Here is a 54,847-nt window from a genome sequence, read left to right as displayed (position 1 = left end):
TTCTTCTCTGAGGTGCCGCACATTACCACCGTCGTGGGCGCCGCGATTATTTGCGGGGCCGGCCTCCTCACTGTCCGCAGAACATAGTCCGATCCCTGTAATATATTGGAGATCCATGACAATGTCCCACAGGTTGAGTACGCCCCGCGGCGCCGGCCTTTTCGACCGTCAGCCCTTTCGCCGGCGCATCAGCGCCTCGAGCTCGGCGTCGCCGCCTTCCGGCAGCATCAGCCGCACGTGTGCGTAGAGATCGCCGTGACCGCTGGCCTTTTCCGGCAGGCCCCTGCCCTTCAGCCGCAGAACCTTGTCCGAGCTCGACCAAGGGGGAACATTGACCGCAATCCTGCCGGTCGGGGTTTCGACCGCCACCTTGGCGCCATGCACCGCATCGGCCAGTTCCACCGGCAGGTCGACATGCAGGTCGCGGCCCTCGACGCGGTAGCGCGGGTGCCGGCGGAAACGGATTTTAACCAGCGCATCGCCCGGCTGCCCCGGTCCTTGCTCACCCTGGCCTTTCAACCGGATGGTCTGGCCGTCCTCGACATAGGCCGGCAACTTGACCGCCATCTTGCGGCCGTCGGGGAACATCGCCGTCACCTTCTCGGCGGTGGCGGCTTCCTCGATGGTGACGTCCAGCGTCACGTTGAGATCTGCGGCGGTCGGGGCCTGACGGCGGCCGCCGGTGCCGGCGCCGCGCTGCTGGGTGAAAGCATCGCCGAAGATCTGGCTGAAGATGTCGCTGTTGCCGTCGAACGGATCGCCGCCGGGACGCCCCGTGCGGAATTCGAAATGCGCGCCGCCCGGCCCTTGCTGCCGGCGGAAACCGGCGAAAGGATCGGCGCCGCCAGCCGCGCCTTCGAAACCCTGGAAACGCTGTTTGCCATCGGCGTCGATCTCGCCGCGATCGAATGCCGCCCGGTTCTTCTCGTCGCCGACGATCTCGTAAGCCTGGTTGGCGGCGGCAAAACGGTCCTTCGCCTTGGGATCATCCGGATTCTGGTCCGGATGATACTTCTTGGCGAGCTTCCGGTATGCGGATTTTATGTCCTTGGCCGATGCGTTCTTGGCAACGCCCAGCACCTCATAGGGGTCGCGCATGCTTACTGCCCTGGAGAAGGAGTGAGTCCATAATCGCCTCCTATATGCGCTCGCATAGGAAGGAATTCCAGTGGCTTACCGCCATGTCGCCGGCGGAAAATCAGAGCGCCTTGAAGTCCTGTATGCGCCAGATGCTGCCGCCGGCCAGGCATATTTCGCCTTTGAACAGCGCAACGCCGTCGAAGCTTTCGCGCGATGCGGTGAAGCGACGACATGTCTCGCCGTTAGCCCTGAATTCCGCAAGCTCGGTGATGGAGCCGCGCGAGCCGGTGTCGGCATTCGCCCAGGGAACGGCCTGCCCGGCCAGTTGCTCGACGTCGGCGGAGGACACGGCATTGCGGATCGTGGCCTGATCGGAGGCGCGGTCCTGATCGAGCGGCGTGACTGAGGCCGGCGTGCTCGAGGTCAGTATCGAGCGGTCGACCTCCGCCTGCTCCAGGCTGAAGCCGCCGCCACAGGCGACAAGCGGCAGGATGATTGTCACGATCATGGCTTTGGCGCTGGCCGAAGCAATAACGCTCCATTGCCCACTGTCAAAAGCTTGCGCGATACGCGACAATCGGCAATCTCCCCAGCCGGCGACAAATTTGGGAAAACTATGAGCGAAACCGGGTTAACAAGCGGTGACTTTACCGAGGCGGCGGAGCCGTTCCGGCTCTTTGCGGCGTGGCTCGACGACGCGACGAAGAGCGAGATCAACGACCCCAACAGCGTGGCGCTGGCGACCGTTGATGCCGAAGGCATGCCGAATGTCCGTATGGTGCTGCTTAAGGGCTTCGACGAGGGCGGCTTTGTCTTCTACACGAACTTCGAGAGCGCCAAGGGCCGTGAGATTCTTGGCAGCATGAAAGCGGCGATGTGCTTCCACTGGAAATCGCTGCGCCGGCAGGTGCGAGCGCGCGGCCCGGTGGAGATCGTCACCGACGCCGAAGCCGACGCCTATTACGCGACGCGTCCGCGCGGCAGCCGCATCGGCGCCTGGGCCTCCAAACAGTCGCGGCCGCTGGAGAGCCGCTTCGCGCTGGAAAAGGCGGTCGCCGAATACACGGCGCGCCATGCGATCGGCGACATCCCGCGGCCAAAACACTGGTCAGGCTTCCGCATCGTGCCGCAGACCATCGAGTTCTGGCACGACCGTCCGTTCCGGCTGCACGACCGTGTCGTGTTTTCGCGCAATGTCGAGGGCGGCTGGGACAAGGTGAGGCTTTATCCGTAGGGCACGACGGTGGAGCGCCGATCTCTCCCCTTGTGGGGACATGCCCGGCAGGGCAGAGGGGGGGCGCTTCGCGCCAGCCTGTCAATTGATCGAAATCGCGCCCTTGCGCCCGTTCTCAGTGGCTCGCAGGCTGAACCAAAGGGTAGTGCTCTACGGCGCCCCCATCTGTCCTGCCGGACATCTCCCCCACAAGGGTGTTTGGACCGGAGACATCGCGAACAGGTGTGCGAGGACATCGCGAACAGTTTTGCGCGTTTTGCGCGAGGGGGTTCGGGATGCCATTCGGGGACAACAGCGCGATGAAACAGAAACTGGAATTCGTCATGTTGGCGAGCGCGGCGGGGGCGAATGTGAGCGCGTTGTGTCGTCGCTTCGGGATCGGCCGAACGTTGGCTCACAAGTTGCTCGCGCGCTATCGAGCGGAAGGCGAAGCCGGGCTTGTGGAGCGCTCGCGCCAGCCGCGCTCGAGCCCACGGCGCAGCGCCCCGGAGGTCGAAGCGGCGGCGCTTTCGGTGCGCACGGCGCATCCGGCGTGGGGCGGGCGCAAGATCGCGCGGGTGCTTTCGCGCCAGGGGCTTGGCCATCCGGCCGCTTCGACGGTGACGGGCATCCTGCGCCGCAACGGCGTCGAGCTGGGTGCGCTCGGTGGCGGCGCCAAAGCGTTCATCCGCTTCGAGCATGCCGCACCCAACGACCTGTGGCAGATGGACTTCAAGGGCCATGTGCCGTTGCGCGCCGGCCGGCTGCATCCGCTGACCGTGCTCGACAATCATTCGCGGTTCTCGCTGGTGCTGGAAGCTTGCCCCGACCAGACTACCCAAACCGTGCAAACGCGCCTGATCGCGGCCTTCCGGCGCTACGGTCTGCCGTGGCGCATCGCCACCGACAATGGCCCGCCATGGGGCGATGGTGGCCGCAACAACTTCACGCTGCTCACCGTCTGGCTGATCGAAACCAGCGTCGCCGTCAGCCACTCCAGGCCTTGCCATCCGCAGACGCTGGGCAAGGACGAGCGCTTCCATCGCTCGCTCAAGGCCGAGGCGCTGCAGGGGCCACCCTTCGCCGATCTCGCCAAGGCTCAGGATGCCTTCGATCGCTGGCGCCATGTCTACAACGTCCAGCGTCCCCACGACGCGCTGGACGGCGGCGTGCCGCTCGACCGCTACCGGGCTTCGCAGCGTCAGTATCGCGAAACGGTCGAGCCGTTCGAATACGCCAAGGACGATCTTATCCGACGCGTTCAGCAGCATGGCTTCGTCTCTATTCTCGGCCGCAAAATGCGCCTGTGCAGAGCCTTCGCCGGAAAATCCGTTGCCTTCCGTCCGACCGCCAAGGACGGCCTCTTCGACGCCTGGTTCAGGCACCAGAAAATAGAAACCATCGACCTCAACGCAAGCAAAAGATAAGGTGGGAAACTGTTCGCGATGTCCTCGCACACCTGTTCGCGATGTCCCCGGTCCAAACAGGGTGGAGATCGGCAGCTTCCGCACCGGCGCCCATTTTTCAGCCCTTCTTCCTGGTCATGAAGGCGGCCAAGGCCGGGCCGCTTCTGCCGGATTTCCAATTCCCATTATCACGATCTCGTGTGCGTGAAACGTTCCAGCTTGCAGGAACGAACCAGGAAAGGGCTCAACGCGCCGCTGGCGCAAATTCAGGAGGAAGCAATGCATTCACTCAGGTTGGTCACGATGGCCGGTCTTGCCTGCCTTTTCGCTTGGCAAGCCTTTGCGGAGGACGCGATGGGGACAATGACGGTGATGAAGGGTGGGGAGGTCATGGCGATCATGCCCGATGGGCATATGGGCACCATGATGCCCGACGCGAAGATGAGCGCCGAAATGATGAAAATGGCGAAACCGATCAAGCATTGCATGATGTTGATGACCGACGCCAAAGGCAAGACATTCATGATCGACACGTCTTCGGCAAAGGCCCAGGCCGAATGTAAAAAAATGGCGATGTGACAAAGAGATCATGGCAAGAAAACCCGCCGGTTGCTGCCGGCGGGTCCACGATGCGAGACAAGGCCAGAAGGTCTAGGCCTTCTTCCTGGTCATGAAGGCCGTCAAGGCTGCGCGGGCCTCGTCGGATTTGAGCCGCTCGCGGAAATGCTGGCTTTCCTGGCCGATGCGCTCGACAAGGGCGTCGCGCGAGCCGCGCATCAGGTCGCGCGCGATCTTCAGCGCTTGCGGCGGCTTGACGGCGATCTGGCCCGCCGCCGCCAATACCGATGCTTCGAGTTCCCTCTCCTCGACCACCTCGTAGATCAGCCCGGCGGCCTTCGCCCTCTCGGCCGAAAAGCCCTCGCCGAGGCCAAGCAGCGCGAAGGCGCCTTGGCGGCCGAGGATCTGCGGCGCGAGCAGGCTCGAACCGGCCTCCGGCACAAGGCCGAGATCGACGAAGGGCGTCCGGAATATTGTGCGCGGCGTGGCGAAGGTCAGGTCGCAATGCAGGTTGAGCGTGGTGCCGATACCGACCGCAACGCCGTCGACGCCGGAAACCATCGGCTTTTCCACCTTGGCCAGCGCCATCAGGAAATCCCAGACCTCGGTACCGCCTTCGCCGCCCGCGGCGAAGACCATGAAATCGGCAAGGTCGTTACCGGACGAGAAGGCACCGGGCACGCCGAGAAAGACATGGACGCGGATCGCCGGATCCGCGTCGCCGCCGGCAAGAGCCGCCGACATCGTCGCGTACATGGCGCGGGTCAAGGCGTTCTTCTTGTCCGGACGGTTGATGCGGATGATCTGGATGGCGCCCTGGCGTTCGACGAGGATGTGGTCTGTCACGGATTGGTCCTTTGTGAATTTCGGGCCTTTGTGAATATCGGCGCGTGCGAACGTCAGGCTTAAATCAGCGCCTTGCCGGCAACGGCAAGGCTGTCGGCGCCGCCGACGACGCGCTCCTTCAGCGCGCCCACTTCGCCAAGCAGGTTCTCGGCGAAGAACCGGCAAAGCGCGATGCGGTTTTGGTCGGCAAGCGCGCCGCGCGCCAGATAGGCGCCGCCTGCGGCAAGCGAGATCAGCCTGAGATAGGGTGTGGCGCCGGCCAGCGCCTCGTCCGATCGGCCTTCGGCTTGCAGGTCTTGCAGGAATCGGCTCGCCTGTGACAGGTCGTCGAGCGCCTGGTCAAGGCGATCGGCGGTGCGGCCGAAGCCTTCAAGGTTCGACGCTCGCACCGCATCGGCGACGGCCTTGAGTTCGGCGATGTAGCCATGCACATGCCGGCCGCCGCCGAGCGGCAGCTTGCGTGTCACCAGATCGATCGCCTGGATGCCATTGGTGCCTTCGTAAATGGGCGCGATGCGCGCGTCGCGATAAAGTGCTGCGGCGCCTGTCTCCTCGATGAACCCCATGCCGCCATGCACCTGCAGCCCAAGCGAGGCGACCTCGACGCCGACATCGGTCGAAAAGGCCTTGGCCAGCGGCGTCAACAGATTGGCGCGCTCCTGCCAGTGCTTTGCATCTTCGCTCTGTGACGCGAGATCGATGGCGTGGGCGCAGGAATAGCAGATGGCACGGGCAATCTGGGTCAGCGCTTTCATGGTCAGAAGACTACGCTGGATGTCGGGGTGATGCACGATCGGCGCCATGCCGGCACCGCGATAGCTCGCCGCTTTGCCTTGCCGGCGGTCGTTTGCATAGGCGAGCGCCTTCTGCGTCGCCGCCTCGGCGACCGCGACGCCCTGCATGCCGACGGCAAGGCGCGCATTGTTCATCATGGTGAACATGCAGGCGAGGCCCTTGTTCTCCTCGCCGACCAGCCAGCCGATCGCGCCGGGCGTAGCACCTTCGAAGCCATCGCCATAGATCATGGTGCAGGTCGGCGAAGCGTGGATGCCCAGTTTGTGCTCCAGCCCGGAGCAGAAGACGTCGTTGCGTGCGCCCAGCGCGCCATCGTCGCTGACGAGGAATTTCGGCACCAGGAACAAAGACAAGCCGCGCGTACCGGCCGGCGCGTCCGGCAGCCGCGCCAGCACCAGATGGATGATGTTGTCCGTGAAATCGTGCTCGCCATAGGTGATGAATATCTTTTGCCCGAAGATGCGGTAGGTGCCGTCGCCGGCCGGTTCGGCGCGGGTTCGCAAGGCATTCAGGTCCGATCCTGCCTGCGGCTCGGTCAGGTTCATGGTGCCCATCCATTCGCCGGAGACCAGTTTTTCCAGATATTTGGCCTTGAGCGCCTGCGAGCCATGCTTGTCGAGTGCTTCGACCGCGGCCATGGTCAGCGTCGGGGCGATGCCGAACGCCATCGAGGCGGAGTTCCACATTTCGAGCGCGGCGACGCCGAGCATGGCCGGCAGCGCCTGGCCGCCATACGCTTCCGGCGCGGAAAGCGCATTCCAGCCGCCGCCGATCCAGCGGGGATAAAGTTCCTTCCAGCCGGGCGGGGTAGTGACGGCAGCGCCGTTGAGCACCGCGCCGTGCTGGTCGCCGACCGTGTAGAGCGGCGCCACCTCCTCGCTGGCGAAGCGGCCGGCCTCGGCCAGAATGGCGTCGACAAGGTCCTCGCCGAGTTCGCCAAAGGTGCCGGCATCGAGCGCCGGCTTCAAGCCGGCGACATGTTTCAGGGTGAAGGCGATTTCCTCGACCGGTGCCCGATACATGGCGCTCGCTCCTCCTTAGTCCGGCCCTCTCCAGTCTGGCCCTCCCCAGTCTGGCAGGTCTACTTAAGACCTGTGCCGATGCAAAATCATCTGCTTTCGGAGTTCCCTGTCCATCTTCTTTTTACGTAAACGTCAAACTTTGTCACGCGGATTTTGCAATTGCTGGCTCGTATGCAAAATTACTTAGAGCCGCGCATCAGGGATGACGATAATGCCAAACCAACAGACCCGCACCGCCCGTCTCGAAGCCCGTATTTCGCCGGATATGCTGGACGTGGTGAAACGTGCCGCCGAAATCCAGGGCCGCAGCGTCAGCGACTTCGTGGTCGCCGCCGCTCAAGAGGCGGCGCAGCGTACTATCGAGAACACCACTATCATGCGTATTTCCGTCGAGGATCAGCGCGCCATGATGGAGGCGATTCTCAATCCGCCCGAGCCCAATGAAGCACTGCGCAAAACCGCCGACGCCCACAAACGGCTTGTCGTCGAATCCCGGTGAATTTCACCATCATCATCGAACCGCTCGGCGGATCGCATGATCGCAAGGCGTTCAGCTGCGGGGTGTCGGCGCTCGACCGCTATATACGGGAGCAAGCCAGCCAGGATGTCAAACGCCGAGTCGGCAACTGCTTCGTTGCCGTGGATCGCGATGTCGGCGCGATCGCCGGATATTACACTTTGGCGGCGTCGAGCATACCGATCGCGTCCTTGCCTGACGAACAGACAAAACATCTGCCACGCTACCCGGTTCTGCCCGCGATATTGGTCGGCAGGCTGGCCGTCGATGCCCGATACCAGCGGCGGCGGGTCGGGTCGGCGCTGATCGTGGATGCGCTACGACGTAGCGTTAGCGCTGCCCCAGCAGCCTTCCCGTTGATTGTCGATGCCAAGGGTGACCAGGCGGTCGCGTATTATCGCAGGCATGGCTTCACCTCGTTTCAGAGCCGCCCGCTATCACTGTTCCTGCCCATAGCAACAGCGTTGAAGCTATTTGGCTGACAATCGCAACCATCGCCTTGCTCTTGAGGAGCACCAAGGATCGCTTCGCCAGCGCTCCAACTCGCCCACTCGGCACCCGAAGCATTTCCTTAACCATGGCGGTTCAGGATTTGGCTTTGGCCAGCAAGGATGTGCTGTTTGAAAACGCCGGCGCGCCCCCTTGTCCGCTCAGCGCTTCTCCTCGTCGCGGCCGCGATGACCCTGGCGCTGACGCCGGCAAAGGCCTCGGATTTCTCCGAACCTTGGAAGGATGCCGACCGGGCGCTGGTCGTCGACGCCTACGAATACAATTCCATCGACTGGACCCGGCTAGCCGCCGACAAGCGTCTTGTCGGCTTCATCAACAAGGCATCCGACGGAATGCCGCCACCATATTTCTGTTTCGGCGACGAGACCGAGACGCGGCTGTGCAAGACGCTTTGGAAGCGCCATGCCATGGCACAGGAACTGTTCCAGACGCGCAAGGTGGTGGCCAAGGCGCTGGGCCTGAAATGGGGTGCCTATCATCTCGCCCGCCCCGGCAACCCCGTGGGACAGGCCAATAATTTCATCAATTTCGTGAAACCCGGGCCGGATGACCTGCTTGCCCTCGACATCGAGGACGATGACCCCACCCAATGGATGTCGCTCGAGGATGCCGAGGAATTCGTGCGCCATGTGCATCGTCGGGTTGGCCGCTTTCCAGTGCTCTACACCAACGGCACGACAGCCAGGCATATCGCCGACAACAAGTATAAATACCCGCTCCTGTCCCGGCTGCCGCTGTGGTATGCGCGCTACAAGCCAGACATCGGCGTGCATTTTCCGATGGGCAACTGGCAGGGTTATGCGCTCTGGCAGTTTTCGGCGCGAGCAAACTGCGGCCGGTTCCGCTGCCCTTACAGGGTCGCGGGCACACCCAACGATATCGACGTCAGCGTCGCGCCGATGAACGCCACGGAATTGCGCGCGCAGTGGCCGTTCGGCGGCCTGATCGACGTGCAGCCGGATTATCTCACCTCGATACCGGTGCCGCTCTCACGCGAGGCGGGGCTCGCCGGCGGCACCATCACTTACGCCAGCGTGACGCCAGCAAGCTTCGAGGAGATGGTCGCGGTATTCAGGGCGCGCCTGGCCAGGTTCAGCAGCGGCTTTCAAATGCCTGCGGCGAAGGCGGCGCCGGGCCTTCCGCGCGGGATTGCCGAATATGTCGCCTGGACGCGAAACGAAAAGCGTGCGGCATCGGTGCCAGGATTTGTCTCCACCGCCGACGCGGTCAGCAGCGTCTCGACTGAATTCGACCACGGCTTGCGCTGAGGCCGAAGGCCGCCCGAAGCATCAGTTCGCCTGCTCGCGCGCCACCGCCAGCCAGCCAATGTCGCGGCGGCAAAAGCCTTGCGGCCAGTCGATCCGGTCGAGCGCGGCGTAGGCCTTCTTCTGCGCCTCGCCGACGGTGCTGCCGGTCGCCGTGATGTTGAGCACGCGGCCGCCATTGGCGACGAGTGCGCCGCCGTTGATGGCGGTGCCGGCGTGAAAGATCTCGACGCCGTCGCCTGCCGCCGCCTCGACGCCGCGGATGACCGAGCCCTTTTCAGGCGTGCCGGGATAGCCCCTGGCTGCCATCACCACGGTGAGCGCCGCCTCATCGCGCCAGCGCACCGAAGTATGCGCCAGCTGGCCGTCGGCGGCGGCGTTGAGCAGGACGAGCAGATCGTCCTTCAGCCGCATCATCAGCACCTGGCATTCCGGGTCGCCGAAACGGGTATTGTATTCGATCAGCTTCGGCCCGCTGTCAGTGATCATCAGCCCGGCGAACAGCACGCCGGAAAACGGCGCGCCTGTTTCAGCCATGCCGCGCATGGTCGGCTCGACGATCTCGCGCATCGTTCGGTCGATCATTTCCGGCGTCATCACCGGCGCCGGCGAATAGGCGCCCATGCCGCCGGTGTTGGGGCCGGTGTCGCCGTCACTGAGGCGCTTGTGGTCCTGCGCGGTACCGAAGGGCAGCGCCGTGGTGCCGTCGCACAGGCAGAAGAAGCTTGCTTCTTCACCGACGAGAAACTCCTCGACCACCACTTCCGCCCCGGCCTGGCCGAAGGAGCCGTCGAAACAGGCCTCGAGCGCGGCCAGCGCCTCGTCAAGCGTCATGGCGACGGTGACGCCCTTGCCGGCAGCGAGGCCGTCGGCCTTGATGACGATCGGCGCACCCGTCTTCTCGACATAGGTCCTGGCCGAAGCCAGATCGTCGAAGCGGCCATAGGCGGCGGTCGGGATGCCATATCTGGCGCAGAGGTCCTTGGTGAAACCTTTCGAGCCTTCCAGCCGTGCCGCTGCCTTTGACGGTCCGAAGACGCGGATGCCCTCGGCGCGCAGGTCGTCGGCAATGCCGGCGACCAGCGGCCCTTCCGGCCCGACCACGACGAGGCCTATTTCATTCTCGCGGCAGAACCGGGCCACCGCCGTGTGATCGGCAGTATCGAGCCTCACCAGTTCGGCTTCGTGGCCGATGCCCGGATTGCCGGGCGCCGCGTAGAGTTTGGTCAGCAGCGGCGACGCCGCGATCTTCCAGGCCAGCGCATGCTCTCGTCCGCCAGAGCCGATCAGCAAAACACGCATGCCCAGATTCCTCGTCATTCCAAGACCAGGACTGCGCTATTGCGCCGCGCGCGACGGGTCAAGACATTTGGCTGCCGAAGCGCCGATTGCGCGTGGCGAGCGTGCGGGGCTGCTTGACGCTTGACGGCATTCGCCTCTGCTGCCACTCCAGCAAAATGGAAACCCTCCAGTCGAAAGCGGCCCAGGGCCGCGTCGCCGATGCGCCGAGCGGCCACTGGGTCTATCGCGTGCTGCCGCGGCGGTTGTGGCCCTATGCGCAGCTTGCCCGGTGGGACCGGCCGATCGGCTGGCAATTGCTGCTGTGGCCATGCTGGTGGTCGGCTGCGCTTGCCGCGAGCGCCTATCCGCGTCCGACGGACCCGCTTCTCTCTCTGCTGCCGTCGCCTTGGTATCTGCTGCTGTTTTTTCTTGGCGCGTTCGCCATGCGCGGCGCCGGCTGCACCTACAATGATTTGGTCGACGAGGACATCGACAACCAGGTGGAACGCACGCGCTCGCGGCCGCTGCCGGCCGGCAAGGTCACGCGCCGGCAGGCTTGGATGTTTGTTGTCGTGCAGGCACTGGTCGGCCTTGCCGTGCTTTTGCAGTTCAACAGCTTCGCCGTCTTGCTCGGCATCGGTTCGCTGGTCATCGTCGCCGTCTACCCGTTCATGAAGCGGTACACCAATTGGCCGCAACTCGTTCTAGGCCTTGCCTTTTCCTGGGGAGCGCTGATGGGATGGGCGGTCGAGTTCGGCGATCTCGATGGGCCGGCAATCATGCTTTATATCGGCTCGATCCTGTGGGTGATCGGCTACGACACGATCTATGCGCATCAGGACAAGGAAGACGACGCCATCGTCGGCGTGCGCTCGACGGCGCGCCTGTTCGGCGACAACACCAAGGCCTGGCTGGCCGGGCTTTATGGCGGAGCGCTGGTTTGCTTCGCCATTGCCTTCGCCTCGGCGCAGGCACCGGTGCCTGCACTGGCCGGGCTGATCGCCGCCGGCGCGCATATGGCGCGGCAGATCGCCGTGCTCGACATCGACGACCCGGACCAGTGCCTGAGGCTGTTCAGATCGAACAACCAGGTCGGCTGGCTGATCTTCCTCGGCCTGATCGGCGGCGCGGGCTGGGTGGCGCTGAAGCCGCTGGTTTAAGAGCCAGCGGTATCGATTCGGCAGCTGCGGAATCGACCTTTCTCCAACTGCTTATGCCGCCCCTCATCGCCCTGCCGGGCACTTCTCCCCGTATAGTGACGGGGAGAAGCACGCCTTCGCAACGGATTTCGCCAATCTCAAGCGTTTGCAGAAAGAGTGCCGAAATTGCGGCCAGTGTCCCTTCTCACCGTCACTATACGGGGAGAAGGTGGCGGCAGCCGGATGAGGGGCAGCGCCAACTTGCAAGCTGATTTCAATCTACTCCCGCGAAATAAGCTCCTCGCCGCCGATGACCAGCCTGAGGCCGAGGTCGCCGGCGCGGCGGCGGGCGAGAAAGCGCGGGCGGCGCATGGTCGAGACGCGACCCTTGCGGCGGTCCTGCGCCGGCAGCGCCTTGATGGCGGCGCCGAGCGATTCCTCCAGCGTGCGGGCAATGCCGTCGGCCTCGATCAGCAGCATCGGCAGGCGGTAGGCGTCGGCCCAGGCGCGCCAGTCGGCGGCGACGTCGTCGAGATCGTCGGCGACCAGCAGCGGCACCGACAGCGTCGGGTCATTGTGCAGAAGCTCAAGCGTCACTGTGACATTGCCATCCGGATCCTCCATGGCGCGGGCGGCGACGCCGCGAAACGCGTTGGCGGGCAGAGCGATGATCGCCGGCACGCCGCTCATCTCCAGCGTGCGGCGGATAACCGCGCCGCGCTGGTCGATGGTGAAGGTGACGTCGCCATAGTCGTCGCGCGTGGCGTAGCTCACCACTTGCGGCAGGCGGAATGGGTCGAGGCGCATATTGCGCCCGGCCCAGACTGGCTTCAGTCCAGTGTTCATATCGTGCCTTTCCTGTTTCTCCTGAGAGCCGGTGTTTCCGGTTCTCCGGGCCGGTTTTCCCAGCCTCGTTTGTGGAGAAACATTAGCGCGGGCTTCTTATCCTCGCGCTTAAGAAAGTCGGTTAAATTTTGCTGATCCGGGGCGGATGGTTATCGGAATGCCAACCGGCGCAGGCCGGCGAAAGGATCAGATAACCTTACCCGGATTCATGATGCCGGCCGGATCGAAGGCGGCCTTCACCCTGCGCATCAGCTCGATCGCCATCGGCGGCGCCGTCGCGATCAATTCGTCCCGCTTCAACTGGCCGATGCCGTGCTCGGCCGAGATCGAGCCATGAAACGCGCGCACGACGTCGTGCACGGCCTTGTTCATGACGTGGTAAAGGCCGAGAAACGCCTCGTCATCGCCGTCGGCCGGCCGGGAGATGTTATAGTGCAGGTTCCCGTCGCCCATGTGGCCGAAGCAGACGACGCGCGCGCCGGGACTGACCGATTGCACGGCGACGGCGGCCTTTTCAATGAAGGGCGGGATTGACGCCACCGGCACCGAGACGTCGTGCTTGATCGAAGCACCTTCCGGTTTCTGCGCCTCGGGCAGCACCTCGCGGAAATTCCAGAACGCATCGCCCTGGGCCATGCTTGCCGCGATCACCGCATCGCCGACGATGCCTTGCTCGAGGCCTGCCTCCAGCACCTCCTCGATCAGCGCCCTTGCGTCGTCGGCCGAACGGCCCGACGAGATCTGCATCAGCACATACCACGGCCAATCGCCGGCAAGCGGCCGCACCACGCCTTGTGCGTGGGCAAGCGTGAAGTCGTAGGGCCTCTGGCCGATCAGCTCGAAGGCGGTGAGCGCTGCCCCTGCACGGTCCATCGCCAGGCTGAACAGCGACAATGCCGCCTCCGGCGATGACAGGCCGGCAAACGCCACCTCGCGCCCCTTGGGCTTGGGGAACAGCTTGAGCACGGCGGCGGTAATGATGCCGAGCGTACCCTCGGCGCCGACGAACAGGTTCTTCAGATCGTAACCGGTATTGTCCTTTTTCAGCTTGCGCAGATCGTCGAACACTTCGCCGGTCGGCAGCACCACTTCGACGCCGAGGCAGAGCTCGCGCGCATTGCCGTAGGCAAGCACGCCGGTGCCGCCGGCGTTGGACGAGAGATTGCCGCCGACCTGGCAGGAGCCTTGCGCGGCAAGCGACAGCGGAAACAGCCGGTCGGCGGCATCGGCCGCTTCCTGCAGCGTCTGCAGGATGACGCCGGTTTCGACCGTCACCGTGTTGGACAGCGTATCGATCTCGCGGATGCGGTTCAGCCGCGACAGCGACAGCACGATCTCGCGGCCGGATGCGTCCGGCACCTGCGCGCCGACCAGCCCGGTGTTGCCGCTTTGCGGCACAATGGGCGTGCCAGTTTCGGTCGCCAGCCGCATGATGCTGCTGACCTCCTCGACGCTCCCCGGCCTCAGCACCAAAGCCGTCCTGCCGTGCCAAAGTCCGCGCCGCTCGGTGAGGTAAGGCGCGATGTCCTGCTGGTCGCGCAGCGCATATTTGTCGCCGACGATTGCCGCAAAGCGCGCGACGACGGCGGGGTCGAGATCGGGGGAAATGTCGTTCATGGGTGGAAACTATGGTGCTGAATCCATCTTGTCACGCGGGGCGATCTTGTCACGCGGGGCGGCGGCGCGCGAAAGCCGGTCATTGATCGCCTCGCCCAGCCCGTCGAACGGGATCGGCTCGACGGCGATGGTTTTGGCGCCACTGCCATCGAGATCCTGCAGATGGGCGAAGAGATTGCTTGCCGCCTCGCGCAGGTCGCCGGTCTCCGACAAGTTGCGCAGGGCGGCTGCATCGCGCCAGCCTTCGGCACGGCGGCGGCCGAAGGCCAGCAAGGCTTCGCCCGGTGCGACCTCCGCAGCATTGAGCCGCACTGCCGCACCTGGGGCATAGTGCGAGGCGAGCATGCCGGGCGCCTCGATGCCCGAAGCGCCGCGCAGCAACTTTGTCCCGGCCACCGCTTCGATCTCTTCGGCGGCAATGCCGCCCGGCCGCAGCAGCCGCAGCTTTCCAGCTTCGACCTTGACAATGGTCGATTCCAGCCCGACCGGCGTCGCGCCGCCATCGACCACAAGCTTGATCCGGGGACCGAGATCGGCGGCCACGGCCTCGGCCGTCGTGGCGCTGATCCTGCCCGAGGAATTGGCGCTTGGCGCCGCCAGCGCGCGGCCGAACCTGGCGATCAGCTCGCCGCCAAAGCCTTTCGGCATGCGCAGCGCGATCGTTTCCAGACCGGCGGTGACCAGCGGATGAATGCCGTTGCCGGGCCGTTGCGGCAGCACCAGCGTCAGCGGCCCCGGCCAGAATGCCTGCGCCAATCTTTCCGACAGCGGATCGAACATCGCGATGCGCTCGGCCATCGCCGGGTCGGCTATATGGGCGATCAGCGGGTTGAAGCGAGGGCGGCCCTTGGCTTCGAAGATACGAGCCACGGCAACGCCATTGGTCGCGTCGCCGGCCAGCCCATAGACGGTCTCGGTCGGGATGGCGACGACATCGCCGCTCTCGAGCAGCGCCAACGCCCTTTCCATCGCCTCGCCGACGGCACGAATTTCAGCCACTGTCGTCACCTCACGGATGCGGGTGCCTAATACGCTGACGCCGACGGAGCAAGTCCGGGCGTAGGCGAATCGCAAATCACTAAAATGCTCTGTTTCCCCGCAAGCCGGCATCAACTGCCCTCGGCTACGGTGCCGTCTTGTTGGGCAAGGGGAATTATCATGCTTTCGATGCGTATCCTTGGAGCGCTTGGTCTGGCGTTTATGGCCGGCACGGCACAGGCCTCGTCGCTCGTTTTTCTCGGGCAAACGACGGCGACGCCTTCGGTTGTAAGTGCCGGCGCGCTCGAACGGGCGAAAACACCGTCGATCGACGCGCTCGGCGAGAAGCTGCCTGACGTCAATGAAAACGTCACCGATGAAAAGGTCGCGGCAATCCCGAGCCAGCCGAGTCATGGCTTCGACGGAAGTCCGATGATCATTCGCGGCGGTATCGTCGGCGATGCCTTTGCAACGCCCGCGCCCAAAGCCGCGCCGGCCAATTCTGCCGCGCCCGCCGCGGACAGCAAAGCCGACCCAAAGGTCGCCAGCAAAACCCCTGAGGCAGCTGCGCAGCAGCCTGCGCCGCTAGCAGCTCCCGACCAGCCGAAATAGCGCCACAAGCGATGATTTTTTCCCAGACGTCAGCCGGCTATCTTGGAGAAATCGGCGACCCGGTCGGTCGCCGCGCGGATGCGGGCGAGCAATGCCAGGCGATTGGCGCGCACCGCCTGGTCCTCATCGTTTACGAGGACTTTCTCAAAGAATGAATCAACCGGCTCGCGCAACACGCTAAGCGCCAGCATGGCGGCGGAAAAGTCTTCGTTTTGAATTGCTTCGCCGGCTTGCCTCTCGGCCTGATTCACCGCCGCGAACAAGGTTTTTTCGGCGTCCTCCCGGAACAGAGCCGGCTCAACGCTGCTTGCAATCGCCGTCGCCTTCTTCTCCTCGGCAGCCACGATGTTGGCCGCGCGCTTGGTGCCGGCAAGCAGGTTCCTGCCGTCCTCGCTGTCGAGGAAGGAGCCAAGCGCTTCGACGCGGCGGACGATTTGAAGGAGATCGTCGTTGGACGATTGGCCGATCTCCCCCCTTGAGGGGGAGATGCCCGGCAGGGCAGAGGGGGGCGCGACAGAATGAGACGCCGGCGGGACAGCGCCCCCCGCTGTCGCCTTCGGCGACATCTCCCCCTCTAGGGGGGAGATTGGGCGCGAGCCCGCCGCCAGTACGGCGTCGATGAGATCATGCCGCGCGCCCTGATCGCGGAGATAGACTTTTAGGCGATCGTGGAAGAAGGCGAGGAGGTCGCGGGCGCGATCAATCTCCCAATCCTGAGGCGGTACATCGGCGTCGCTAAACATCAGTTGAGAGGCGCGTTCGGATAGGCTGGTCAGTTGGCTCAACAAGCCTTTTCCGGACAGTTCTTCCATTGCTCGCATGGGTGCAAGCCGAGCCTCGGCTTTGCCGGCCTCCTTTTGAAGCAGTTGCGCCATTAGATGACGCCCTGAACGGATAAACTGCATAGCAATCTCCAATCGGACCTCATTCTCGACCAAGATTCTGATCACTCCCAGTGCTGCACGACGCAGCGCAAACGGGTCCTTCGATCCGGTGGGCTTTTCATCAATGGCCCAAAACCCGACCAGCGTATCAAGCTTGTCAGCAAGCGCCACGGCCACCGACACCGGATCGGTCGGCACGCGATCGGACGGGCCCTGCGGCTTGTAGTGCTCCTCGATGGCGGCGGCGACTGATGGATGCTCGCCCTGCAGCAGCGCGTATTTGCGGCCCATGGCGCCTTGCAGTTCCGGGAACTCGCCGACCACCTCGGTGGTGAGGTCGGCCTTGGCGAGCACGGCGGCGCGGCGCGCGAGCGCGATAATCTCCCCCCTCCTCGAGGGGGAGATGTCGCCGAAGGCGACAGAGGGGGTCGGCACGTCCTGATGCGGCTTCCTATTTTGGACAGAGGACGCCGGCGCTTCACGCGAAGCGACCCCCTCTGGCCTGCCGGCCATCTCCCCCTCAAGGGGGGAGATTGCGCGCGCCACGATTGGTGCTAGTTCTTCGGCCAACCTGGCAATCCGCTCCACCCGCTCGCCTTGCGTGCCGAGCTTGGCATGAAACGTTACATTGAGGTGGTCGAGGCGGGCCATGCGCTGGTCGAGTGGCTTGTTGAGGTCGAGTCCGAACTTTTGCGCCGATGCCTGCAGCTGGTCGAGATCCGGCAGGTCGCCCTGGTCGGTCTTCCAGAAATAGAGCGCGTCGGACAGGCGCGCGCGCACCACCTTGCCGTTGCCATGGGCGATCTCCTTGCCGCCATCCTTGGCCTCGATATTGGCGGTCAGGATGAAGCGGTTGGAGAGCGGCGATTGGCTGATCTCCCCCCTTGAGGGGGAGATGGCCGGTAGGCCAGAGGGGGTCGGCACGACCTGACGCGACTCCCTATCGCGGACAGGGGATGCCGCCGATCCACGCGAGGCGACCCCCTCTGTCGCCTTCGGCGACCTATCCCCCTCGAGGGGGGAGATTTGGCGCGTCGTCACGAAACACTTCTGGTTGGCGCGGATGGTGAGCCGGATCACCTCGGCCGGAATGGCCAGAAAATCCTGCTCGAATTCGCCCATCAGCACGACGGGCCATTCGACCAGGCCCGACACTTCCTCCAGCAGCCCCTCGTCCTCGACGAGGTCGAGCCCGCTGGCGAAGGCGAGGTTCCTGGCATCGGCAAGAATGATCTCCTTGCGTCTGTCGGCATCGAGCACGACCTTGGCCGCCTCAAGCTTGGCGACATAATCGTCAAAGCGGCGCACCGTGATGGTGCCCGGCGCATGAAAACGGTGACCGTAAGTGACGTTGCCGGAGCGGATGCCGTCGATCTCGAAATCGACGACCACCGGCTCCTCGGTTTCGGGGCCGAAGGTGCACAGGATCGATTGCAGCGGCCGCACCCAGCGCAGCGAGCCGGGCTTGGCCGAAGCCGGCCCCCAGCGCATCGATTTCGGCCAGGGGAAATTGCGGATGATGCCCGGCACCAGCTCGGCGATGATCTGCTCCGCCGGCCTGCCCGGCCTGGAAATATGGGCGACGTAGAAGTCGCCCTTCTTCGGATCGGAATGAACATGCGCCTCGGCAATCGAGGCAAGGCCGGCCTTGCGCAGAAAACCTTGCACCGCCTGCTCGGGGGCCTTGGTCGAGGGCCCCTTGATCTCCTCGCTGATGTCCTTCGAGCGGGCGGTCAGGCCGCGGATGTCGAGCGCCAACCGGCGCGGCGTCCAATATTCGCGCGCCGCCTCATAGGTCAGCCCGGCTTCGACCAGACCGTCGGTCAACAGCTTTCGGAGGTCGCCGGCCGCCTTGCGCTGCATGCGAGCGGGGATTTCCTCGGAACGAAGTTCTAGAAGCAGGTCAGGCATTGAAAGAGCTCACGCGACAAGAAACAGCCGCCGCTTCGCGGCGTCCTCCCCCATCGAGGCGAAGGTAAGCGGGGCATAGCAACTCGGTCGGCTGCTGTCACCCTTCCCAGCAAGATCGGGCCTGCGCGATCGGAACATCTAACGGCGAATTCCGAAAAAATTCAGCCGCCTGTCGGACACACGCCGGTCCGCCCGTCCTTGGATCAAAGATTTCCATGAACCGAACGCAGCGCTGAAGCGACCAACGCTCAGGCAGAGAGCTATTGGCTGAACGAGCATGAAAACGGCATCGACATTCCTGAAGATCCTCGCGCTCAGCGCCTGTTTTACAGCGCAGGTGCACGGCACGTTCTCGATGCCCGGCGTCAGGCAAGCGCTGCGGACAATAGCCGGTGCAAGCGGCCAAGGCACGTTGCCAATCAGTGCCCCTGCCGAAACCGCCTGGAGCTAAGCGGCCATTCCGCCCGCCTGCGTCAGCAGAAACGCCTCGCCGCAGGCCTTGGCCAGATTGCGCACCCGCAAAATATAACTCTGGCGCTCGGTGACCGAAATGACGCCGCGTGCGTCGAGCAGATTGAAGACGTGGCTGGCCTTGATGCACTGGTCGTAGGCTGGGAAGACCATGCGGTGATATCCCTCCCCCTTGAGCGGAAGGTGGCCAGACAAGGTCTGGCCGGGAGGGGTCGCTCGTGCAGTGCTCGACGCCTGGCCTGCGGTGCCTTCCGAGGCGACCCCCTCTGCCCGCTTCGCGGGCATCTCCCCCTCGAGGGGGGAGATAGGCGCGCCGGCTTGTAGCAGCGCCTTGCACTCGGCTTCGGCGTCTTCGAAATGGCGCAGCAACATCGCGGTGTTGGCGAATTCGAAATTATGGCGCGAATATTCCTGCTCGGCCTGCAGAAAGACGTCACCATAGGTCACCTTGTCGGCGCCTTCGCGGCCGTTGAAGTTGAGGTCGTAGACATTGTCGACGCCCTGCACATACATGGCCAGCCGTTCCAGCCCATAAGTGAGCTCACCCGCCACCGGTGCGCATTCGATGCCGCAGACCTGCTGGAAATAGGTGAACTGCGAGACCTCCATGCCGTCGCACCAGCACTCCCAGCCCAGCCCCCAGGCGCCCAGCGTCGGGCTTTCCCAGTCGTCCTCGACGAAGCGGATGTCATGCAGCAGCGGATCGATTCCGATCGCGGCCAGCGAGCCGAGATAAAGCTCCTGCAGATTGGGCGGATTGGGCTTCAGGATCACCTGGTATTGGTAATAGTGCTGCAGCCGGTTCGGGTTCTCGCCATAGCGGCCGTCCTTGGGGCGGCGCGAGGGCTGGACATAGGCCGCGTTCCAGCGTTTTGGGCCGAGCGCGCGCAATGTCGTTGCCGGATGGAAGGTGCCGGCGCCGACTTCCATGTCGTAAGGCTGGAGGACGACGCAGCCATAGTCCGCCCAATGATTATGCAAGGTCAGGATCAGCCCTTGGAACGAGCGGCTGGGGTGCATGTGGGCAGGAATGGTCACGGCGGCCTCGGCGGGAAAGGCGGGATGCCGGCACGTCCTAGATGCCTGGCCAGCAAGCGTCAAGGCAGAGGGGTCAGGCCTTTGAAGGTGTTCCCTTCTCCCCTTGTGGGAGAAGGTGGCCGAGCGAAGCTCGGTCGGATGAGGGGTGTTCCAGCTTGGCACCGACGGCAATCCGTCCAACACCCCTCAACCGTCTCGGCGCTGCGCGCCGATCCACCTTCTCCCACAAGGGGAGAAGGAAAGAAGGGGTCACCCCTTCGGCGCGGGCGCCGGCACGGGCTTTACGTTCGGGGTTTCCTGCGCTGTGTTGGATTCGATCGGCGGCAGGCCTTTCATCAGCTTTTGCTGCAAGGCGGCAAGCACGTCCGGGTCCGGCTTCAGGTCGCGGGCCTGGTTCCACTGGAAGGTGGCTTCCAGCTTGCGGCCGACGCGCCAGTAGACGTCGCCGAGGTGATCGTTGAGCACCGGATCCTCCGGCTTCAACGAAACGGCGCGTTCCATTTCGCGCACCGCATCGTCGAACTGGCCAAGGCGGTAATAGGCCCAGCCCAGCGAATCAACGATGTAGCCGTCGCTCGGCCTCAGGTCGACGGCCTTCTGGATCATCGCGAGGCCTTCCTTGAGGTTCATGTTCTTGTCGACCCAGGAATAGCCGAGATAGTTCAGAACCTGCGGCTGGTCGGGGTAGAGCTCCAGCGCCTTGCGGAAATTCGGCTCGGCCTTCGGCCATTCCTTCAGTCGCTCATAGGCGATGCCGCGCTGGTAGAAAATGTTCCAGTTGGCGGCGGTCGGCGTCTTCAGCACCTCGACTGCCTTGTCGTAAAGATTGGCGGCGGAGCGGAAATCCTCCTTCGAGGAATAGACGCCGCCGAGCGCCAGATAGGCGCGCATGTCGTCTGGATGCGCATCGACGATGGCCTTGAGGTGAGCGATCGCCTCGTCGTTGCGGTCGAGATCGGCAAGGTTGAGGCCAAGCTGCAGGTCCGAAAGCTCCTTCAGCGGCGAGCCAGCGGGAATGCGGCGATAGAGCGCGATGGCGCCCTCGCCGTCCTTCAACTGCTCGGCAACGGCGGCGAGCTGAACGAGCGCCGCGTCGTTGTCGGGCCGCAGCGCCAGCGCATATTGCAGATAAAGCCGCACGAACGGCTCGCCACCGCCGCGGTTGAGCGCGGTGGCGAGATCGAGCAGGATTTCCGAGGCGCCGTCCGACGGACCGGCAACGAAGGGCTCGATCTTTTCGCCCTTGTTGATCTTGTCGCGAAGGGCCGCAATCTCGACCTTGCCGGGGGCGAACGCCTCGGCCTTGTCGAGCACCGACAGCGCCTTGGCCTTGTCGCCTTTGCGGGCGAGGAAAGAGGCGTAGGCCTGCGCGTTGCGCATCCATGTTTCGGGGGCCGCACCGCCTGCCGCCGTGTCCTGCACGGTGGCGGTGTAGAGCGCATCCGCCCTGTCGGGCAGGCCGGAGGCGTCGGCAATCAAGGCGCGGTGGAAGGACTTGAACAGGCTGAACCAGTCGGGGCCCTGCAGCTTGTCGATGGAAGCCATGGCCTCGCCGGCGTCACCCGCACCTTGCTTGGCCCAGCCGGTCATGACGCCGGAGATCAGCCGGTCGAGATCGGATTCGAGCGACAGCTTGAGCCAGTATTCGGCCTTGGAGAAATCCTTCTTGTGGAAGGAATCGATGGCCAGCGCCAGGCGCGAGAAGCGCTCGACGTCGGGAACCGCCTTGAGCTTGTCGGCATAGACCAGGGATTCGTCGAAGCGACCCTGCGCGATCAGCGACAGCATCAGGCTCTGCTGCAGTCCCGTATCGTTCGGATCGAACGCAAGCGCCTGCTTGTAATAGGAAATGGCGCTGTCGAGGTCGTTGTCGCCGTCGGCGATCCTGGCGGCAAGATAGGCCCCCGAGAAGGATGTGATCCTGACCGGCTCGGCGGTCTGTTTGGCATGCGCCGGCAAAGCCGAGATCGCCATGCCCGTCGCGATTGCCAGCCCCGTCAGCCAGCGCGCATATCCTTGCCGCATCATATCCCTTTCAGCCAAACGCCATCTCCGCGTCAGCGGGATCGCCGTAGACTCGATCTTTACAGATAAAGCATGGCCTTTTTGGGGTCGTGCTTCAACCCGGCCCGAATTCACAATCGGGTCAAGCAATTAATAAACCATGCCGAAAGAGGTCGCGCGACTGCATTGCGACAATCCGGCAATGGCAAACCGGCGTCACGGCCCGGAACTCAGGACGTTTGCCAAAGGCTTGGATCGAGCGCCTGCATGGCGATGGTGACAAGATCGTGCAGCCGCTTTTTCGGCACGCCGTCGCGTGCCTGGACCGAAAGGCCGTGCATCAGCGTGGCGTAATAGTCACCCAGCGTCTCGGCATCGGTATCCGGCTTCAATTCGCCATCGCGCACGGCCTTTTTCAATCGCTCGACGATCGACGCGGTACGCGCCAGCCGATGCTCCGCCAGCCATTGCAGCACGGCGTCATTTTCCACGGCGCAATTGGTCGCGGCCGTCACCACCATGCAGCCCTGCGGCCGCCCCGGCCTCGTATAAATTTCTACGGCTTCGCGAAGCATGCGCTCGATGACGCGCCGGACATTTGGTTCTTCCTCCAGCGCGCGCGTGGCGAAGCCGCCCTCATTGGCCTCGTAAAGCGCCACCGCTTCGCGAAACAGATCCTCCTTCGAGCCGAAGGCGGCATAGATGCGCGCCGATGCGAGGCCAAGCGCCGATACGAGATCGGCCATCGAAGTGCCCTCGTAGCCGCGCCTCCAGAAAGCGTCGCGGGCTTTCTCCAGCGCCTGGTCGCGGTCGAATTGCCTTGGCCTGCCTGCCATGGCGGTCTCCAATTTTTGTCGATCAACAAATAATCCGCTTGACTTGGGATTGCAAATCTCAGTTCTTTGTCGATCATTAAATAATTGTCGACAAGGAGTCCGACATGAGTTCACTCGATCAAGGCGCGCCGCTCGGGGCGATAACGCAAGGAGCAAGCACGGCGAAACATGGCGCAACGCTGGCGCTGCTCGCCTTCGCGCAGCTCATCATCTCGCTCGACCTCAACATCGTCTTCGTGGCGCTGCCGGAGATCGGCGCCGGCCTCGGATTTTCAGGCCAGACCCTGCAGTGGGTGGTCAGCGCCTACACCGTGTTCACCGGCGGCTTCCTGCTGTTCGGCGGCCGGGCCGCCGACCTGATCGGCCAGCGCCGCGTCTTCATCTTCGCGCTCTGGCTCTACGCGCTCTCATCTCTGGTCGGCGGCCTCGCCTGGTCGCCGGAAATCATCATCGCGGCCCGCGCCGTGCAAGGCATCGGCGCCGCGTTCCTGTTTCCTGCGACGCTGTCGCTGATCAACCGCCTGTTCGCCGAGGGACCGGAACGCAACCGGGCGGTCGCCGTCTGGGGCGGCGCGGGCGCCAGCGGCCTGACGCTCGGTTCGCTTGCCGGCGGGTTTCTGACCAGCGCCTTCGGCTGGCCGTCGGTCTTCTATGTCAACGTGCTGCTGGCCGGGATCGCCATCATCGCGGCTTTCGCCATCATCCCGCGCGATCGCAAGTGGCACGAGCAGCGCAGCTTCGATCTGCCGGGCGCTCTGACCGTCACCGCCGGCGCGACGCTGCTTGTCTTCACCCTGGTTCAGGGGCCCGAATATGGCTGGGGCTCTGGCGCAATCATCGCCAGCGCGGCACTGGCGGCATTCTTCCTGATCGCCTTCACCGTAATCGAGGCCAACAGCGCCGATCCGCTGATGCCGCTGCGCCTGTTCCACAACCGCAGCCTTGTCGCCGGCATGACGATAACCTTCCTCTGCATGGCCACTTTCGGCGCGCTGCCCTACTTCCTCACCGTGCTGCTGCAGAACGTGCACGGCTTCACTGCCTTGCAGACGGGCCTCGCCTTTCTCGTGCCGTCGGTCGCCATCGCCACCGGTACGCAAGCCGGCGAGCGTCTGGCAACGCGCTTTTCGACGCGCAGCACCCTGGTCGGCGGCATGATCGTCGGCGCGGTCGGCACAGCATTGATGGTATCAGGCGCGACTGCCGACAGCAGCTATCTGTCCCTCGTACCCGGCCTGATCGTCTCCGGCGTCGGACAAGGCATCGTCTGGACCGCAATGTGGATTGCCGCCGCTTCCGGCGTTGCCCATGACCAGCAAGGCGTCGCCTCGGGGATGGCTTCGACGACGCTCAATGTCGGCAACGCCATCGGCATGGCCGTGCTGATTGCGATTGCCAACAGCCAAATCGGCGAATTGTCCGGCAATGCGTTGAAAATTGCCGTCGCCGACGGCATCCAGGTCGCCTTCTGGCTCGCGGCGGCGGGTATCGTCGTTAGCCTGCTGGCAGCAATGGTTCTTCCGGCAAAGGCTCGATGAGAACAAGCGCGGGGCGCCGATGCCTCTCAATTCACCCGGCTGATGCAGAAATCGATGACGTCGATCAGCGCCGATTTCTGCGGCGTCGCCTCGAGCGGCGCCAGCGCGTCGCGGGCGATCTCGCCGAAATGGCGGGCGCGCCCGATGGTGTCGGCAATTGCGCCGTGGCGGAGCATCAGGCCGATGGCCTTCTCCAGCCCGGCATCGTCGGCGGCATTGTCCTCGATGGCGCGTTTCCAGAAGCTGCGCTCGGCCTTGGTGCCGCGCCGATAGGCGAGGATCACCGGCAGCGTGACCTTGCCCTCGCGGAAATCGTCGCCGACATTCTTGCCGAGGTCCTTGCTGGTGCCGCCGTAATCCAGCGCGTCATCGATCAGCTGGAAGGCAAGGCCGAGATTCATGCCGTAGGAGCGGAGTGCTGCGCGATCATTGCGCGTCGCCTGAGCGATGACGGGGCCGACCTCGGCGGCGGCCGAAAACAGCGCCGCGGTCTTGGCCTTGATCACCGCGAAATGCTCATCCTCGGTGGTCTCGAGGTTTTTTGCGGCAGCGAGCTGCATCACCTCGCCTTCGGCGATGACCGAGGCCGCGCTCGACAGGATATCGAGCGCTTCAAGCGAGCCGACATCGACCATCATGCGAAAGGCTTGGCCGAGCAGGAAATCACCGACCAGAACACTGGCCTGGTTGCCCCAGATCATACGCGCCGTCTTCTTGCCGCGCCGCATGCCGCTTTCGTCGACGACGTCGTCGTGGAGAAGTGTCGCGGTATGCATGAATTCGACCGATGTGGCGAGCTTGACATGGCCGTCGCCGGAATAGCCGAACATCTGGGCCGCGGCGAGCGTCAGCATCGGCCGCAGCCGTTTGCCGCCGGACGAGATCAGATGGTTGGCAATCTCCGGGATCATCTCGACATCGGAGCCGGCCTTCGACAGGATCAATTTGTTGACGCGCCCCATGTCGGCCACGGTCAGGTCGATGAGGTCCTTTATCGAGGCGGCTTCGCGCTTCCCGTTTTCAATGTTGAGAACGACACCCACGGCAAAACTCCCAACCTCGATATGCACGACGGCAACATGGTCCCTGGACAGACTCTAGGGTGTCACCCACCGGCGCGGCAAGAGGCGAATTGGCGCGCCGGCTCTGGTACATGATCACGCCTACGTTTACATCAACGCCGCAAACTGCGAGTTTCATCCGATGATAGAGCTCATCCGCACCAACGACGCCGTCATCATTTCGTTTGTCGAATCGCTGATGCGCGATGCCGGCATCGGCTGTTTCGTCGCCGACCAGAACATGAGCGTCCTCGACGGCTCGATCGGCATCCTGCCCCGCCGTGTCATGGTGGATGCCGACAAGGCCGATGCGGCGCGGCGCATCCTGACGGATGCCGGCATCGCCAACGAGATCCGCCAAAAATAATGTCCGCGTCGCCCGCTGCCCTTGTCCCGGACATGCCGGCTCATACGGTCGACGCCTTCCATCGCGGTCGCTTCTGGCTGGTGCAGCCGAGAAAGGCGGGCCACCGCGCCGGCATGGATGCGATGATGCTGGCGGCTGCCGTGCCGTCCTCGTTCGCCGGGCGGCTTGCCGACTTTGGCGCGGGTGCCGGTGCCGCCGGCCTGGCGGTACTGTCGCGCTGCCCCGCTGCAGAGGCCGTGCTTGTCGAGCGTTCCCCGGAAATGGCGGCCTTCGCCACCACCACGCTTGCCCATCCCCGCAATGCGCATCTCAGCGACCGCGCCTCGGTGCTCGTCGCCGATGTCGCGCTGTCGGGCCGGGCGCGAACGGCCGCCGGCCTCGAGGACAACAGCTTCGATTTCGTCATCATGAACCCGCCGTTCAATGCCGCCGAGGATCGCGCGACGCCCGATCCGCTGAGAAAGGCCGCGCATGTCTCGGAGGATGGGCAGTTCGACAGCTGGATCCGCAGCGCGGCCGCGGTGGTCAGGCCGGGCGGCGGGCTGGCCGTCATCGCCAGGCCGGAACAGCTCGGCGCCATCCTCGATGCCATCGCCGGCCGCTTCGGCGATGCCGAGATGCTGGCCGTCCACCCTCGCCCCGAGGCGGCAGCGATCCGCATCGTCGTCCGGGCAATTCTCGGCGCACGCGGCAAACTGTCGATCCGGCCGCCGCTGATGCTGCATGCCTACTCAGGCAATGGCCCCTCGGAACGGGCGGAGCTGATCAATAACGGGCTGGCGTCGCTGTTCGGAGATTGATCCATTTTGATTGCCGGGGTGACGGCATTGCCGTTGGCCGGCGAATTCCTACATGCCTCAAGCATATCGACCGGAGACAGCCCCCTCGTGAAACGCCTTTTCAACCGCCTGCTGCCGAAATCCTGGCGCTCCACCGTCGTCACCATTCCGGTCATCCGGCTGCACGGCACGATCATGCCCGGCGGCGGCCAGTTCCGGCCGAGCCTGTCGCTCGCTTCCACCGCCGGCCTTCTCGAAAAGCTGTTTTCCTTCGACGCGCCGGCGGTCGCCATCTCGATCAATTCGCCAGGTGGCTCGCCGGTGCAGTCGCGGCTGATCTTCAGGCGCATCCGCGACCTGGCGAGCGAGAAGAACAAGAAAGTCCTGGTTTTCGTCGAGGACGTGGCGGCCTCGGGCGGCTACATGATCGCGGTCGCCGGCGACGAGATCTTTGCCGACCCGTCCTCCATCGTCGGCTCGATCGGCGTGGTGTCGGCCTCGTTCGGCTTTCCGGAGCTGTTGAAGAAGATCGGCGTCGAGCGCCGCGTCCACACCGCCGGCCAGAACAAGGCGGTGCTCGACCCGTTCAAGCCGGAAAAGAAGGAAGACGTCGAGCGCCTGAAGGCGCTGCAGCTCGAGGTCCACGAGACCTTCATCGATCTCGTCAAGGACAGGCGCGGCAGCAAGCTCAAGGACGATCCCGACCTGTTCACCGGACTTTTCTGGACGGCCAAAAAGGGGCTGGAGCTCGGGCTGGTCGATGCGCTCGGCGACATGCGCAGCGTGCTGAAGAGCCGTTTCGGGCCGAAAACCCAGCTCAAGCTGATCACCGCGCCGCGCGGCCTGTTCGGCCGCTTCGGCCTGTTCGGCTCGAGCTTTTCGGCGCCCGATATTGCCGCCGCCGCGGCAAGCGGCGTCATCGATGCGGCGGAAGAGCGCGCGCTGTGGGCGCGCTTCGGGCTTTGAAAAGCTGGTGAAAGCGTCTAGCATAAATCATCAACCGACCCGACCGGCCGCCTTGCCGGCCTTGCGAGGGAGGAGTTTGACATGCCGCAGATCATTTTCTTCGCCGTCGTCGGCATTGCCGCCTATTTCGGCTACCGCTCCTTCGTCAGGGAAGCCGAGCGTGTGACCGCCAAGGTGCGGCGTACCGAAAAGCAGGCCGCCAACGGCACGATGGGAACATTGGTCAAGGACCCGAAGACCGGCGAATACCGTCTGGCCAAGGATTGACCGTCGTCCCCCACGCGGCCGAGCCAGTGAACTCCGAGGCCAGCATCCGGGCGTCGCACGCGCACGCCAAGATAAATCTCGCGCTGCACGTCACCGGCCGGCGCGCCGACGGTTATCACACGATCGAAAGCCTGGCTGTGTTCACGCGCTTCGGCGACCGCATCGAGACGGAACTTGCCGACAGCGATGGGTTTTCCGTGTCCGGCAAATACGCCTCCGCGGTGCCGGTCGACGACAATAATCTGGTGGTGAGAGCGCGCGATGCACTGCGGCGCGAGGCCGGTCCCCAGCACGCACCTGCTGTCGCCATCAGGCTCGAAAAGAACCTGCCGGTCGCGTCCGGTGTCGGCGGCGGGTCGAGCGATGCGGCGGCTGTGCTGCGCGCCCTGGTCCAGACCTGGGGACTTGATGTCGGCGATGCCGAACTGGCGCGGATCGGCCTGTCACTCGGCGCCGACGTGCCGATGTGCCTCGCAGCCAAGCCGCTGATAGCCCGCGGCATCGGCGACGAGCTGACGCTCGTGCCGGGTTTCCCGGCGCTGGGTCTGGTGCTCGTCAATCCCGGCACTGCCGTCTCGACGGCCGACGTGTTCGAGGCGCTTGGCCGCCGCGACAATGCGGGGCTGCCGCCGCTGCCGCGCAACCTCGACTTCCACAGCATCCGCAACTGGCTGGAGATCACCCGCAATGATCTCGAGCCTGCGGCGCGCGCAATCCAGCCCGCGATCGGCAAGGCGCTTTCCGTGCTCAACAAGGCCGGAGCCGGTTTTGCCAGGATGTCCGGTTCAGGCGCCACCTGCTTCGGGCTGTTCGAGACCGGCAATGTGGCCAAGCGCGCGGCCGTCGATATTCGCAGCCGCCATCCCGACTGGTTTGTCGCGGCGACGCGAAGCGTGACATCGGAGGTTGATGCCCATGGCCAGGATTGACGAGAGCCGCCCCTTCGTTCCCGTGCGCATCGCGGTACTGACCGTTTCCGATACGCGCAGCCTCGCCGACGACAAATCCGGGCAGACGCTGGCCGACCGCATTGCCGAGGCTGGCCATGTCCTGGCCGCCCGCGACATCGTCACCGACGACCGCGACAAGATCCGCGACAAGGTCCTGGGTTGGTCAAGGGACGAAGCGATTGATGTCGTCATCACCACCGGCGGCACCGGCTTCACCGGCCGCGACGTGACGCCGGAAGCGCTGGAGCCGATCTTCGAAAAGCGCATGGACGGCTTTTCCGAAGTGTTCCACCGCATCTCCTACGACAAGATCGGCACTTCGACGATCCAGAGCCGGGCAACCGGCGGCGTCGTCAACGCCACCTTCGTTTTCGTGCTGCCGGGCTCGCCCGGCGCCTGCAAGGACGCCTGGGACGGCATCTTGAAGCCGCAGCTCGATTATCGGCACATGCCCTGCAACTTCGTCGAGATCATGCCGCGGCTGGACGAGCATTTGCGGCGCGGCTGAGACGAACCGAGGTATCAGCCAAGCGACCTCGGTTTAGCGAATGACCGGCTCGCCGTGAAAACGCCGGCGCGACGGCGGCGACACGCCGAAGCCAACCTCCATCATCAGCCGCGGCGTGCGCGTCGGCACGGTGCCCATATGGAAGCCGAACGGATCCTCGACAAAGCCGAGGCCGGCCGGCCCGGTCAGCGTGACCGGGCTCTGCTCGCCGTAGACGCCCAGCACCTCTTCCGCCGAATGGCCGACCAGCAGCGTCAGCTGATGCTTCAGGATGCGGCGGTTATGGGAGCCGCGGACATAGACATGCGGCCCAGTGTCGGCGTCGACCGGCACCAGGTAGAAAAAGAACTTCAGCATGCGCCAGTCGTCGAGGTCGAAATGGTATTTGCCGAGCGAGGCCATGTTCTTGTCGGCGTCCGAGACGCCACCGGTCGGAAAGCTCCACCAGACGCGGGTCGTGATCAGCTTGGCCTGGCTGCCGAGATAGTGCGCTGCGATATCGAGAAGCAGCGGATCGCGCTGCACGGCGACCGCAGCGTTGCAGTCGAGGACCCGTTCGAAATAGTGACCGCTGAGCAGCGGGCGGCCGAAATGCTTTTCGGCATCGGCGTGTTTTTCGGGCAGGAATTCCAGCCGGCGGTCGAAATTGCCGAAGCATGGCGTGCGCTCGGCGAAGCGGGCGATCTCCTCATGGATGGCGGCCGGCAGCATCAGGCCCGAATAGAGCCCCTCCGTCCGCAGCGCGCCGACGACGGCATCGCGATCGACGCCGGCGAACATCGTTTCACCGACATTGCGCGCCGGCGGAACCGGCTTCGCGCCGCGCCAGTGCAGGCGCCGCGCCGGCATGGTGCGCGCCAGCATGAACATCGGCAGCCATGCCGGATTCTCGCGAAGGTCGGAAAGATAGGTCGGGATGCGGGCGGCGATGCGGCGCAGCGTACCGCCGTTGCGTGCGATCGCCTCGAGGCTTGCAGCGCCGGACTTGTCAGGGCTTGAAAGGGTCATCGGGGTCCTCACAATATCGAGGGAACAGCATCGACGTTAGTCGTCGCCGCTCCGGCACACCCCAAACCCTATTCGCCCATATCGCCGGGAATGGTAACCCCCGGCCAGATTTTGTGCAATGCACAATAAACGACGACCCGCCAGAAAATTTGCTTGGGGCGGGTTCCCCGGACCGGGACGGTAAGCCGTCAATTCCGCGGCGCGACCCAGATCTCGGCGTGGAGCCTCCTGGTCGCCAGGCCGCGGGCGATCGCTTCGGCGCTGCGGGCGTTCTTCGACAGCGCCGCGGCCTGACGCTTGCTGATCACCAAGCCTTCGGCGAGAGCGCGATTTCCGGCAAAGACGCGCGACAGGAACGGCGCGCGGCTGCCGCGTGCCCGCGAGAACCGCGCCGCCATGGTTTGCCTGGCGGTATGGGCGACGACCTCGTCGATCCAGCCCTCTCCCAGCCGCGCGCCCGGTTCCAGCAAGAGCAGCCAGTCGCCCTTGGCCTGCCTGATGCCGGCGGCGATGCCGCCGCTGACATAGTGGCAGCCGGCATGTTCGGCGACGCGGTGCGTCTGATCGGTCGAGCCGGTGTCGCAGACGAGAACGTCGCGCACCACGCCTTCGACCGCGCCGCCGATCAGCGAGGCGAGCGTGCGGGCAAGGCCCTCCTCGTCATTCAGGGTTTCGATCAGGACGCTGAGCATGTTTAGCCGAATAGCGGAAAGCGGTGGGCAGCGCCAGTTTTTGCGGCGCGCCGCGAGAAAGTTCTTGCTTTGTTCTCATCAATACGATAGGAATACATTCATGAGCAGAGCGATTCGACAGCGGGCGGACAGTCCCTGGGAAAGGGCCAAGATGGAACAGATCGTGCGTGCCGACATTGCAGCCTTCGGCGCTGGCAGGGCCGAAATGGCGAATGCTATGATCGAGCAGAGCGGCATGCGCGTCCGTCCGGACCGCAATCGCGGCAGGTCGGCGGGCATCAATCCGTCCGGCCGTTTCGAGCCGGTCAGCAGGCATGTGTTCGACGATGGCTGGAATTCGCTGGAGGAGCTGCCGCCGTTCAAGACCGAGGTACAGGTCGAGAAGCCGCGCACCATCATCACGCGCAACGAATCGCCCGACATCTCCTTCGACCGCTCGATCAACCCCTATCGCGGCTGCGAACATGGCTGCGTCTATTGTTTCGCGCGGCCGACGCACAGCTTCATGGGCCTGTCGCCGGGGCTGGATTTCGAATCGAAGCTGTTTGCCAAGCCGGATGCGGCGCGGCTGCTCGACAAGGAATTGTCCAGGGATAATTACCAGCCGCGCACCATCGCCATAGGCACCAACACCGATCCTTACCAGCCGATAGAGAAGCAATACCGGATCATGCGCGAGATCCTCGAAGTGCTGGAGGCGCGCGGCCATCCGGTCGGCATCGTCACCAAATCGGCACTGGTGACGCGTGACATCGACATTCTGTCACGCATGGCCGAACGCGGGCTGGCCAAGGTGGCATTGTCGGTGACGACGCTCGACCGCATGCTGGCGCGCACCATGGAGCCACGCGCGTCGACGCCGACCAAGCGGCTGGAGGCGATCAGGCAGCTTTCGGACGCCGGCATTCCGGCCTCGGTGATGGTCGCGCCGATCATCCCCGGACTGACCGACCCGGAAATGGAGCGCATCCTCGATTCGGCGCAGGCAGCTGGCGCACGCGAGGCCGGTTATGTGCTGCTGCGCCTACCGCTGGAGGTCGCGCCTATCTTCAAGGACTGGCTGCTGCGCCACTATCCCGACCGCTATCGCCACGTCATGTCGCTGATCCGTTCGATGCGCGACGGCAAGGACTACGATTCGGAATGGGGCAAGCGCATGAAAGGCTCCGGCCCGTATGCCTGGCAGATCGGCCGGCGTTTCGAGATCGCCGCCAAACGGCTCGGCCTCAACGCCGAGCGGCGCTCGCTCAGGACCGACCAGTTCGTCCCCGCTGCCAAGGCAACCGAGCAGCTGATGCTGCTGTGACAAAGCGTCTCGCGCCAGCCGCTTGAAGCGGCCGCAGCAGGCGAAACATCCCGTCCGGCCTGTCCTGTCCCCGGGCTTGCAGACGGTAGCCCCTCCTGGTCCGGTGCCCCGCCCGACCCGGAGGGACTTGCGGAGAATCGGAGCCGATGCGAACCTCGCCGCACCATGGCTCGCCCGCGTTCCGATTCTCCGCTTCTCTTCGAAATCGTCGAGAAACCCGACTTCTCGTTCGAGACGAAGGCGGTGGCCGAAGGCCTGTGGCCGGTGGCGGGGATGGACGAGGCCGGCCGCGGCCCGCTCGCCGGGCCGGTGGTAGCGGCAGCGGTGGTGCTCGATCCCGCCAACATCCCCGACGGCCTCGACGATTCCAAGCGGCTGACGCATTTGCAGCGTGAGGCGCTGTTCCTGAAAATCCTTGGCTCCGCACTCGCCGTATCGATGGCGTCGGTCAGCGCCGAAGGCATCGATGCCTCCAACATCCTCAAGGCCAGCCTGGAGGCGATGCGCCGTGCCGTGGCCGGCCTGTCAATCCGGCCGAAGCTGGCACTGGCCGACGGCCGCGACGTGCCGCCCGGCCTGCCCTGCGAGGGCAAAGCACTGATCAAGGGCGACCAGCGCTCGCAGTCGATCGCCGCAGCCTCGATCGTCGCCAAGGTGATGCGCGACCGCATGATGTGCGGCTGCGGCAGCCATCATGCGCGTTACGGCTTCGAACTCCATATGGGCTACGCCACTGTGCGCCATCGCACGGCGATCGATCTGCATGGACCAGTGGCGCGGCTGCACCGCGCCTCCTTCGCGCCGTTCCGGTTCGGCGGCACCGAGGTGCTGGAGGAAGAGGGTTTTTCGGGTTTGGATTGAGCGATTCGGCATGGTGTGATCTCCCCCTCGAGGGGGAGATGTCGCCAAAGGCGACAGAGGGGGTCGGTACGTCCTGGCGCGACGCCATGCGGGACGAAAGAGAAGGCTGGCGCTTCACGCGCGGCGACCCCCTCTGGCCTGCCGGCCATCTCCCCCTCGAGGGGGGAGATTACGCTCCGCTCAGTTCAGCTTCGACTTCAAATCCTGCAGCGAGGCGTTGAACAGGTCGGCGCCGGCCTTGGCGTCGATCTTGCCGGCCAGCAGCGCGCGCGCGGCTTCGACCGCGATATCGACGGCGCTGGTGCGCACTTCGCCGATCGCTTCGCGCTCGGCCTGGCCGATCTTCTGCTCGGCCAAGGCGGTGCGCCGGGCGACATAGTCCTCGGTCTTCTTGTGCGCCTCGGCGGCAAGCATGTCGGCTTCACGCTTGGCGGCGGCGACGATGGCCGCGGCCTCCTGCTCGGCTTCCTTGCGCTTGCGCTGGTATTGGCCGAGCAGTTGCTGGGCCTCTTCGCGCAACCGCCGCGCTTCCTCGAGCTCGGAGCTGATCTTGTCGGCACGCGCATCGAGCGCCTTGGCGATCATGCCCGGCACCTTGATGTAGATGGCGATGCCGAGGAAGATTACGAGAGCAACCGTTGCCCAAAGCGTCGCGAGAGATGTGGCGTCCATGATGCGCTCCTCACCCGGCCACGGATTTGACCGCGGCCGCGATTTCGGCCTTGCTGGCCTTGCCGCCGACAAGCGCCTCGACGATGGCTGAAGCGGTATCCTCGGCGATCGTGCCGACTTCCTTCATGGCATTGGCCTTGATGGAAGAAATACGCGCCTCGGCCTCGCCAAGCTTCTGGTCGAGGGCGGCTTCGATCGTCTTGCGGGCAGCTTCGGCTTCCGCCTTGGCCGCATCGTTGGCCTGCTGGCCGATCGCATTGGCCTTGCCCTTGGCTTCCGCCAATTCCTGCTCATAGGCGGCAACGGCGGCATCGGCCTCGCTTTTCAGCCGGGCAGCATGGTCGAGATCCTGGGTAATGCGGTCGTTGCGCACGTCGATGATGCCACCAACGCGCGGCATCACCACCCGTTTCAAGAAGAGATAAAACAGCCCGAAGGTGATTGCCAGCCATAGAAGCTGCGAGGGGTACGTCGCCGGATTGAATGGCGGGAACGTGCCGTGCGCCTCGGCAGGCACACCGGTGCCAGCGCTGCCACCTTCGACGGCGGGCGCGGGCTCTTGCGCAAAGGCAAATGTCACGAACATGGACTATCCCCGAAATTCAGGCCCGCCGCAGGATCGCGGCCGGCCTGTTCAATTCTTCCCAATGTTCAGCCGAACAAGCATTCAGCCGAACAGGGCGAGAAGCGCGATGAGAAGCGAGAAAATACCCAGCGCTTCGGTCACGGCGAAGCCGAAGATCAGACGGCCGAACTGGCCGTCGGCGGCCGACGGGTTGCGCAGCGCGCCCGCCAGATAGCTGCCGAAAATGTTGCCGAGGCCAATGCCCGCGCCGCCCATGCCGAGGCATGCGATGCCGGCGCCGATGTACTTTGCTGCTTCTGCGTCCATTTATTCAACTCCTTTGGATCTAAAATTCCGTTGCAAATTCGATCCGGCGGCAATGCCGGAAACCTTGTCAGTGCCCGGGATGCAGGGCGTCGTTGAGATACATGCAGGTCAGCACGGCAAAGACGTAGGCCTGCAGGAACGCGACCAGCAGCTCCAGCGCCGTCAGCGCCACGGCCATCGCCAGCGGCAAAACCGAACCCGCCACGCCGACCGCGCCGAGCGCGCTCAGGCTGACGACAAACCCCGAGAACACTTTCAGCGTGATGTGACCGGCGAGCATGTTGGCGAACAGACGAACCGAGAGGCTGACCGGACGCGAGACGAAGGAAATCACCTCAATCAGCACCACCAACGGCAGCAGGTAAACCGGCACGCCGTGCGGGACGAACAGCTTCAGGAAGCCAAGGCCGTGCTTGGTGAAGCCGTAGACAACGACCGTTCCGATCACCAGCGCAGCGAGGCCGAAAGTGACGATGATGTGGCTGGTGATGGTGAAGAAATACGGGAACAGGCCAAGCAGGTTGGCGACAAGCACGAACATGAACAGCGAGAACACAAAGGGGAAGAACTTCATGCCTTGCGTGCCCGCCGCGTCCCTCAGCATATTGCCGACAAATTCATAGGCCATTTCCGAGACCGACTGAAGGCGGCCCGGAACCAGGCTGCGGCTCGACGTGCTGAGGTAGAGAAACGCCGATGCGACAGCGACCGTCGCAAGCATGAACAGTGCCGAATTGGTGAAAGACAGGTCGTAGCCGCCGATGTGAATCGGAATGATCGGATGGATCTGGAATTGGTGGATCGGATCGACCTTGTCAGCAGCCACTTTAAATCCCCATCAAAGCCGCAGACGGCTTCAGTATCCTGTTCAATGCGCCGGCATGCGGCGCCTCAATTCATTCTTTCGGATCGCGCGGCTTGTCGCCCGTTCCGAATTCCGACACAAGCCCGGCTGAACGCAGGACATTGAGCACGCCGGCGCCAAAACCCAGCAGCAGCCCGACTATCAGACCCCATGGCGATGTCCCCGCCACGCGATCGATAAACCAGCCGAGAGCCGCGCCGACCACTATCCCGGCGATGAACTCGCTGGACAGCTTGAGCGCCTGGCCGTACCCGGCCACACTGCCCGCTTTCGCGTCGTCTTTCCCCTCGAGCCGATCAGGCCGCCTTGTCGCAAGCGATGCTTCAAGGTCGCGCCGGCGGCGCTCAAGATCGTCGTCGCGGATGTCGGCTTCATGCTGCTTGCCGCGGCCGGTTTTGCCGGTTCCGTCTGGCCCATTCTTGTCGGCCACGCAACCCCCTCCTGCCCGGTCAGACCGTCGCCGTCCGTCCGCTTCTTAAAGTCGCCGGCAACATAGTTAGAGGGTCCGCGCCCGTCAAGCCACGGGCGGACGTTCAAGCTCAAGTATTTTTTTGTTATAAATCAGCTACTTGCTCGGGTGCGACATCGTGCCCGACGCGGCCTCTGGCGGGCTGCGGCCGAATCCCTACGGCGATGCGTCTTCGATCGGCCGCTCTCGCGGGAAAGATGCAAGGGCTGCCCGAGCGCTCAGCTCCAGCCGCCGCCATAGGTGCGGTAGAAGATGTGCAGGCCGATCCTGGTCATTTTCTGCATCGTCCGCGCCCAGCCCGGATGGACGTAGTTGGCGTAATAATGGGTCGACGAGCCGACTTCCGGAATGAAGATCTTGCCGGCTGTGACGGCCATGGCGACATCCTGTGCGGTCTGGTAGGCAGCGGGGTTGTCGATGCGCTTCTTCCTGCCGTCGCAGGCGAAGGAAAACTGGCAGCGGTTGAACCAGTTGTCGTTCTGGTAGACGACGCCGCAGATCGAGTTCGGATAGGCCGGGTTGCGGACGCGGTTGAGGATGACCTGGGCGACGGCGGCCTGGCCACGCACGGCTTCGCCGCGCGCCTCGAAATAGATGCCGTTGGCGAGACAGGCCTGCTCCGGTTTGGAAAAGACGCTCGCCGGCAGCGGCGTCTGCATCCAAGAATGATCGCCCTTGCTCAGCGGCGGAATGAAGCGGCCATCGTTCGCGTCCTCGTCCTGCAGCAAGGCCTCGAAAGGCGACGCCTTGGCGTAATCGGGGACCGACGAGGCGTAAGCGGTCGCCAGCACGTCAGGATGATCATTGTTGACCAGCGCGGCAAGCATCGCCGGCACGCCGGAATCCGGCTTCTTGTCGATGCGCGTGTGGAAGGCGGCGGCGATCTGGATTTCCTTGCCTTTGATCTCGGGCTTGGCGAAAGCCATCCTCAGGCCGCTGTCCATGCTTGGGCGGAGCAGCGAAGAGGTGCGCTCGAAGATCGAGCCGGCGTTGAAGTTCTTCGGCGGCGAGACGGGCGAGACCTGGATGATGCGGCCCTTCTTGTCGGCACGCGTGATGCGGTTCTCGTCCGGCGTCGTGCCGGCGATGCCGCCCTTGCCGCGAAACGAGACGGAGCCGATGCCGGGCAGTTGGACGCCGGAGCCGGAGAGCGAGCCGGTGCTGCTGGAATCGAGGAAGGGCATTTCGGCGGCGTGAACGGAGCCGGCGACGGATTTCTCGACATAGGCGTTCCAGCGGACGCTCGGCGCCTCCAGGCCGGAGACCAGGCTGGTCATGTCCTGATAGGCAGCGACCGTCGGAAAGCCGATCCAGATGCCAAGGCCAATAATAAACGGAGACAGGAAGGAACGCTTTTTCTCACCGGCGGCGGCGACAAGCCGCGTCAAAACACGTCGATGCACGGAACTCTCCAGAAACGCAACGGACCCCACTGGAGAGCTACAATGATGCATTAACCTTGATGGGGCGTTAACAGCTTAGAACGTTGTTTTCCCATCTCGTGTCGAAGTCAGGCGCTTTTGCGGCCATCGCTTGACGGAAGAAAGATCGGCCAGGCGATCAGCGCGCAAATAGCCGCACCCAGCCAGACGCCTGCCCACGAGCAGAGCACGAGAAGTCCGGGAATGGCGATCGGCACCAGGAAGAAGGCAATGAAGACCAGGCTGTTGGCAAGGCCGAGCGCCGTTCCGGCCTGGCTCGCGCCGGCCAGCGTCGCAAGCTCGGTGTAGGCGACGCCATGCCAGGAGGAGACGCAGATGCCGGCCACGACCAGCATCGCGACCATCGCCGGCGACAGCATCGGCGCTTGGCCTGACAAGAATTGGGCCGAAAACAAGACGAGCGCCGCAAGCACGGTGAAGGCGGCCACGCTCAGCATGCTGCACAGACGCAGGAACGACCGGCGGTTGCCGTGACGGTCGGTGTAGCGGCCGCTCCAGACGCGCATGACCATGGCGCCGACCTGCACGGCAGCCAGGCTGGCGCTGATCACGGCTGTTCCCATGCCGGCGAAATCATGCAGGAACACGGAAGCAAATGTAAGCACCGCCACCTGCGGAAAGCAAAGCAGGCCGATGGCTGTTGCGATGCGCCAGACGGCCGGGTTGCGCAGCGGCGCCGGGCCGGCCGACAATGCCATGCTGCCCGAATTGGCATCGTCATGCGCCGGCGGCTGATGCAGCCAGCGCCAGGCGAGCGAGGTCGAGACCGCGGATGCAGCCGCCAGAAGTCCGAAGACTGCCGTGAAGCCATGGGCTGAAGCGAGCGATGGCAGCACGAGCGCGCCAAGCCCGCCGCCAAGCGGCACCGCCGTCTGCCTGATGCTCATGGCAAAGCCGCGCTCGCCTTCGCCGAACCAGGCCATGATGGCGCGGCCGCTGGAGCCGTTGACGCTGCCGCCGAGCAATCCGGTGACCAGCAGGGCAGCGGCGAGAAGCGCGATGCCGGGAATATGGGCCGGTGACGGCACGACCAGCGCGGCCATGACAAGCAGCCAAACCGCGGTTGCGCCGAGCCCCGTCAGCAGAACGCGGCGGTCGCCCCAGCGATCGGTCAGCAGCCCCCACGGCAATTCGCTCAGCGCCACGCCCAGGCCGAGAAGGCCAAGCGCCAGGCCGAGTTCGCCATTGGAGAGATGGTAGCCCGAGCGCAGGAACACCGCCGTCGCCGGAATGCCGGAGAAGGTCGCGGAAAAGCAGGCATTGGCGGCGACGCCGATGCCCAGCACCTTCCAGCGATGATTGGGTCGAAGTGCCGCCGCTTCTGACGGGGCGGCAACGGCGGCCGGGCGAAGCGGTTTGCAATCTGCTCGTGTGGCGACAGCGGACATGGTTCAGCTCCTGCATGGGTCGGCTGCATTCGGTCTTGACGCGCTCTCTCTACCGCCATAGCTTCGTACTGAATATCAGGAAGTTTTTGACGTAAGGTCCCGAATATCAGGATTATTGGCATGCGACGCGTGACATTCGATCTCGAAGTCCTGCGCAGCTTCGTCACCGGCATGGAGCTGGGCAGCTTCGCCAAGGCCGCCGACCGGCTCGGCCGCTCGACCTCGGCAATCAGTGCGCAATTGAAGAAGCTGGAGGAGCAGGCGGCGACGCCGATCTTCCGTAAATCTGGGCGTGGTCTGGTGCTGACGGACGCGGGCGAGACCATGCTCGGCTACGCGCGGCGGCTGATCGAGCTCAATGACGAGGCCGCCTCCGCCATCCACGATGTCGAGCTGGAGGGTTGGGTGCGGCTTGGGCTACAGGAGGATTTCGGCGAGGCGGTGCTGCCGGAGGTGCTCGGGCGCTTCACCCGCGCCCATCCCAAGGTCAAGATCGAGGCCAGGATCGCACGCAGCCATGAGCTTGCCGAACGGATCATTTCGGGCAGCCTCGATATCGCGCTTGCCTGGCACAATGGCGCGACGCTGCCCTACAGCCGGCATGTAGCCGACGTCCAGATGCGCTGGATCGGCCCGGCAAAACAGATCGAGACCAGCCTGCGCGATGGCGAGGCGTTGCCGCTGGTGGCGCTCGAAGCGCCGTGCCTGCTGCGCAGCGTGGCGACCGAAACGCTCGACCGCGCCGGCCTGGCATGGCGGATGGCCTTCTCCAGCCCGAGCCTTGGCGGCATCTGGGCAGCCGTCGCCGCCGGGCTCGGACTGACGATCCGCACCGATATCGGCCTGCCGGCCACCGTCAGGGCGATGACGCCGGAGATCGCCGGGCTGCCCGCTTTGCCCAAGATGGCGCTGTTCCTGCATCGCAAGGAGGCCGAGCCCGACCCGGTAGCGGCGCGGCTTGGCGACATCCTGCTGCAGGCGGCGCTGGAAGCGTTGCCGGGAAGTGGCGACGCGGATGGTCTGAGGAAAGCGGCTTAGCGCAGACGAGCGCTCGCGATCCCTCGCGCCCCCCTCTGTCCTGCCGGACATCTCCCCCACGAGGGGGGAGATTAGACTAGCAGCTTCGCCGTCCCACCCGTCTTTCGGCGCTGGAGATTGGCTAAAGCGGAGAGGACGGCCAATCTCCCCCAAATGGGGGAGATGCCCGGCAGGGCAGAGGGGGCGCTGTCCCGCCGACGTCTCGCAAGGTTCCGCGAATGATGATCTAACGGCGCTTCTTCGCCCTGCTGGCGAACGGGTGGTCCGACGTGCGCAAGGCGATGCGGATCGGCACGCCGGGCATGTCGAAAGCCTCGCCTCTATGCTACCAACATGCTTAACACCCGTCATCGGCGAGCGGTCTCTCGCTTCAATGAGGTTTTTCGGTGCACGCTGGTCCGGTCAGGGGATAATTCCCCGAGGGCCCCGGCGTAGCTGAATCTGGCGGGTACCGCAGCATTTCTTGAACTTTATACCTGAACCGCAAGGACATTGATCATTGCCGCGGCGTTGCAGACGGCCAACCAGGGGCAGCAGCGCTGCGGAAGGCAGGAGCGCTGCCGCAAGGGCAGCCAACTTGGCCGAGATTCCCGGTACGACTAGGCGACGACCCGATTTGAACCCTCGCCACGCCCGTTCGGCTACATACTCCGGATCCACCTTGGGCAAGATGTTGAAGAGCACCGTCTGATTGGCGCCTGACCTTGCGAGAAACTCCGTCGGCACCGGGCCTGGTGCAACGCATGTGACCGTCACGCCGGTTCGGCGCAATTCCTGGTGAAGCGCCTCTGAGAAGAAGCGCACGAAAGCTTTGCTAGCGAAGTACACAGCCATATAAGGCCCGGGAACGAACCCGGCCACGGAACTGAGATTGAGCACCCCGCCCCGTCGGCGCGCCACCATTCCCGGCAGAAAATGAAGGGTCAGTTCTGTGAGGGAATGTATATTGAGATCGATGATGCCGAGTTGACCATCAATAGGCAGCGCCGTCGTCGCGCCCCGCAGGCCATAGCCGGCGCTGTTGACCAGGACATCACAGACCAGGCCGTGTGCGGACAGAAAGCCCTCCAGGCGCGTTGGCGCATCGCCTGCCACGAGATCCAACTCGAGCGTGAATGCCTCGCCGCCCGCCTCCCTAACCTCAGACGCCGCGCCGGCCAAACCCTCAGGCGAGCGGGCAACCAGCACAACCGCACCGCGCTCCCTTGCAGCGACGCACGCAATCGCCCGGCCAATTCCACCCGAGCCGCCAATCACGACGATAGCTGGCCGGAATTCACAGTGCGAAATCACGTCGCGTTCCTCTGTCTTGCAGGAGCGGAAACATCTTGACCGAGCAGCACCACTTCATTGGCGACAGTGCCGTTCAGAATCTTTTCGAATCTCTCCAGTGCTCGTGCGACGTTCGCTCCATCCATGACCCGGTGATCGTAGTGGATGCGGACATTCACCGATCCGTCTTTGCCGATCGGACCGTAGTTGAGAAGGGTGGTCAGTGGTGTCAGCGGGTTGAGTGATTCCGCACCGAGGCCAGAATAGACGGACAGTTGGAAGGTACCGAAGTAATTTGCCCTTTGCCGGGCGATGTTCAACCCTAGCCACATAAGCAGCCACCTGACTGGCGCGGGCGCACCTGCCACCCGCAAGGCACGCCGAAACTCCGGGACCTCCTGGATCGGCCGTGATCGAGCCGCGTGGATGGATCCCTCAAGTTCCGTGATGGAGTAGCGCTCCGGGCATTTGATGCGGCTCAGCAGAACGGCCGGCTCGCCATCATATTCGCGCTCGTGGGCAATCGAGGCTACGCTTGCCGGATACTCGTAAAGCTGCGGCCAAGGCAACTTGACATAGGCGCGCCGCAGCTCCGGCATCTCTAGGGCAAGAAGCGCATACCCTTTCAGGAAGATAGCGGTCCACGAGGGCCTGGTCTGCTGCGCCATTCTAGCCCTTACGAGTGGGCCGAGATTCATCTGACGCTGCACCGCGACCCGTGGCACGCCGATCGAAAACCTCATCAGATCGCCAACAAGGCGCCGGGGCGCGGAAAGCTTGAGGGCTCGGCCTCGCATAAAACGACCTCTAATAAAGATAAGGGAATATCCGCTTGGTCCTTTCCATATAGACACGGTATTGCGAGCCTAAATTCTCCAGCATCATACGCTCTTCCTTATCCACTCTCAGCAGGAAAAGGACTGCGAAACCAATCAAACCCGATATGCCCGCAACCCAGTTCGGCAGCAGAAAGAGCTGGCCGAGCCCCATAAGCAGGAAAGAGGTGTACATAGGGTGACGGACCAAGGCGTATGGCCCGGCGCTGACCAGTTCATGCCGTTCGCGAATCTCGAGCGTAATCGACCAGTTACGGCCAAGTTCCTTGTGGGATAAGCGAAAAATCCACAGCGCTGAGCAGAAGATGATGGTTCCGAGCGCCACCGACCACACGCTGGCCGGATGATCAGCCGCTCCGGGGATGCCGGTAGCGACATAGAAGCCAGGCAGGATTGCCAGGCCAAGGAGAGCCGATACAAGCCCGACGGTGTCGGAACTTGAGCTGCCGCCAGCTACAATTCGCACGCGCCTTGCCCGGCGCTCGAACGGATACCGGATCACGTACCAAGCAACGATGCCGATCACCCATATGATCTCGCCAACTGGCGCTACAGCAATGGTCACGTCACGTCACCGGAGCCTTTTCTCGATCTGGGACGATGATAAGCCGTCGCAACGATGTCACCGTCCGAGTTGTCGACCGTAGACATTCAGAGCGCGTTCCCTTCGCACTTAACCGGGCGAATGGGCGCGAAAGCGGGTTTTGCCAATCGCATTTCAACCCGCGTTCATCTCCCGAAGCTTGGTTATGAATTGTTGCGGCCGGAGCCAGATACCGGGGGTCTTATACCCCATGGATCTAGCGATGTCCGCTACGAATGCGTTGCAGTTGTAGAGCGACGCGTGCCAAAGCGGAGAACTGGCCTGCAGCCTTCGTATGCTCGCGACGACTTTCCTATATTCGGCTTCGGTAAGTAATACACGCCAGCTTGCCGACCGGTAAGCATCTTCCAGGTCGCCGTCCGTCCACCCGGTCGAGGCTGGCACGGGCGCCAAATGGCCGAGAACATAGACATTGGGATCACCGGACTTCGGAGCGAGGCCCGCCACTTCGGGGTTGACCATCCGTCCGGCCTGGTTCAATCGTCCAAAAATCACGTAGGAATGGCCGTAGGTAAGGGCGTACCGGGAGCGGAACTCGATGAAATACCGCTGGGCTTGAGTTGACGCCGCCGCGCGCGCCGGCATCGCCGCGGTTCTCAGTGCCTTATCATTGGACACAAAAGTCGGCTGGGGCTTGCTGTCCTGCGACTGACATGACGCTGCGACAAGTGCGAGCAGGGCCACAATTGTTGAACGGCCACTTACTAGCGTCATCTATCCAGAACTCCGAGAACCGCAGGCCTAGCGCCAACCTATGCCCGCTAACGCACGTAGGCTACGAATCCGGCTGGCCCCTGCATATCGATTGGGAAGGGCCTGGCGGCCCTTCCCGAATAACCGAAAGCCGGTCCTTATTTAATCACGGGCTCCTCTACGGCAGCGGGTTCCGGCGGAGGAGCCTTCCCCTTTCCTTTGCCGATCATGCCATTCGCGCAGCCGCTCAGGCTGGCAACGGCGAGGGTGGCAACCATTACAATCAACATCCTGTTCATCAAGCAATCCTTTCCCCGAGGGCGGAACAGCCTATGGAATCGCCACAAATAAAAACAATATGCAGCCCCGCCAAGCTACCCGCGATCTACATCAACGCCTAGTGCAGAAATGACACAGTTGGCACCCGGTTCCAGGCGGCACCTTTGCGGTGACGTGCTGGCAGGTTCACCATCCAACGGAGATCAGGCCTGCCCACCATCAAACAACCACCACCGTCGTGCCCAAAGGAGTACGGTCGTAGAGGTCAATGACGTCGTCATCGATCATACGGATGCACCCGTTCGATACTGCTGTGCCTATCGTCCACGGCTCGTTTGTACCATGTATCCGGAAGTGGGTGTCGCGCCCGTCGCGATAGAGATAAAGGGCACGCGCACCAAGCGGGTTGTTTGGTCCGCCAGGGACGCCCCCTGCATACTTCACCAGGCGCGGCTTGCGCTTCATCATGCTGGCGGTGGGTGTCCACGACGGCCAGTCCGCCTTGCGGCCGACGGTCGCTGTACCCTTGAACGAAAGTCCCTGCTCGCCGACGCCGACGCCGTAGCGCGTCGCCCACCCGTCCGTCTCGACGGCATAGAGAAAACGTTGCGAAGTATCGACGACGATCGTTCCGGCCGGCTCGTTTCCGTCGTACCGCACATGCTGCCGTCGGTAACGAGGATTCAGGCCACGCCTTGGTCCGAACGCGGATGAAATCGGCTCCGCCACCTGTTGTAACGTCGACGTACATCCGGAGACCATCAGAGCCAGACTACCCAGCACGAGCCCCCGGCGCGCAATGTGGTGTTCTTCCATTTCTACCTGCTAGGAAACTGGTCATCTACCGCCGCCTTCGTCTCTACCATTCCAAGGCCTGCGGGCCAAGTCTCGCTTTGTGGTGGCAAAATGAATTCACAGGATTGACAAGCGAATTGGAGCGAAACTTCTTGCGATAACCGTCTGCCTCTGTTCGGTTATGTCAAAATTGGCATAGGACAGAGACGATGAAGCCTGACTTCCATGGTAAAGTCGCGATTGTGACCGGCGCAGGATCCGGAATAGGTGCGGCTGTTTCACGGCAACTCGCGCAAGAAGGAGCCGAGATTGTTGTCGCCGACCTTGATGCCGAGGCAGCGCACTGCAGAGCCGCCGAAATAAGCTCGCAAGGCGGCAGGGCCTACGACTTTGCGGTAGATGTCACGGATGCCGCAGCCGTGGAAAAGCTGATCGAGTTCACTGTCCAGAAATGCGGCGGACTGGATATGGCGGTAAACAATGCAGGTATCGACGGCATTCGAAAAGCAACGGCAGACTATCCGCTCGACAACTGGCACAAACTGATAAACGTCAATCTAAATGGCGTTTTCTACAGCATGAAGTACGAAATCGCCGCGATGCTGGATCGGGGCGGAGGCGCCATCGTGAACATGTCCTCCGTTCTCGGTTCCGTCGGCTTGCCAACTGCGTCCGCATACACGGCAGCGAAACACGGGGTCGTTGGATTAACCAAGGTTGCGGCGATTGAATATGCGAGGATGGGCATCCGGATCAATGTCGTCGGCCCCGGCTGGATCGAAACGCCTCTTTTATCGGAGCAAATGGAGGCATTAGCCAGCCGGCGCATGGCAGGTCTTCAGCCGATGGGCAGGCGCGGGAAACCGGAAGAGGTAGCGGCTCTTGTATGCTTCCTGTTGTCCGACCAGGCCAGCTTTATCACTGGGAGCTACCATCTGGTGGACGGAGCTTACACCGCCCATTAGGTGCAGAGGCTGCCCCCACTCACGCCGGCCACCGTCAGGGCGATGACGCCGGAGATCGCCGGGGTGCCCGCCTTGCCCAAGATGGCGCTGTTCCTGCATCGCAAGGAGGCCGAGCCCGACCCGGTAGCGGCGCGGCTTGGCGACATCCTGTTGCAGGCGGCGCTGGAAGCGTTGCCGCAGACGCAACCGGCGCCCGTTCTGCGCAACGTAGCGTAAAGGGACAGTGGCGCTCAGCGGCGCTTCTTTGCCTTGCTGGCGAAAGGATTGTCCGAGGTGCGCAAGGCGATGCGGATCGGCACGCCGGGCATGTCGAAAGCCTCGCGCAGGCTGTTCGAGAGATAGCGGACATAGGATTGCGGCATCGCGTCCGGCCGTGAGCAGGAGACGACGAAGCCCGGCGGCCGCGTCTTGGCCTGGGTGACATATTTGATCTTCAGCCGACGTCCGGCGACGGCCGGCGGCGGATGATGCGCCAAAATGCCTTCCAGCCAGCGGTTGAGCTTGCCGGTCGACACACGGCTGTTCCAAACTCGATGCGTCCGGATGACGGCATCCATCAGCTTGTCGAGGCCACGCCCGGTCTCGGCCGACACCGGCACCGCCTGCATGCCGCGCGCCTGCGGCAGCAGCCGCTCGGTTTTTTCGCGCAGCTCGGCCAGCAACTCCTGGGGATGGTCGACAAGATCCCATTTGTTGAAGGCGATCACCGGGGCACGGCCCTCGCGGATGATCAGGTCGGCGATCTGCAGATCCTGCTTCTCGAAGGGAATGGTGGCGTCGAGCACGATGATGACGATCTCGGCAAAGCGGATGGCGCGCAAGCCGTCCTGCACCGACATCACTTCGAGCTTTTCGTGGATCCTGGCCTTGCGGCGCATGCCGGCGGTGTCGAACAATTTTAAGCGGCGGCCATGCCAGTCCCAGTCGACCGAGATGGAATCGCGAGTGATGCCGGCCTCGGGGCCGGTCAACAGCCGCTCCTCGCCGATCAGCGCGTTGATCAGCGTTGACTTGCCGGCGTTGGGGCGGCCGACGACGGCGATGCGCATCGGCTTGGTGTCGTCATAGCTCGGCTCGGCGTCCGGGTCGCTGATGTCCTCGCCGATCAGCACCTCGCTGGCGGCGACCTCCTCCTCGCCGGCCTCTTCGTCCTCGCCGAAGGCACGCGCCTCGCCCAGTGCCGCGATTACCGCATCGCGCAAATCGGGCAGGCCCTGGCCGTGTTCGGCCGAGACCGGGATCGGTTCGCCAAGGCCGAGCTCCCAGGCCTCCAGCATGCCGCCCTGGGCGCTGCGCGCCTCGGCCTTGTTGGCAACGACGAGAACCGGCTTGCCGGATTTGCGCACGATCTCGGCGAAGGTCTTGTCGTCGGGCATCAGCCCGGACTTGGCATCGATCGTAAAAAAGATCAGGTCAGCCTCGCGGATGGCGATCTCGGTCTGGGCGCGCATGCGGCCGGGCAGCGTCGAGGCAGCCGCATCCTCGAAGCCGGCGGTGTCGATGACGTCGAAATGCAGGTCGTAGAGCTTTGCGGCATGGACGCGGCGATCGCGAGTGACGCCGGGCGTATCATCGACAAGCGCCAGCTTCCTTCCCACCAGCCGATTGAAAAGGGTCGATTTGCCGACGTTAGGCCGGCCGATGATGGCGACTTTGAAGGTCATGGACTATCACGACACGCCGCCCGAGCCGCGGATCAGCTCGGACATCAAAGTCGCCCGCTCGCGCGTGTTGTGCGGGGCGCCATCATCCGCGGCGATCTGGTCGAACAGCTTCAATGCATCCGCCGCCTTGCCTTCCTTCCAGGCGGCAAGGCCAAGCGCCTCGCGCGCCGTATGGCGCAATGTGTTGGTGTCGGCGGTGAGCGCCTCGACGCGGCTGGAGACATCGGCGAAAGAGCCGTGGTCGACCAGAAGCAGCGCTGCCCTGAGACGAGCCATGTCGCGAATGCCGGAGGGGATCTTGGTGTCGGCGGCGACCTCGTCGAAATCCTTGACGGCGGCGTCGACGTCGCCCTTGTCCGCCTTGACGGTTGCCGCGCGCATGCGGGCGAGCAGCGGATAGGCGCCGTAGCCGTCCTTCTCCAACGCCTCCAGAGCGGCAAGCGCCTCGTCGTTCTTGCCGTCATTGGCGAGCTTGAGCGCCTGCGAAAAAGCATCGCCCGAGCGGTTGGCGCGGGTCTCGTCCCAATAGCGGTAGCCGACGACAGCGCCAGTGCCAAGCACCACCAGCACGGCCAGCACGAGCAAGGCGGGACCGAAACGATCCCACAGCGCATGCGCCTGGTCGCGACGAATCTCTTCGTTGACTTCGCGGATAAAACTGTCGTCCGACATGGATCAAAACCATTCATGCCCCGGGCGGGGCGGTTGATGAGCCCGCGTTTTAGCGAAATTTTGCCGGCATGGAAGGGGTTCGGCAGGAAAATCGCCTATTCACGAGGCAGTCACCGCCAACGGCGGCCGCACAGGTCGATCGCACCCGTGCCATATTTCACCGGTAGGCGGTGCTTCTACATTCCCTAATCAAGTCAGATGCCTTTGCCCCGTTTGTCCCGCGTTATTGCGTTTTCCATTGCCGCGCTTGCTGCCGGCGCGGCTTTTGCCGACCCGCTGGCGGCGCCGGCAAAGCCGAAGCAGATCGTGATCATCTCGTTCGACAGCGCCCGCGACATTTCGCAATGGCAGCGCAGCCGGGCGCTGGCCCGGCGCACAGGCGCGCATTTCACCTATTTCGTCTCCTGCGTGTTTCTGTTGTCGCCCGAGACACGCAAGGAATACACCGCGCCCGGCAAGACAGAAGGCAAATCGAACATCGGCTTTGCCGCCTCCAAACAGGAAGTTGCCGAGCGGCTCGAGCAGATCAACCTTGCGGCCTCGGAAGGCCACGACATCGGCAGCCATGGCTGCGGTCATTTCGACGGCAAGGACTGGAGCAAAGCCGACTGGCTGAGCGAGTTCGGCTCATTCAAGCATATTCTCGAAAACGCGTATTCGATCAACGGCATCGCTCCTGAACCGAAGGGCTGGCGCGATTTCGCCCGCAAATCGGTGGTCGGGTTTCGCGCGCCTTATCTGTCGGCAAACAAGGCGCTCTATGAGGCGCTGCCCGCGGCCGGCTTCCTGCTCGACGCAAGCGGCGTTTCCCGTGGGCCGGTCGAGCCGCCGACCGTCAACGGCATCACGCGCTTTTCGCTGCCGCAGATCCCGGAAGGGCCGAGCTCAAGGCGCGTGATCGCCATGGATTACAATCTCTATGTCAGACATTCCGGCGGCTTCGAGCGGCCGAGCATGGCAGAAGAGTTCGCTGACCGGACCTATAACGCGTTCCGCGCCGCCTTCGATGCGCAATACCAGGGCAAGCGCATTCCGCTTGAGCTCGGCTTCCACTTCACGCTGATGAATGACGGCGCCTACTGGAACGCGCTGGAACGCTTTGCCGGCGAGGTCTGCGTCAAAGCGGACGTCGAGTGCATTAGTTTTCGCGACTATGTATCGCGGCGAGGCGAAAGGCAGGCGGCGGTGGGCGGCTGAGCCGCAAGCGCCGCCGCCCGCCAGTCTTAGCTTGCCGGCTGATCCTCAGGACGCAGCCCGGCTTGTTCCCGTTCTAGATAGTGCTGATCGATCACCGGCAGCGGCTCGCCCTTGATCGTGGCTTCGAACGCTCGCAGCCGCTTGTGGACTGACAAGAGCTCAACGATCGTTGACCAGGAATTAACAAGATATTGGAACGAGCTGGTCACTTGGCTGAACGCGGAATTGACCTGGTTGACGAGACCCAACGTTAAGGTTCCGGCGACCAACGAAGGAGTCATCAAAAAAAGAGGGAATATGGTATTTAGTTGCAAGTAGAGATAGCGGACCACATTGAAATAGACGTAGTGGAAATAGAGCCGGAAGTAGTTCTGGCGCACATTTCCGAACAATTCGGAAACGGTCGGCGGCTGCGCTCGGGACTGATCGTCCTCACCATAAACAAGTTCCTTGCGGTAAGCGGCTTCGACGCGCTGGTTGCGAAACTGCAAGCCGGGCAGCTTTATGCCGGCGGTGGCAATGCATACCGTCCCAAACATCGCCCAGAAGATCGCAGCCAAAACCAACGGCTGCGGCACCTGACCGATGAAAGGCAATGCCGTAATGTGCTTTGAGTAGGCAAGCAAAATCGGCATGAAGGCGATCAAAGTCATTATCGAATCAATAAAGCTGGTCCCAAGATCTTCCATGATCTTTGAAAAGCGCATCGTGTCTTCCTGCACGCGCTGGGAAGCTCCCTCGATGCTCCGCACCCTAGGCCAATAGGACATGTAGTAGTCGTTCATCGCTGTCCGCCAGCGAAACACCCAATGGCTTACAAAGAAATTTGTCAGAACGTAAACAGTAACAGCCACCAGAGCGATGCCGAGGAAAGTTATTAACTGCGCATAAACATCATACTCTGTCGCCTTCACACTTTTGCTCACAATGCCCTGAATCAGATCCCAGAACGGCCCGTACCAGGCATTGATCGCTACACTCACCTGAACCTGAAAATAGGTCGTGAACAAGATCAGCGAGCTGCCAAGGATCGACCAGCGGTCCCACGGGTGCGGGGAATACCAATGCCAGAAGGCGTAAAAGAGCAGCACACCAAGTGTAAAATAGATGTAGAACCAAAGGAACGGAGGCGACCAGAAAACGGAAACGCCAATGATCGGCGCCGCGTCCGCTGCAGGGAGGGGAAATCCGACCAAAGCGCCTAGCTGGTCGCCGCCGAGAAACCACACGGCCACCATGACCGCACTCCAGACGGCGGCCGAGGTGAAAAAGAGCTTCGGCTGCGGGAAGAAGGATACGAACACTGTGGGAAAATCCTCGGTCGATGCGCAAATCAGCGGGGTTCAGCGGGCATAAAGTCACACATTAGTGGGAAAGAAAATGCCCGTGCCCGATGCCCGCAACCGAGCAAGACCATAATCATGGCGATTTTGGCGCAGCCGACCAGGTGATCGCGCCGGAAGCGAGCAGGACGGCGGCGGCCACGATCGAGGCGAGGAAAAAGTTACCCGAGGCCTGCGCAAGCAGCCCGGCGACGATCGGGCCGATGATCTGGCCAAGGCCGAAGGCGGCCGTCATTACCGCCAGCATCCGGCGTGGTGCTTGCGGAGCAAGCTGCCTGCCCGTCTGCAGGCCAAGCGCGGTGATGGCGATGAAGGTGCCGCCGACAAGAAGGCCGCCGAGCAGCGGCCCGGTGCGCCCGCCCATGACGACACTGGCGCTGACGCCGACCACCTCGACCAGACACCCCAGGGCATAGGTGGCATAAAGCCCGATCCTGGCCGCGAGCTTCTGCCACAGCCAGACCGAGGGGAAACCGGCAAGGCCGGTGACCATCCAGACCACGGCCTCGAAGACGCGGCCGCCGCCGCCCTGGCGGACGATGGCGACCAGGAACGTTGCCGTGACGATATAGCCGAAGCCGAACAGGCCGTATGCGACGATGATCTTCACCAGCGACCGGTGTTTCGGCAGTGCCGGCTCGCTCCCGGTGGTGCTGTTCGCGGCCGAGGTGCCGCCGGCCAGCAAGCCGACGGCGGCAAAGCCGCAGGCCGAAATCACCGCCGACCATAGCCAGCCCGCCGCCCAGCCGGCATGTTCGGTGACGAGGACTGCCAACAGCGCCGAGGACGCCGCGATGCCGAGGCCGACACCGCCGAAATACAGCGCCTGCAGGTCGTTTCGCCCGGCCGCGGCGAGATGACCGAAAACGATGCTGGTCATGAAGACCAGGACAAAGGCGCTTGCAACGCCGGCAAGAAAGCGGATGACGAGAAACGCGGCCATCGTGCCGGTCAGGCCCATCAGGCCGGCGAGGATCGCGGTGGCGGCAAGGCCGGCCAGCATCAGCTGACGCTCGCGGCCTTGCGCCCAGCCGCCGGTGGCGGCAAGCGCGCCGACGAGATAGCCGAGATAATTGGCAGATGCGATCCAGCCGGCATCGGCCGGCGACAGGCCGAGCTCTTCCATCATGCCAGGCAGGATCGGCGTATAGACGAACCGGCCGATGCCCATGGCGACGGCCAGGGCAATCATGCCGGCGATTGCGAGGCGCAAGGGCGAAGCGATGTTCATCGCGGTGCACCATAGGTGCGCCTGCCGGCGAGACAATCCGCCTTTTATTGGGCCAGAAGGGCTGCGCAGCCGCGTCGGCGGCCGGCTCACCTGAGTGCCAGCAAGTCCTTCTTCAGCCGCAGCAGGTCCTTGGCGGGGCCGTCTCGAAGCGGGTACGACGCGCGGTCAGCCTGAATGGCATGTCGGCGAGTTCGCGCTCCGACATGGTGTCGAGCACCGGATGCGCCAGCGGATCGGTCACCCAATTGATGCCCTCGCTGTCATGCCGGCGCGGCTGCGTTCCGATCGGGGAAAAGGCGCCGAGCCATAACAAAATCTTCATCAGATTTGCCTCCTCACTCTGAGTAGCCCACTTAGAATCCGGCATCCGGCAGTGTCTGGCAATTGAGATTTCAGCCGTTCGAGTTTAGAAAAACTGTATGGCTATGCTGAACCGCGTGCACCTCAACGGCTTACGCGCCGTCGAAGCCGTCGCGCGCCTGGGCTCGCTCACGGCGGCGGCCGGCGAGCTCAACGTCTCGGTCAGCGCCGTCAGCCAGCAGATCAACCGAACAGAAAAACAACTCGGCCGCGCGCTGTTCGAACGAACGCCAGCTGGCCTGGTGGCGACGGAATTCGGCACCGTCTTTACCGCGCGGCTCAGCGCCGGGTTTCGCGAACTCGCACAGGCGGTGGCGCTTGCCGATGAAAGCTCGGAGTGCACGCTGGTGGTTTCGGTGGCGCCGGCTTTTGCCTCGAAATGGCTGCTGCCGCGGCTGTCGCGGCATTTTGCCCGCCATCCGAACGTGCTCCTGCGCATCGATGCCTCGGCGCGGCTTGCCGATCTCGATCGTTCGGACATCGACGTCGCCATTCGGCTCGGCGACGGCAAATGGCCAGGCGGGCGCGCCGAATTGCTGCTGGCGCAGGAGGTGTTTCCGGTCTGTGCACCGGTGATCGCCAGCAAGCTGAAATCGATCGAGGACCTTGCTTTGACCTGTGCGATCACCGACGAAAGGTCGATGATCAGTTGGGAGAGCTGGTTCGAAGCCGCCGGGGTGGAGCCGGTCACCTTCATGAAAGGCGCGCGCTTCACCGACCCGATGCTGTGCCTGGAATCAGCGATTGCCGGTCACGGCGTCATGCTCGGCTGGCAGTTGCTGGCCGCCGACGCGCTGGCCGACGGCCGTCTCGTTGCGCCGTTCGGCATACGGGCGCAGAGCGGGCTCGGCTATTGGCTGGTGACCTCGGCCAGCAAGAGCGAAAGCCGCAAAGTCAGGGATTTCAAGACCTGGATCCGCGAAGAGATCGAGGCGACGATGGCGCAGTTCAGATCGCTCGAGCGTCAGCTAGACCTGCCGGCGTCATCAGAGTGGAAAGGTCGGCAGCGCCGGTCTATGTAAGAAACAGTCCCCAATCACAGCAGGCAGGATCATGACCACACATTCGCGCGGCGTTTCCGCAACCATCGACCCGGTGAAGCTCGACAGGCTGGCGGAGGTCGCCGTCAAGGTCGGGCTGCAATTGCAACCGGGGCAGGATCTGGTGCTGACCTCGTCTATTGCAGCGCTGCCTTTGACGCGGCGGATCGTCGAGCACGCCTACAAGGCAGGTGCCGGCCTGGTGACGCCGATCTTCAACGACGATGAGATCACGCTCGCGCGCTTCCGCTACGGCGTCGACGCCGGCTTCGACCGCGCCGCCGGCTGGCTCTATGAAGGCATGGCAAAAGCCTTCGCCAACAATGCGGCGAGGCTTGCCGTGCGCGGCGAGGATCCGTCGCTGCTTTCGGCGCAGGACCCGGCAAAGGTGGCGCGTGCCAACAAGGCGAATTCGATGGCCTACCAGCCGGCGCTGGAGAAGATCACCGGCTTCGACATCAACTGGAACATCGTCGCCTATCCCGATCAGGCCTGGGCCAAGCAGGTTTTCCCGGACGATGCCGAAGACGTCGCGGTGGCCAAGCTCGCCGACGCCATCTTTGCCGCCTCGCGGGTGGATGTCGAAGACCCGATCGGCAACTGGACGGCGCACAATACGGCGTTGAAGAGCCGCACCGAATGGCTGAACGGCCACAATTTCCACGCACTGCATTTCACCGGCCCCGGCACCGACCTGACCGTCGGGCTGGCCGACGGCCACGAGTGGATGGGCGGCGCCTCGACCGCCAAGAACGGCATCACCTGCAACCCCAACATCCCGACCGAAGAGGTTTTCACCACGCCGCATGCAAGGCGCGTCGAAGGCCATGTCACCAGCACCAAGCCGCTGTCCTATCAGGGTACCCTGATCGACGGCATTGCGGTGCGTTTCGAGGCGGGCCGCATTGTCGAGGCCAAGGCCACGAAGGGCGAGGATGTGCTGCAAAAGGTGCTCGATACCGACGAAGGCTCGCGCCGTCTCGGCGAGGTGGCGCTGGTGCCGCATTCCTCGCCGATCGCCAAGAGCGGGCTGCTGTTTTTCAACACGCTGTTCGACGAGAACGCCGCCTGCCACATCGCGCTCGGCCAGTGCTATTCGAAGTGCTTCGTCGACGGCGCCTCGCTCGGCCAGGACGAGATCGCGGCGCGCGGCGGCAACAAGAGTTTCATCCACATCGACTGGATGATCGGCTCGGACAAGATCGACATAGACGGCGTCCATAAGGACGGCAGCCGCGTGCCGGTGATGCGCAAGGGCGAGTGGGTTTAGGCCCGGGATCTTTAAGCGAAGGCCAGCAAGCAGCGGCGCCTGCTGGCCCATGCGGAGTTGGCAATGGAGCTCGCGGTCAAGCGCATCTATGAGCCGCCGGCGCCCGATGACGGGCAGCGGGTGCTCGTCGACCGCATATGGCCTCGCGGCATCGCCAAGCAGGACGCGGCGCTGACGCTCTGGCTAAAGGACATCGCGCCAAGCAATGGGTTGCGCAAATGGTTCGGCCATGAGCCGGCGCGCTGGGCGGAGTTCCAGCGGCGATACCGCGATGAGCTCGACCGGAACGGCGAGGCGGTGGCGGAACTACGTGCCTTGCTCCGTGAAGGCAAGGTGGCGCTGCTCTACGGCGCCCATGACGAGGCGCACAACAATGCGGTGGCGCTGGCGAGCTATTTGCGTGAGACGGACTGAAGCGCGAGCCTGCGTCCTGTGACTTTGGAGATTGGCGAAGGCCGTAGCGACGGCCAGAGGGTTGCTTCCCTCCGACCTCTCAAGACTTGGGTTCCTCGCCCTGCGAAGCGGGGGAGAGGTGGCTCGGCGAAGCGGCCGGAGAGGGGGCTTTCGTAGAGTGCTCCCCCTCTCCGTCTCGGCTTCGCCGAGCCACCTCTCCCCCACTTTCGTGCTAGGCGATTCACACATTTCGAAGCGCCCATCCATGGGCGATGGACAGGAAGTGCTGCAATCCGTGTCGGAAGGTGATGGGTCCTGGGGCTTTGGACTTTGGA

General features: G+C 63.7%; 58 protein-coding genes and 2 pseudogenes (1 of these 60 cut by a window edge). 26 read left to right on the top strand and 34 right to left on the bottom strand.

The features are described 5' to 3' along the window. A protein-coding gene (locus NKI47_RS20795) for a DMT family transporter (protein ID WP_352593308.1) crosses the window boundary here: on the top strand, positions 1 to 87 show its end. Its footprint begins 816 nt before the window's first position; the window shows 87 of its 903 coding nt (coding positions 817-903); its start codon lies beyond the left edge, outside the window; its stop codon occupies positions 85 to 87. An 81-nt stretch (positions 88 to 168) separates the two neighbouring features. On the opposite strand, the gene NKI47_RS20790 is transcribed toward NKI47_RS20795, so the two are convergent. Both NKI47_RS20790 and NKI47_RS20785 read right to left on the bottom strand, forming a co-directional pair. Next, positions 169 to 1,098 (bottom strand): DnaJ C-terminal domain-containing protein, encoded by a 930-nt coding sequence (locus NKI47_RS20790; protein ID WP_352593306.1) that lies wholly within the window; start codon positions 1,096 to 1,098, stop codon positions 169 to 171. A 100-nt stretch (positions 1,099 to 1,198) separates the two neighbouring features. Further along, positions 1,199 to 1,657: an RT0821/Lpp0805 family surface protein gene (locus tag NKI47_RS20785; RefSeq protein WP_352593303.1), complete on the bottom strand. Its 459-nt coding sequence runs from the start codon at positions 1,655 to 1,657 to the stop codon at positions 1,199 to 1,201. A 39-nt stretch (positions 1,658 to 1,696) separates the two neighbouring features. On the opposite strand from NKI47_RS20785, the gene pdxH reads away from it, so the two are divergent. The 3 genes from pdxH to NKI47_RS20770 all read left to right on the top strand — a co-directional run bounded on the left by pdxH (position 1,697) and on the right by NKI47_RS20770 (position 4,278). Next, a complete protein-coding gene (gene pdxH / locus NKI47_RS20780; protein ID WP_352593300.1) occupies positions 1,697 to 2,314 on the top strand; it encodes a pyridoxamine 5'-phosphate oxidase in 618 nt (205 codons plus the stop codon). Between the two features lie 275 nt (positions 2,315 to 2,589). Then, the gene (locus NKI47_RS20775) at positions 2,590 to 3,720 is read left to right on the top strand and encodes an IS481 family transposase (protein WP_502898061.1); all 1,131 of its coding nucleotides are present in this window, start codon (positions 2,590 to 2,592) and stop codon (positions 3,718 to 3,720) included. Positions 3,721 to 4,002: 282 nt separating this feature from the next. Further along, positions 4,003 to 4,278, top strand: a complete 276-nt coding sequence (locus NKI47_RS20770) for a hypothetical protein (RefSeq protein ID WP_352593294.1) — start codon at positions 4,003 to 4,005, stop codon at positions 4,276 to 4,278. 72 nt (positions 4,279 to 4,350) lie between these two features. Here the strand turns inward: NKI47_RS20770 and NKI47_RS20765 are convergent, their stop codons facing one another. Then, positions 4,351 to 5,103, bottom strand: coding sequence for a crotonase/enoyl-CoA hydratase family protein (locus tag NKI47_RS20765; protein WP_352593291.1), 753 nt, complete (start codon positions 5,101 to 5,103; stop codon positions 4,351 to 4,353). Between the two features lie 59 nt (positions 5,104 to 5,162). Continuing rightward, positions 5,163 to 6,920, bottom strand: a complete 1,758-nt coding sequence (locus NKI47_RS20760; RefSeq protein ID WP_352593289.1) for an acyl-CoA dehydrogenase family protein — start codon at positions 6,918 to 6,920, stop codon at positions 5,163 to 5,165. Positions 6,921 to 7,131: 211 nt separating this feature from the next. On the opposite strand from NKI47_RS20760, the gene NKI47_RS20755 reads away from it, so the two are divergent. The 3 genes from NKI47_RS20755 (at position 7,132) to NKI47_RS20745 (ending at position 9,215) form a co-directional block, all read left to right on the top strand. Next, complete coding sequence (locus NKI47_RS20755; protein WP_352593287.1) at positions 7,132 to 7,419, top strand: type II toxin-antitoxin system TacA family antitoxin; 288 nt, start codon at positions 7,132 to 7,134, stop codon at positions 7,417 to 7,419. Next, complete coding sequence (locus NKI47_RS20750) at positions 7,416 to 7,919, top strand: GNAT family N-acetyltransferase (protein WP_352593284.1); 504 nt, start codon at positions 7,416 to 7,418, stop codon at positions 7,917 to 7,919. Before NKI47_RS20755 ends, NKI47_RS20750 begins: the two co-directional genes overlap by 4 nt. A 195-nt stretch (positions 7,920 to 8,114) precedes the next feature. Continuing rightward, entirely contained in the window at positions 8,115 to 9,215 is a 1,101-nt protein-coding gene (locus tag NKI47_RS20745; protein ID WP_352593424.1) for a glycoside hydrolase family 25 protein, read from the top strand. 21 nt (positions 9,216 to 9,236) lie between these two features. Here the strand turns inward: NKI47_RS20745 and purD are convergent, their stop codons facing one another. After that, positions 9,237 to 10,514 (bottom strand): phosphoribosylamine--glycine ligase, encoded by a 1,278-nt coding sequence (purD, locus tag NKI47_RS20740; protein WP_352593281.1) that lies wholly within the window; start codon positions 10,512 to 10,514, stop codon positions 9,237 to 9,239. A gap of 155 nt (positions 10,515 to 10,669) precedes the next feature. Between purD and ubiA the strand changes: the two genes are divergently transcribed. Then, on the top strand, positions 10,670 to 11,653 hold the full coding sequence (gene ubiA, locus NKI47_RS20735) for a 4-hydroxybenzoate octaprenyltransferase (RefSeq protein WP_352593279.1): 984 nt from the start codon (positions 10,670 to 10,672) through the stop codon (positions 11,651 to 11,653). Positions 11,654 to 11,911: 258 nt separating this feature from the next. Here ubiA and NKI47_RS20730 read toward each other — a convergent pair whose 3' ends face one another. The 3 genes from NKI47_RS20730 to NKI47_RS20720 form a co-directional block, all read right to left on the bottom strand. Then, entirely contained in the window at positions 11,912 to 12,478 is a 567-nt protein-coding gene (locus tag NKI47_RS20730; RefSeq protein ID WP_352593276.1) for a DUF6101 family protein, read from the bottom strand. Between the two features lie 186 nt (positions 12,479 to 12,664). Then, positions 12,665 to 14,095 (bottom strand): FAD-binding oxidoreductase, encoded by a 1,431-nt coding sequence (locus NKI47_RS20725; RefSeq protein ID WP_352593273.1) that lies wholly within the window; start codon positions 14,093 to 14,095, stop codon positions 12,665 to 12,667. 9 nt (positions 14,096 to 14,104) lie between these two features. Continuing rightward, positions 14,105 to 15,094, bottom strand: coding sequence for an L-threonylcarbamoyladenylate synthase (locus NKI47_RS20720; protein ID WP_352593270.1), 990 nt, complete (start codon positions 15,092 to 15,094; stop codon positions 14,105 to 14,107). 159 nt (positions 15,095 to 15,253) lie between these two features. Between NKI47_RS20720 and NKI47_RS20715 the strand changes: the two genes are divergently transcribed. Continuing rightward, the gene (locus NKI47_RS20715; RefSeq protein ID WP_352593267.1) at positions 15,254 to 15,685 is read left to right on the top strand and encodes a hypothetical protein; all 432 of its coding nucleotides are present in this window, start codon (positions 15,254 to 15,256) and stop codon (positions 15,683 to 15,685) included. A 29-nt stretch (positions 15,686 to 15,714) separates the two neighbouring features. Here NKI47_RS20715 and NKI47_RS20710 read toward each other — a convergent pair whose 3' ends face one another. Then, positions 15,715 to 18,480 (bottom strand): glycine--tRNA ligase subunit beta, encoded by a 2,766-nt coding sequence (locus tag NKI47_RS20710; RefSeq protein WP_352593264.1) that lies wholly within the window; start codon positions 18,478 to 18,480, stop codon positions 15,715 to 15,717. 277 nt (positions 18,481 to 18,757) lie between these two features. On the opposite strand from NKI47_RS20710, the gene NKI47_RS20705 reads away from it, so the two are divergent. Beyond that, complete coding sequence (locus NKI47_RS20705) at positions 18,758 to 18,931, top strand: hypothetical protein (RefSeq protein ID WP_352593262.1); 174 nt, start codon at positions 18,758 to 18,760, stop codon at positions 18,929 to 18,931. On the opposite strand, the pseudogene NKI47_RS20700 reads toward NKI47_RS20705, so the two are convergent. From NKI47_RS20700 to NKI47_RS20685, 4 genes and pseudogenes are all read right to left on the bottom strand, one after another. Beyond that, positions 18,928 to 19,110 (bottom strand): annotated as a pseudogene (locus tag NKI47_RS20700) (glycine--tRNA ligase subunit alpha); the annotation flags it as partial. The gene NKI47_RS20705 and the pseudogene NKI47_RS20700 sit on opposite strands and share 4 nt — an antisense overlap. Before the next feature lie 147 nt (positions 19,111 to 19,257). Beyond that, positions 19,258 to 19,971 (bottom strand): annotated as a pseudogene (locus tag NKI47_RS20695) (glycine--tRNA ligase subunit alpha); the annotation flags it as partial. Positions 19,972 to 20,238: 267 nt separating this feature from the next. Beyond that, positions 20,239 to 22,014 (bottom strand): tetratricopeptide repeat protein, encoded by a 1,776-nt coding sequence (locus NKI47_RS20690; RefSeq protein ID WP_031211039.1) that lies wholly within the window; start codon positions 22,012 to 22,014, stop codon positions 20,239 to 20,241. Positions 22,015 to 22,223: 209 nt separating this feature from the next. Continuing rightward, positions 22,224 to 22,829, bottom strand: a complete 606-nt coding sequence (locus tag NKI47_RS20685) for a TetR/AcrR family transcriptional regulator (protein ID WP_352593260.1) — start codon at positions 22,827 to 22,829, stop codon at positions 22,224 to 22,226. A gap of 104 nt (positions 22,830 to 22,933) precedes the next feature. Here NKI47_RS20685 and NKI47_RS20680 point away from each other — a divergent pair, with 104 nt between their 5' ends. Then, complete coding sequence (locus NKI47_RS20680; protein WP_352593258.1) at positions 22,934 to 24,367, top strand: MFS transporter; 1,434 nt, start codon at positions 22,934 to 22,936, stop codon at positions 24,365 to 24,367. A gap of 26 nt (positions 24,368 to 24,393) precedes the next feature. Here the strand turns inward: NKI47_RS20680 and NKI47_RS20675 are convergent, their stop codons facing one another. Then, complete coding sequence (locus NKI47_RS20675; RefSeq protein WP_352593256.1) at positions 24,394 to 25,410, bottom strand: polyprenyl synthetase family protein; 1,017 nt, start codon at positions 25,408 to 25,410, stop codon at positions 24,394 to 24,396. 160 nt (positions 25,411 to 25,570) lie between these two features. Here NKI47_RS20675 and NKI47_RS20670 point away from each other — a divergent pair, with 160 nt between their 5' ends. From NKI47_RS20670 to moaB, 6 genes are all read left to right on the top strand, one after another. Continuing rightward, on the top strand, positions 25,571 to 25,795 hold the full coding sequence (locus tag NKI47_RS20670; protein ID WP_023674082.1) for a putative signal transducing protein: 225 nt from the start codon (positions 25,571 to 25,573) through the stop codon (positions 25,793 to 25,795). Further along, positions 25,795 to 26,595: a tRNA1(Val) (adenine(37)-N6)-methyltransferase gene (locus NKI47_RS20665; RefSeq protein WP_352593253.1), complete on the top strand. Its 801-nt coding sequence runs from the start codon at positions 25,795 to 25,797 to the stop codon at positions 26,593 to 26,595. Before NKI47_RS20670 ends, NKI47_RS20665 begins: the two co-directional genes overlap by 1 nt. 87 nt (positions 26,596 to 26,682) lie before the next feature. After that, complete coding sequence (locus tag NKI47_RS20660) at positions 26,683 to 27,540, top strand: S49 family peptidase (protein ID WP_352456850.1); 858 nt, start codon at positions 26,683 to 26,685, stop codon at positions 27,538 to 27,540. Between the two features lie 81 nt (positions 27,541 to 27,621). After that, complete coding sequence (locus NKI47_RS20655; protein WP_023674078.1) at positions 27,622 to 27,807, top strand: membrane protein; 186 nt, start codon at positions 27,622 to 27,624, stop codon at positions 27,805 to 27,807. A gap of 26 nt (positions 27,808 to 27,833) precedes the next feature. Then, positions 27,834 to 28,736 carry a 4-(cytidine 5'-diphospho)-2-C-methyl-D-erythritol kinase gene (locus tag NKI47_RS20650; protein WP_352593421.1) on the top strand — a complete coding sequence of 301 codons (903 nt, stop codon included), beginning with the start codon at positions 27,834 to 27,836 and terminating at the stop codon, positions 28,734 to 28,736. Next, positions 28,723 to 29,265 (top strand): molybdenum cofactor biosynthesis protein B, encoded by a 543-nt coding sequence (moaB, locus tag NKI47_RS20645; protein WP_352489568.1) that lies wholly within the window; start codon positions 28,723 to 28,725, stop codon positions 29,263 to 29,265. The genes NKI47_RS20650 and moaB overlap by 14 nt, the downstream gene beginning before the upstream one ends. A gap of 33 nt (positions 29,266 to 29,298) precedes the next feature. Here the strand turns inward: moaB and NKI47_RS20640 are convergent, their stop codons facing one another. Both NKI47_RS20640 and NKI47_RS20635 read right to left on the bottom strand, forming a co-directional pair. Next, positions 29,299 to 30,273: a phytanoyl-CoA dioxygenase family protein gene (locus NKI47_RS20640; protein WP_352449928.1), complete on the bottom strand. Its 975-nt coding sequence runs from the start codon at positions 30,271 to 30,273 to the stop codon at positions 29,299 to 29,301. A gap of 188 nt (positions 30,274 to 30,461) precedes the next feature. Beyond that, positions 30,462 to 30,965, bottom strand: a complete 504-nt coding sequence (locus tag NKI47_RS20635; protein WP_352593249.1) for a glycosyltransferase — start codon at positions 30,963 to 30,965, stop codon at positions 30,462 to 30,464. Positions 30,966 to 31,116: 151 nt separating this feature from the next. Between NKI47_RS20635 and NKI47_RS20630 the strand changes: the two genes are divergently transcribed. Together NKI47_RS20630 and rnhB are read left to right on the top strand one after the other, a co-directional pair. Beyond that, positions 31,117 to 32,271: a PA0069 family radical SAM protein gene (locus NKI47_RS20630; RefSeq protein WP_254818651.1), complete on the top strand. Its 1,155-nt coding sequence runs from the start codon at positions 31,117 to 31,119 to the stop codon at positions 32,269 to 32,271. 165 nt (positions 32,272 to 32,436) lie between these two features. After that, positions 32,437 to 33,132 (top strand): ribonuclease HII, encoded by a 696-nt coding sequence (gene rnhB, locus NKI47_RS20625; RefSeq protein ID WP_352593246.1) that lies wholly within the window; start codon positions 32,437 to 32,439, stop codon positions 33,130 to 33,132. A gap of 180 nt (positions 33,133 to 33,312) precedes the next feature. Here rnhB and NKI47_RS20620 read toward each other — a convergent pair whose 3' ends face one another. The 7 genes from NKI47_RS20620 to NKI47_RS20590 form a co-directional block, all read right to left on the bottom strand. Further along, positions 33,313 to 33,804, bottom strand: a complete 492-nt coding sequence (locus tag NKI47_RS20620; protein WP_352593243.1) for a F0F1 ATP synthase subunit B — start codon at positions 33,802 to 33,804, stop codon at positions 33,313 to 33,315. Between the two features lie 10 nt (positions 33,805 to 33,814). Beyond that, entirely contained in the window at positions 33,815 to 34,390 is a 576-nt protein-coding gene (locus NKI47_RS20615; RefSeq protein WP_352593240.1) for a F0F1 ATP synthase subunit B, read from the bottom strand. 81 nt (positions 34,391 to 34,471) lie between these two features. Beyond that, positions 34,472 to 34,696 (bottom strand): F0F1 ATP synthase subunit C, encoded by a 225-nt coding sequence (locus tag NKI47_RS20610; protein WP_006206606.1) that lies wholly within the window; start codon positions 34,694 to 34,696, stop codon positions 34,472 to 34,474. A 67-nt stretch (positions 34,697 to 34,763) separates the two neighbouring features. Beyond that, positions 34,764 to 35,522, bottom strand: coding sequence for a F0F1 ATP synthase subunit A (locus NKI47_RS20605; protein WP_352579870.1), 759 nt, complete (start codon positions 35,520 to 35,522; stop codon positions 34,764 to 34,766). Positions 35,523 to 35,592: 70 nt separating this feature from the next. Further along, complete coding sequence (locus NKI47_RS20600) at positions 35,593 to 35,991, bottom strand: AtpZ/AtpI family protein (protein WP_023716852.1); 399 nt, start codon at positions 35,989 to 35,991, stop codon at positions 35,593 to 35,595. A 257-nt stretch (positions 35,992 to 36,248) separates the two neighbouring features. After that, the gene (locus tag NKI47_RS20595) at positions 36,249 to 37,433 is read right to left on the bottom strand and encodes a cell wall hydrolase (RefSeq protein ID WP_352593237.1); all 1,185 of its coding nucleotides are present in this window, start codon (positions 37,431 to 37,433) and stop codon (positions 36,249 to 36,251) included. A gap of 107 nt (positions 37,434 to 37,540) precedes the next feature. Beyond that, the gene (locus NKI47_RS20590; RefSeq protein ID WP_352593234.1) at positions 37,541 to 38,860 is read right to left on the bottom strand and encodes an MFS transporter; all 1,320 of its coding nucleotides are present in this window, start codon (positions 38,858 to 38,860) and stop codon (positions 37,541 to 37,543) included. A gap of 120 nt (positions 38,861 to 38,980) precedes the next feature. Between NKI47_RS20590 and NKI47_RS20585 the strand changes: the two genes are divergently transcribed. Next, positions 38,981 to 39,898 carry a LysR substrate-binding domain-containing protein gene (locus NKI47_RS20585; protein ID WP_352593231.1) on the top strand — a complete coding sequence of 306 codons (918 nt, stop codon included), beginning with the start codon at positions 38,981 to 38,983 and terminating at the stop codon, positions 39,896 to 39,898. Between the two features lie 402 nt (positions 39,899 to 40,300). On the opposite strand, the gene NKI47_RS20580 is transcribed toward NKI47_RS20585, so the two are convergent. The 6 genes from NKI47_RS20580 to NKI47_RS20555 form a co-directional block, all read right to left on the bottom strand. Further along, positions 40,301 to 41,191 carry an SDR family NAD(P)-dependent oxidoreductase gene (locus NKI47_RS20580; protein WP_352593228.1) on the bottom strand — a complete coding sequence of 297 codons (891 nt, stop codon included), beginning with the start codon at positions 41,189 to 41,191 and terminating at the stop codon, positions 40,301 to 40,303. Continuing rightward, positions 41,188 to 41,967, bottom strand: a complete 780-nt coding sequence (locus NKI47_RS20575; RefSeq protein ID WP_352593418.1) for a hypothetical protein — start codon at positions 41,965 to 41,967, stop codon at positions 41,188 to 41,190. Before NKI47_RS20575 ends, NKI47_RS20580 begins: the two co-directional genes overlap by 4 nt. 10 nt (positions 41,968 to 41,977) lie before the next feature. Further along, positions 41,978 to 42,565: a protein-S-isoprenylcysteine O-methyltransferase gene (locus NKI47_RS20570; protein ID WP_352593415.1), complete on the bottom strand. Its 588-nt coding sequence runs from the start codon at positions 42,563 to 42,565 to the stop codon at positions 41,978 to 41,980. A 159-nt stretch (positions 42,566 to 42,724) separates the two neighbouring features. After that, positions 42,725 to 43,324: a hypothetical protein gene (locus NKI47_RS20565; RefSeq protein ID WP_031195118.1), complete on the bottom strand. Its 600-nt coding sequence runs from the start codon at positions 43,322 to 43,324 to the stop codon at positions 42,725 to 42,727. Positions 43,325 to 43,461: 137 nt separating this feature from the next. Then, entirely contained in the window at positions 43,462 to 43,602 is a 141-nt protein-coding gene (locus tag NKI47_RS20560) for a hypothetical protein (protein WP_023722423.1), read from the bottom strand. 199 nt (positions 43,603 to 43,801) lie between these two features. Next, complete coding sequence (locus NKI47_RS20555; RefSeq protein ID WP_352593225.1) at positions 43,802 to 44,398, bottom strand: L,D-transpeptidase; 597 nt, start codon at positions 44,396 to 44,398, stop codon at positions 43,802 to 43,804. Positions 44,399 to 44,586: 188 nt separating this feature from the next. Between NKI47_RS20555 and NKI47_RS20550 the strand changes: the two genes are divergently transcribed. Beyond that, the gene (locus tag NKI47_RS20550; RefSeq protein WP_352476622.1) at positions 44,587 to 45,342 is read left to right on the top strand and encodes an SDR family NAD(P)-dependent oxidoreductase; all 756 of its coding nucleotides are present in this window, start codon (positions 44,587 to 44,589) and stop codon (positions 45,340 to 45,342) included. Further along, on the top strand, positions 45,343 to 45,558 hold the full coding sequence (locus NKI47_RS20545; protein ID WP_352593222.1) for a hypothetical protein: 216 nt from the start codon (positions 45,343 to 45,345) through the stop codon (positions 45,556 to 45,558). Positions 45,559 to 45,572: 14 nt separating this feature from the next. Here the strand turns inward: NKI47_RS20545 and der are convergent, their stop codons facing one another. Beyond that, positions 45,573 to 47,006, bottom strand: coding sequence for a ribosome biogenesis GTPase Der (gene der / locus NKI47_RS20540; protein ID WP_352593219.1), 1,434 nt, complete (start codon positions 47,004 to 47,006; stop codon positions 45,573 to 45,575). Positions 47,007 to 47,012: 6 nt separating this feature from the next. After that, the gene (locus NKI47_RS20535) at positions 47,013 to 47,678 is read right to left on the bottom strand and encodes a tetratricopeptide repeat protein (RefSeq protein ID WP_352593216.1); all 666 of its coding nucleotides are present in this window, start codon (positions 47,676 to 47,678) and stop codon (positions 47,013 to 47,015) included. Positions 47,679 to 47,882: 204 nt separating this feature from the next. Between NKI47_RS20535 and NKI47_RS20530 the strand changes: the two genes are divergently transcribed. Then, positions 47,883 to 48,875, top strand: a complete 993-nt coding sequence (locus NKI47_RS20530) for a polysaccharide deacetylase family protein (RefSeq protein ID WP_352593213.1) — start codon at positions 47,883 to 47,885, stop codon at positions 48,873 to 48,875. 26 nt (positions 48,876 to 48,901) lie between these two features. Here NKI47_RS20530 and sbmA read toward each other — a convergent pair whose 3' ends face one another. From sbmA to NKI47_RS20515, 3 genes are all read right to left on the bottom strand, one after another. Continuing rightward, a complete protein-coding gene (sbmA, locus tag NKI47_RS20525; protein WP_352449943.1) occupies positions 48,902 to 50,179 on the bottom strand; it encodes a peptide antibiotic transporter SbmA in 1,278 nt (425 codons plus the stop codon). A gap of 115 nt (positions 50,180 to 50,294) precedes the next feature. Beyond that, complete coding sequence (locus tag NKI47_RS20520; protein WP_352593210.1) at positions 50,295 to 51,449, bottom strand: YbfB/YjiJ family MFS transporter; 1,155 nt, start codon at positions 51,447 to 51,449, stop codon at positions 50,295 to 50,297. Positions 51,450 to 51,561: 112 nt separating this feature from the next. Beyond that, positions 51,562 to 51,771 (bottom strand): hypothetical protein, encoded by a 210-nt coding sequence (locus tag NKI47_RS20515; protein WP_352593207.1) that lies wholly within the window; start codon positions 51,769 to 51,771, stop codon positions 51,562 to 51,564. 97 nt (positions 51,772 to 51,868) lie between these two features. Between NKI47_RS20515 and NKI47_RS20510 the strand changes: the two genes are divergently transcribed. Genes NKI47_RS20510 through NKI47_RS20500 form a run of 3 tightly spaced genes read left to right on the top strand, consistent with a single transcriptional unit; the run spans position 51,869 to position 54,533 of the window. After that, positions 51,869 to 52,831: a LysR substrate-binding domain-containing protein gene (locus NKI47_RS20510; RefSeq protein ID WP_352593204.1), complete on the top strand. Its 963-nt coding sequence runs from the start codon at positions 51,869 to 51,871 to the stop codon at positions 52,829 to 52,831. A gap of 31 nt (positions 52,832 to 52,862) precedes the next feature. After that, positions 52,863 to 54,119, top strand: a complete 1,257-nt coding sequence (locus tag NKI47_RS20505; RefSeq protein ID WP_352593201.1) for an aminopeptidase — start codon at positions 52,863 to 52,865, stop codon at positions 54,117 to 54,119. A gap of 57 nt (positions 54,120 to 54,176) precedes the next feature. After that, on the top strand, positions 54,177 to 54,533 hold the full coding sequence (locus NKI47_RS20500) for a DUF488 domain-containing protein (protein WP_352593198.1): 357 nt from the start codon (positions 54,177 to 54,179) through the stop codon (positions 54,531 to 54,533). The last annotated feature ends 314 nt before the right edge of the window (positions 54,534 to 54,847 follow it).

The organism is Mesorhizobium sp. M0633, assembly GCF_040320645.1.
Taxonomy (GTDB): Bacteria; Pseudomonadota; Alphaproteobacteria; order Rhizobiales; family Rhizobiaceae; genus Mesorhizobium.
This window is presented reverse-complemented; position numbering and strand designations above follow the sequence as displayed.

Excerpts from the sequence above, each read along its gene's own strand:
- NKI47_RS20575 (WP_352593418.1), bottom strand. The coding sequence starts at position 41,967 with ATGCGAGGCCGAGCCCTCAAGCTTTCCGCGCCCCGGCGCCTTGTTGGC.
- NKI47_RS20615 (WP_352593240.1), bottom strand. The coding sequence starts at position 34,390 with ATGTTCGTGACATTTGCCTTTGCGCAAGAGCCCGCGCCCGCCGTCGAA.
- NKI47_RS20770 (WP_352593294.1), top strand. The coding sequence starts at position 4,003 with ATGGCCGGTCTTGCCTGCCTTTTCGCTTGGCAAGCCTTTGCGGAGGAC.
- NKI47_RS20760 (WP_352593289.1), bottom strand. The coding sequence starts at position 6,920 with ATGTATCGGGCACCGGTCGAGGAAATCGCCTTCACCCTGAAACATGTC.
- NKI47_RS20655 (WP_023674078.1), top strand. The coding sequence starts at position 27,622 with ATGCCGCAGATCATTTTCTTCGCCGTCGTCGGCATTGCCGCCTATTTC.
- NKI47_RS20705 (WP_352593262.1), top strand. The coding sequence starts at position 18,758 with ATGAAAACGGCATCGACATTCCTGAAGATCCTCGCGCTCAGCGCCTGT.
- ubiA (WP_352593279.1), top strand. The coding sequence starts at position 10,670 with ATGGAAACCCTCCAGTCGAAAGCGGCCCAGGGCCGCGTCGCCGATGCG.
- NKI47_RS20710 (WP_352593264.1), bottom strand. The coding sequence starts at position 18,480 with ATGCCTGACCTGCTTCTAGAACTTCGTTCCGAGGAAATCCCCGCTCGC.
- NKI47_RS20685 (WP_352593260.1), bottom strand. The coding sequence starts at position 22,829 with ATGGCAGGCAGGCCAAGGCAATTCGACCGCGACCAGGCGCTGGAGAAA.
- NKI47_RS20630 (WP_254818651.1), top strand. The coding sequence starts at position 31,117 with ATGGAACAGATCGTGCGTGCCGACATTGCAGCCTTCGGCGCTGGCAGG.
- NKI47_RS20505 (WP_352593201.1), top strand. The coding sequence starts at position 52,863 with ATGACCACACATTCGCGCGGCGTTTCCGCAACCATCGACCCGGTGAAG.
- rnhB (WP_352593246.1), top strand. The coding sequence starts at position 32,437 with ATGGCTCGCCCGCGTTCCGATTCTCCGCTTCTCTTCGAAATCGTCGAG.
- NKI47_RS20535 (WP_352593216.1), bottom strand. The coding sequence starts at position 47,678 with ATGTCGGACGACAGTTTTATCCGCGAAGTCAACGAAGAGATTCGTCGC.
- NKI47_RS20665 (WP_352593253.1), top strand. The coding sequence starts at position 25,795 with ATGTCCGCGTCGCCCGCTGCCCTTGTCCCGGACATGCCGGCTCATACG.
- NKI47_RS20590 (WP_352593234.1), bottom strand. The coding sequence starts at position 38,860 with ATGTCCGCTGTCGCCACACGAGCAGATTGCAAACCGCTTCGCCCGGCC.
- NKI47_RS20565 (WP_031195118.1), bottom strand. The coding sequence starts at position 43,324 with ATGACGCTAGTAAGTGGCCGTTCAACAATTGTGGCCCTGCTCGCACTT.
- NKI47_RS20670 (WP_023674082.1), top strand. The coding sequence starts at position 25,571 with ATGATAGAGCTCATCCGCACCAACGACGCCGTCATCATTTCGTTTGTC.
- NKI47_RS20620 (WP_352593243.1), bottom strand. The coding sequence starts at position 33,804 with ATGGACGCCACATCTCTCGCGACGCTTTGGGCAACGGTTGCTCTCGTA.
- NKI47_RS20715 (WP_352593267.1), top strand. The coding sequence starts at position 15,254 with ATGCTTTCGATGCGTATCCTTGGAGCGCTTGGTCTGGCGTTTATGGCC.
- NKI47_RS20680 (WP_352593258.1), top strand. The coding sequence starts at position 22,934 with ATGAGTTCACTCGATCAAGGCGCGCCGCTCGGGGCGATAACGCAAGGA.
- NKI47_RS20640 (WP_352449928.1), bottom strand. The coding sequence starts at position 30,273 with ATGACCCTTTCAAGCCCTGACAAGTCCGGCGCTGCAAGCCTCGAGGCG.
- NKI47_RS20755 (WP_352593287.1), top strand. The coding sequence starts at position 7,132 with ATGCCAAACCAACAGACCCGCACCGCCCGTCTCGAAGCCCGTATTTCG.
- purD (WP_352593281.1), bottom strand. The coding sequence starts at position 10,514 with ATGCGTGTTTTGCTGATCGGCTCTGGCGGACGAGAGCATGCGCTGGCC.
- NKI47_RS20725 (WP_352593273.1), bottom strand. The coding sequence starts at position 14,095 with ATGAACGACATTTCCCCCGATCTCGACCCCGCCGTCGTCGCGCGCTTT.
- NKI47_RS20635 (WP_352593249.1), bottom strand. The coding sequence starts at position 30,965 with ATGCTCAGCGTCCTGATCGAAACCCTGAATGACGAGGAGGGCCTTGCC.
- pdxH (WP_352593300.1), top strand. The coding sequence starts at position 1,697 with ATGAGCGAAACCGGGTTAACAAGCGGTGACTTTACCGAGGCGGCGGAG.
- moaB (WP_352489568.1), top strand. The coding sequence starts at position 28,723 with ATGGCCAGGATTGACGAGAGCCGCCCCTTCGTTCCCGTGCGCATCGCG.
- NKI47_RS20745 (WP_352593424.1), top strand. The coding sequence starts at position 8,115 with ATGACCCTGGCGCTGACGCCGGCAAAGGCCTCGGATTTCTCCGAACCT.
- NKI47_RS20775 (WP_502898061.1), top strand. The coding sequence starts at position 2,590 with ATGCCATTCGGGGACAACAGCGCGATGAAACAGAAACTGGAATTCGTC.
- NKI47_RS20510 (WP_352593204.1), top strand. The coding sequence starts at position 51,869 with ATGGCTATGCTGAACCGCGTGCACCTCAACGGCTTACGCGCCGTCGAA.
- NKI47_RS20550 (WP_352476622.1), top strand. The coding sequence starts at position 44,587 with ATGAAGCCTGACTTCCATGGTAAAGTCGCGATTGTGACCGGCGCAGGA.
- NKI47_RS20560 (WP_023722423.1), bottom strand. The coding sequence starts at position 43,602 with ATGAACAGGATGTTGATTGTAATGGTTGCCACCCTCGCCGTTGCCAGC.
- NKI47_RS20690 (WP_031211039.1), bottom strand. The coding sequence starts at position 22,014 with ATGCGGCAAGGATATGCGCGCTGGCTGACGGGGCTGGCAATCGCGACG.
- NKI47_RS20520 (WP_352593210.1), bottom strand. The coding sequence starts at position 51,449 with ATGAACATCGCTTCGCCCTTGCGCCTCGCAATCGCCGGCATGATTGCC.
- NKI47_RS20610 (WP_006206606.1), bottom strand. The coding sequence starts at position 34,696 with ATGGACGCAGAAGCAGCAAAGTACATCGGCGCCGGCATCGCATGCCTC.
- NKI47_RS20515 (WP_352593207.1), bottom strand. The coding sequence starts at position 51,771 with ATGAAGATTTTGTTATGGCTCGGCGCCTTTTCCCCGATCGGAACGCAG.
- der (WP_352593219.1), bottom strand. The coding sequence starts at position 47,006 with ATGACCTTCAAAGTCGCCATCATCGGCCGGCCTAACGTCGGCAAATCG.
- NKI47_RS20555 (WP_352593225.1), bottom strand. The coding sequence starts at position 44,398 with ATGGAAGAACACCACATTGCGCGCCGGGGGCTCGTGCTGGGTAGTCTG.
- NKI47_RS20730 (WP_352593276.1), bottom strand. The coding sequence starts at position 12,478 with ATGAACACTGGACTGAAGCCAGTCTGGGCCGGGCGCAATATGCGCCTC.
- NKI47_RS20585 (WP_352593231.1), top strand. The coding sequence starts at position 38,981 with ATGCGACGCGTGACATTCGATCTCGAAGTCCTGCGCAGCTTCGTCACC.
- NKI47_RS20790 (WP_352593306.1), bottom strand. The coding sequence starts at position 1,098 with ATGCGCGACCCCTATGAGGTGCTGGGCGTTGCCAAGAACGCATCGGCC.